This is a genomic window from Bradyrhizobium sp. AUGA SZCCT0431, assembly GCF_018131065.1.
Classification (GTDB): Bacteria; Pseudomonadota; Alphaproteobacteria; order Rhizobiales; family Xanthobacteraceae; genus Bradyrhizobium.
In genome coordinates this window covers 1-53,782 of sequence record NZ_JAFCLR010000048.1, presented here as the reverse complement: position 1 = coordinate 53,782, position 53,782 = coordinate 1, and the positions used below count along the sequence as shown (strand labels likewise).

The 53,782-nt window shown below is 62.5% G+C and carries 59 protein-coding genes and 3 tRNA genes (1 of these 62 cut by a window edge); 37 read left to right on the top strand and 25 right to left on the bottom strand.

Annotated features, from left to right (window positions below; translation table 11 throughout):
• From JQ567_RS32695 to JQ567_RS32685, 3 genes are all read left to right on the top strand, one after another.
• A protein-coding gene (locus tag JQ567_RS32695; protein WP_212442633.1) for a transglycosylase SLT domain-containing protein crosses the window boundary here: on the top strand, positions 1-626 show its 3' portion. The gene continues 412 nt to the left of window position 1, outside the view; only the last 626 of its 1,038 coding nucleotides appear in the window; its start codon lies off the left edge, out of view; its stop codon occupies positions 624-626.
• Between the two features lie 21 nt (positions 627-647).
• On the top strand, positions 648-1,082 hold the full coding sequence (locus tag JQ567_RS32690) for a cupin domain-containing protein (protein WP_212442632.1): 435 nt from the start codon (positions 648-650) through the stop codon (positions 1,080-1,082).
• Between the two features lie 197 nt (positions 1,083-1,279).
• The gene (locus JQ567_RS32685; RefSeq protein WP_212442631.1) at positions 1,280-2,449 is read left to right on the top strand and encodes a DUF2336 domain-containing protein; all 1,170 of its coding nucleotides are present in this window, start codon (positions 1,280-1,282) and stop codon (positions 2,447-2,449) included.
• A 148-nt stretch (positions 2,450-2,597) separates the two neighbouring features.
• On the opposite strand, the gene JQ567_RS32680 is transcribed toward JQ567_RS32685, so the two are convergent.
• The 5 genes from JQ567_RS32680 to JQ567_RS32660 all read right to left on the bottom strand — a co-directional run bounded on the left by JQ567_RS32680 (position 2,598) and on the right by JQ567_RS32660 (position 7,746).
• Positions 2,598-3,176, bottom strand: coding sequence for an Hpt domain-containing protein (locus JQ567_RS32680; RefSeq protein WP_212442630.1), 579 nt, complete (start codon positions 3,174-3,176; stop codon positions 2,598-2,600).
• 25 nt (positions 3,177-3,201) lie between these two features.
• On the bottom strand, positions 3,202-3,747 hold the full coding sequence (locus JQ567_RS32675; protein ID WP_192733989.1) for a response regulator: 546 nt from the start codon (positions 3,745-3,747) through the stop codon (positions 3,202-3,204).
• A 255-nt stretch (positions 3,748-4,002) separates the two neighbouring features.
• Complete coding sequence (locus tag JQ567_RS32670) at positions 4,003-4,782, bottom strand: NAD kinase (RefSeq protein ID WP_212442629.1); 780 nt, start codon at positions 4,780-4,782, stop codon at positions 4,003-4,005.
• Between the two features lie 122 nt (positions 4,783-4,904).
• Positions 4,905-7,058, bottom strand: a complete 2,154-nt coding sequence (locus JQ567_RS32665) for an adenylate/guanylate cyclase domain-containing protein (protein ID WP_409363648.1) — start codon at positions 7,056-7,058, stop codon at positions 4,905-4,907.
• A gap of 25 nt (positions 7,059-7,083) precedes the next feature.
• Positions 7,084-7,746, bottom strand: a complete 663-nt coding sequence (locus tag JQ567_RS32660; protein ID WP_212442628.1) for a hypothetical protein — start codon at positions 7,744-7,746, stop codon at positions 7,084-7,086.
• A 344-nt stretch (positions 7,747-8,090) separates the two neighbouring features.
• Between JQ567_RS32660 and JQ567_RS32655 the strand changes: the two genes are divergently transcribed.
• Entirely contained in the window at positions 8,091-9,686 is a 1,596-nt protein-coding gene (locus tag JQ567_RS32655; protein WP_212442627.1) for a S10 family peptidase, read from the top strand.
• Positions 9,687-10,966: 1,280 nt separating this feature from the next.
• Here JQ567_RS32655 and JQ567_RS32650 read toward each other — a convergent pair.
• Positions 10,967-13,600, bottom strand: coding sequence for an EAL domain-containing protein (locus JQ567_RS32650; protein WP_212442626.1), 2,634 nt, complete (start codon positions 13,598-13,600; stop codon positions 10,967-10,969).
• Between the two features lie 323 nt (positions 13,601-13,923).
• Entirely contained in the window at positions 13,924-14,466 is a 543-nt protein-coding gene (locus JQ567_RS32645; RefSeq protein ID WP_212442625.1) for a lipopolysaccharide assembly protein LapB, read from the bottom strand.
• A 329-nt stretch (positions 14,467-14,795) separates the two neighbouring features.
• Here JQ567_RS32645 and JQ567_RS32640 point away from each other — a divergent pair, with 329 nt between their 5' ends.
• Both JQ567_RS32640 and JQ567_RS32635 read left to right on the top strand, forming a co-directional pair.
• Complete coding sequence (locus JQ567_RS32640) at positions 14,796-15,062, top strand: His-rich protein BRANT (protein ID WP_211998036.1); 267 nt, start codon at positions 14,796-14,798, stop codon at positions 15,060-15,062.
• A gap of 207 nt (positions 15,063-15,269) precedes the next feature.
• Positions 15,270-15,692, top strand: a complete 423-nt coding sequence (locus tag JQ567_RS32635; RefSeq protein WP_212442624.1) for a hypothetical protein — start codon at positions 15,270-15,272, stop codon at positions 15,690-15,692.
• 16 nt (positions 15,693-15,708) lie between these two features.
• On the opposite strand, the gene JQ567_RS32630 is transcribed toward JQ567_RS32635, so the two are convergent.
• Entirely contained in the window at positions 15,709-16,254 is a 546-nt protein-coding gene (locus JQ567_RS32630) for a MarR family winged helix-turn-helix transcriptional regulator (protein ID WP_212442623.1), read from the bottom strand.
• A gap of 149 nt (positions 16,255-16,403) precedes the next feature.
• Here JQ567_RS32630 and JQ567_RS32625 point away from each other — a divergent pair, with 149 nt between their 5' ends.
• From JQ567_RS32625 to JQ567_RS32615, 3 genes are all read left to right on the top strand, one after another.
• Positions 16,404-17,450: an alpha/beta fold hydrolase gene (locus JQ567_RS32625; RefSeq protein ID WP_212442622.1), complete on the top strand. Its 1,047-nt coding sequence runs from the start codon at positions 16,404-16,406 to the stop codon at positions 17,448-17,450.
• A gap of 334 nt (positions 17,451-17,784) precedes the next feature.
• The gene (locus JQ567_RS32620; protein WP_212442621.1) at positions 17,785-18,498 is read left to right on the top strand and encodes an outer membrane protein; all 714 of its coding nucleotides are present in this window, start codon (positions 17,785-17,787) and stop codon (positions 18,496-18,498) included.
• Between the two features lie 192 nt (positions 18,499-18,690).
• The gene (locus JQ567_RS32615) at positions 18,691-18,930 is read left to right on the top strand and encodes a hypothetical protein (RefSeq protein ID WP_212442620.1); all 240 of its coding nucleotides are present in this window, start codon (positions 18,691-18,693) and stop codon (positions 18,928-18,930) included.
• An 83-nt stretch (positions 18,931-19,013) separates the two neighbouring features.
• Here JQ567_RS32615 and JQ567_RS32610 read toward each other — a convergent pair whose 3' ends face one another.
• A complete protein-coding gene (locus JQ567_RS32610) occupies positions 19,014-19,277 on the bottom strand; it encodes a hypothetical protein (protein ID WP_212442619.1) in 264 nt (87 codons plus the stop codon).
• Positions 19,278-19,486: 209 nt separating this feature from the next.
• Here JQ567_RS32610 and JQ567_RS32605 point away from each other — a divergent pair, with 209 nt between their 5' ends.
• The 3 genes from JQ567_RS32605 to JQ567_RS32595 all read left to right on the top strand — a co-directional run bounded on the left by JQ567_RS32605 (position 19,487) and on the right by JQ567_RS32595 (position 20,992).
• Positions 19,487-19,597, top strand: coding sequence for a glucose transporter (locus JQ567_RS32605; protein WP_212442618.1), 111 nt, complete (start codon positions 19,487-19,489; stop codon positions 19,595-19,597).
• 181 nt (positions 19,598-19,778) lie between these two features.
• Positions 19,779-20,147, top strand: a complete 369-nt coding sequence (locus tag JQ567_RS32600) for a hypothetical protein (RefSeq protein WP_212442617.1) — start codon at positions 19,779-19,781, stop codon at positions 20,145-20,147.
• Positions 20,144-20,992 carry an alpha/beta fold hydrolase gene (locus JQ567_RS32595; RefSeq protein WP_212442616.1) on the top strand — a complete coding sequence of 283 codons (849 nt, stop codon included), beginning with the start codon at positions 20,144-20,146 and terminating at the stop codon, positions 20,990-20,992. Before JQ567_RS32600 ends, JQ567_RS32595 begins: the two co-directional genes overlap by 4 nt.
• Positions 20,993-21,078: 86 nt before the next feature.
• Here JQ567_RS32595 and JQ567_RS32590 read toward each other — a convergent pair whose 3' ends face one another.
• Together JQ567_RS32590 and JQ567_RS32585 are read right to left on the bottom strand one after the other, a co-directional pair.
• Complete coding sequence (locus tag JQ567_RS32590) at positions 21,079-21,489, bottom strand: hypothetical protein (protein WP_212442615.1); 411 nt, start codon at positions 21,487-21,489, stop codon at positions 21,079-21,081.
• A gap of 315 nt (positions 21,490-21,804) precedes the next feature.
• Complete coding sequence (locus tag JQ567_RS32585) at positions 21,805-22,098, bottom strand: hypothetical protein (protein ID WP_212442614.1); 294 nt, start codon at positions 22,096-22,098, stop codon at positions 21,805-21,807.
• Positions 22,099-22,472: 374 nt separating this feature from the next.
• On the opposite strand from JQ567_RS32585, the gene JQ567_RS38750 reads away from it, so the two are divergent.
• From JQ567_RS38750 to JQ567_RS32575, 3 genes are all read left to right on the top strand, one after another.
• On the top strand, positions 22,473-22,595 hold the full coding sequence (locus JQ567_RS38750; protein WP_283816599.1) for a hypothetical protein: 123 nt from the start codon (positions 22,473-22,475) through the stop codon (positions 22,593-22,595).
• Between the two features lie 179 nt (positions 22,596-22,774).
• Positions 22,775-23,047 carry a hypothetical protein gene (locus JQ567_RS32580; protein ID WP_212442613.1) on the top strand — a complete coding sequence of 91 codons (273 nt, stop codon included), beginning with the start codon at positions 22,775-22,777 and terminating at the stop codon, positions 23,045-23,047.
• A gap of 188 nt (positions 23,048-23,235) precedes the next feature.
• Positions 23,236-23,409 carry a hypothetical protein gene (locus tag JQ567_RS32575; protein WP_212442612.1) on the top strand — a complete coding sequence of 58 codons (174 nt, stop codon included), beginning with the start codon at positions 23,236-23,238 and terminating at the stop codon, positions 23,407-23,409.
• A gap of 57 nt (positions 23,410-23,466) precedes the next feature.
• On the opposite strand, the gene JQ567_RS32570 is transcribed toward JQ567_RS32575, so the two are convergent.
• Positions 23,467-23,730, bottom strand: coding sequence for a hypothetical protein (locus JQ567_RS32570; protein WP_212442611.1), 264 nt, complete (start codon positions 23,728-23,730; stop codon positions 23,467-23,469).
• 156 nt (positions 23,731-23,886) lie between these two features.
• Here JQ567_RS32570 and JQ567_RS32565 point away from each other — a divergent pair, with 156 nt between their 5' ends.
• Positions 23,887-24,144: a hypothetical protein gene (locus JQ567_RS32565; protein ID WP_212442610.1), complete on the top strand. Its 258-nt coding sequence runs from the start codon at positions 23,887-23,889 to the stop codon at positions 24,142-24,144.
• Positions 24,145-24,996: 852 nt separating this feature from the next.
• Positions 24,997-25,236: a PilZ domain-containing protein gene (locus JQ567_RS32560; protein ID WP_212442609.1), complete on the top strand. Its 240-nt coding sequence runs from the start codon at positions 24,997-24,999 to the stop codon at positions 25,234-25,236.
• 817 nt (positions 25,237-26,053) lie between these two features.
• Here JQ567_RS32560 and JQ567_RS32555 read toward each other — a convergent pair.
• From JQ567_RS32555 to JQ567_RS32535, 5 genes are all read right to left on the bottom strand, one after another.
• On the bottom strand, positions 26,054-26,236 hold the full coding sequence (locus JQ567_RS32555) for a hypothetical protein (protein ID WP_212442608.1): 183 nt from the start codon (positions 26,234-26,236) through the stop codon (positions 26,054-26,056).
• Between the two features lie 384 nt (positions 26,237-26,620).
• On the bottom strand, positions 26,621-27,172 hold the full coding sequence (locus tag JQ567_RS38960; RefSeq protein ID WP_312017506.1) for a hypothetical protein: 552 nt from the start codon (positions 27,170-27,172) through the stop codon (positions 26,621-26,623).
• Positions 27,173-28,165: 993 nt separating this feature from the next.
• Positions 28,166-28,240: transfer RNA gene (locus tag JQ567_RS32545), tRNA-Thr, on the bottom strand.
• A gap of 174 nt (positions 28,241-28,414) precedes the next feature.
• Entirely contained in the window at positions 28,415-28,756 is a 342-nt protein-coding gene (locus JQ567_RS32540; protein WP_212442607.1) for a hypothetical protein, read from the bottom strand.
• Positions 28,757-28,897: 141 nt separating this feature from the next.
• On the bottom strand, positions 28,898-29,242 hold the full coding sequence (locus tag JQ567_RS32535) for a hypothetical protein (RefSeq protein WP_212442606.1): 345 nt from the start codon (positions 29,240-29,242) through the stop codon (positions 28,898-28,900).
• 189 nt (positions 29,243-29,431) lie between these two features.
• On the opposite strand from JQ567_RS32535, the gene JQ567_RS32530 reads away from it, so the two are divergent.
• The 4 genes from JQ567_RS32530 (at position 29,432) to JQ567_RS32515 (ending at position 32,130) form a co-directional block, all read left to right on the top strand.
• On the top strand, positions 29,432-30,169 hold the full coding sequence (locus tag JQ567_RS32530) for a dienelactone hydrolase family protein (RefSeq protein WP_212442605.1): 738 nt from the start codon (positions 29,432-29,434) through the stop codon (positions 30,167-30,169).
• Between the two features lie 121 nt (positions 30,170-30,290).
• Entirely contained in the window at positions 30,291-30,986 is a 696-nt protein-coding gene (locus JQ567_RS32525) for an urease accessory protein (RefSeq protein ID WP_212442604.1), read from the top strand.
• Positions 30,987-31,174: 188 nt separating this feature from the next.
• Positions 31,175-31,636 carry a hypothetical protein gene (locus tag JQ567_RS32520; RefSeq protein WP_212442603.1) on the top strand — a complete coding sequence of 154 codons (462 nt, stop codon included), beginning with the start codon at positions 31,175-31,177 and terminating at the stop codon, positions 31,634-31,636.
• Positions 31,637-31,686: 50 nt separating this feature from the next.
• Positions 31,687-32,130 carry a hypothetical protein gene (locus tag JQ567_RS32515; RefSeq protein WP_212442602.1) on the top strand — a complete coding sequence of 148 codons (444 nt, stop codon included), beginning with the start codon at positions 31,687-31,689 and terminating at the stop codon, positions 32,128-32,130.
• Positions 32,131-32,253: 123 nt separating this feature from the next.
• On the opposite strand, the gene rlmB is transcribed toward JQ567_RS32515, so the two are convergent.
• Positions 32,254-33,081 (bottom strand): 23S rRNA (guanosine(2251)-2'-O)-methyltransferase RlmB, encoded by an 828-nt coding sequence (gene rlmB, locus JQ567_RS32510; protein WP_212442601.1) that lies wholly within the window; start codon positions 33,079-33,081, stop codon positions 32,254-32,256.
• A 202-nt stretch (positions 33,082-33,283) separates the two neighbouring features.
• Here rlmB and JQ567_RS32505 point away from each other — a divergent pair.
• From JQ567_RS32505 to JQ567_RS32490, 3 genes are all read left to right on the top strand, one after another.
• Positions 33,284-33,369, top strand: a tRNA-Tyr gene (locus JQ567_RS32505).
• Between the two features lie 163 nt (positions 33,370-33,532).
• Positions 33,533-33,685, top strand: a complete 153-nt coding sequence (locus tag JQ567_RS32500; protein ID WP_092183768.1) for a DUF5989 family protein — start codon at positions 33,533-33,535, stop codon at positions 33,683-33,685.
• 919 nt (positions 33,686-34,604) lie between these two features.
• Positions 34,605-35,651 carry a hypothetical protein gene (locus tag JQ567_RS32490; protein WP_212442599.1) on the top strand — a complete coding sequence of 349 codons (1,047 nt, stop codon included), beginning with the start codon at positions 34,605-34,607 and terminating at the stop codon, positions 35,649-35,651.
• Positions 35,652-35,763: 112 nt separating this feature from the next.
• On the opposite strand, the gene JQ567_RS32485 is transcribed toward JQ567_RS32490, so the two are convergent.
• Positions 35,764-36,159 (bottom strand): YciI family protein, encoded by a 396-nt coding sequence (locus tag JQ567_RS32485; RefSeq protein ID WP_212442598.1) that lies wholly within the window; start codon positions 36,157-36,159, stop codon positions 35,764-35,766.
• A gap of 346 nt (positions 36,160-36,505) precedes the next feature.
• Here JQ567_RS32485 and JQ567_RS32480 point away from each other — a divergent pair, with 346 nt between their 5' ends.
• The 6 genes from JQ567_RS32480 to JQ567_RS32455 all read left to right on the top strand — a co-directional run bounded on the left by JQ567_RS32480 (position 36,506) and on the right by JQ567_RS32455 (position 39,729).
• Positions 36,506-36,706, top strand: a complete 201-nt coding sequence (locus tag JQ567_RS32480; RefSeq protein ID WP_249119398.1) for a hypothetical protein — start codon at positions 36,506-36,508, stop codon at positions 36,704-36,706.
• A gap of 27 nt (positions 36,707-36,733) precedes the next feature.
• The gene (locus tag JQ567_RS32475) at positions 36,734-36,955 is read left to right on the top strand and encodes a hypothetical protein (RefSeq protein ID WP_212442597.1); all 222 of its coding nucleotides are present in this window, start codon (positions 36,734-36,736) and stop codon (positions 36,953-36,955) included.
• 151 nt (positions 36,956-37,106) lie between these two features.
• Positions 37,107-37,457 (top strand): SH3 domain-containing protein, encoded by a 351-nt coding sequence (locus JQ567_RS32470; RefSeq protein WP_212442596.1) that lies wholly within the window; start codon positions 37,107-37,109, stop codon positions 37,455-37,457.
• 409 nt (positions 37,458-37,866) lie between these two features.
• Positions 37,867-37,940 (top strand) — tRNA-Gly (locus JQ567_RS32465).
• Between the two features lie 97 nt (positions 37,941-38,037).
• Positions 38,038-38,415 (top strand): YbaN family protein, encoded by a 378-nt coding sequence (locus tag JQ567_RS32460; RefSeq protein WP_212442595.1) that lies wholly within the window; start codon positions 38,038-38,040, stop codon positions 38,413-38,415.
• A 120-nt stretch (positions 38,416-38,535) separates the two neighbouring features.
• On the top strand, positions 38,536-39,729 hold the full coding sequence (locus JQ567_RS32455; RefSeq protein ID WP_212442594.1) for a M20/M25/M40 family metallo-hydrolase: 1,194 nt from the start codon (positions 38,536-38,538) through the stop codon (positions 39,727-39,729).
• Between the two features lie 27 nt (positions 39,730-39,756).
• On the opposite strand, the gene JQ567_RS32450 is transcribed toward JQ567_RS32455, so the two are convergent.
• The 5 genes from JQ567_RS32450 to JQ567_RS32430 form a co-directional block, all read right to left on the bottom strand.
• On the bottom strand, positions 39,757-40,956 hold the full coding sequence (locus tag JQ567_RS32450) for a PepSY domain-containing protein (protein ID WP_212442593.1): 1,200 nt from the start codon (positions 40,954-40,956) through the stop codon (positions 39,757-39,759).
• A gap of 268 nt (positions 40,957-41,224) precedes the next feature.
• Positions 41,225-43,561, bottom strand: coding sequence for a TonB-dependent siderophore receptor (locus JQ567_RS32445; protein ID WP_312017505.1), 2,337 nt, complete (start codon positions 43,559-43,561; stop codon positions 41,225-41,227).
• Positions 43,562-43,692: 131 nt separating this feature from the next.
• Positions 43,693-43,830 carry a hypothetical protein gene (locus JQ567_RS32440; protein ID WP_212442592.1) on the bottom strand — a complete coding sequence of 46 codons (138 nt, stop codon included), beginning with the start codon at positions 43,828-43,830 and terminating at the stop codon, positions 43,693-43,695.
• Positions 43,831-44,224: 394 nt separating this feature from the next.
• A complete protein-coding gene (locus JQ567_RS32435) occupies positions 44,225-45,160 on the bottom strand; it encodes a sugar kinase (RefSeq protein ID WP_212442591.1) in 936 nt (311 codons plus the stop codon).
• Entirely contained in the window at positions 45,144-46,190 is a 1,047-nt protein-coding gene (locus tag JQ567_RS32430; RefSeq protein WP_212442590.1) for an SPFH domain-containing protein, read from the bottom strand. The genes JQ567_RS32435 and JQ567_RS32430 overlap by 17 nt, the downstream gene beginning before the upstream one ends.
• Positions 46,191-46,294: 104 nt before the next feature.
• On the opposite strand from JQ567_RS32430, the gene JQ567_RS32425 reads away from it, so the two are divergent.
• The 3 genes from JQ567_RS32425 to JQ567_RS32415 all read left to right on the top strand — a co-directional run bounded on the left by JQ567_RS32425 (position 46,295) and on the right by JQ567_RS32415 (position 48,905).
• A complete protein-coding gene (locus tag JQ567_RS32425; RefSeq protein WP_249165873.1) occupies positions 46,295-47,044 on the top strand; it encodes an NrtR DNA-binding winged helix domain-containing protein in 750 nt (249 codons plus the stop codon).
• A 146-nt stretch (positions 47,045-47,190) separates the two neighbouring features.
• Entirely contained in the window at positions 47,191-48,417 is a 1,227-nt protein-coding gene (locus JQ567_RS32420) for a CaiB/BaiF CoA-transferase family protein (protein WP_212442589.1), read from the top strand.
• A 92-nt stretch (positions 48,418-48,509) separates the two neighbouring features.
• Positions 48,510-48,905, top strand: a complete 396-nt coding sequence (locus JQ567_RS32415) for a RidA family protein (protein ID WP_212442588.1) — start codon at positions 48,510-48,512, stop codon at positions 48,903-48,905.
• A 1-nt stretch (position 48,906) separates the two neighbouring features.
• On the opposite strand, the gene JQ567_RS32410 is transcribed toward JQ567_RS32415, so the two are convergent.
• A complete protein-coding gene (locus JQ567_RS32410; RefSeq protein ID WP_212442587.1) occupies positions 48,907-49,599 on the bottom strand; it encodes a TetR/AcrR family transcriptional regulator in 693 nt (230 codons plus the stop codon).
• Between the two features lie 320 nt (positions 49,600-49,919).
• Here JQ567_RS32410 and JQ567_RS32405 point away from each other — a divergent pair, with 320 nt between their 5' ends.
• From JQ567_RS32405 to JQ567_RS32390, 4 genes are all read left to right on the top strand, one after another.
• Complete coding sequence (locus JQ567_RS32405) at positions 49,920-51,152, top strand: acyl-CoA dehydrogenase family protein (RefSeq protein ID WP_212442586.1); 1,233 nt, start codon at positions 49,920-49,922, stop codon at positions 51,150-51,152.
• Between the two features lie 161 nt (positions 51,153-51,313).
• Positions 51,314-52,372 (top strand): phosphotransferase family protein, encoded by a 1,059-nt coding sequence (locus tag JQ567_RS32400; protein WP_212207349.1) that lies wholly within the window; start codon positions 51,314-51,316, stop codon positions 52,370-52,372.
• A gap of 172 nt (positions 52,373-52,544) precedes the next feature.
• The gene (locus JQ567_RS32395; protein WP_212442585.1) at positions 52,545-53,456 is read left to right on the top strand and encodes a DMT family transporter; all 912 of its coding nucleotides are present in this window, start codon (positions 52,545-52,547) and stop codon (positions 53,454-53,456) included.
• Positions 53,457-53,556: 100 nt separating this feature from the next.
• Complete coding sequence (locus tag JQ567_RS32390; RefSeq protein WP_249165872.1) at positions 53,557-53,736, top strand: hypothetical protein; 180 nt, start codon at positions 53,557-53,559, stop codon at positions 53,734-53,736.
• Positions 53,737-53,782 lie beyond the last annotated feature (46 nt).

The following is a 53,782-nucleotide window of genomic DNA, read 5'->3' as shown; positions in this document are numbered from 1 at the left end:
GCCGCCGCCCGAGCGACGCCGAACTCTATATGGCGCATTTCATGGGCGTCGGCGGGGCGGGAAAACTGATCTCGAGCGCCGAGGACAATCCGCAGGCTTCCGCTGTGCAGATGTTTCCGGCCGCCGCCGAGGCCAACCGCTCGATCTTCTACGATCGTTCGGGCCGCGGCCGCAGCGTCTCCGAGGTTTATTCGGTGCTGAACTCGCGCTACGCCAGTGCCGCCAGTTCGCCGGCCACCCGCACCGCGATGGCGGCCGTCGGCGGCGACCTGCCGCGCCGCGTGACCGTCGCGAGCGCCACGCAAGCGACGTCCGCGACGCCGGCTGCACCTGCGATCGATAACGCGGCCTATCTGTCGAGCTTCCCGAATTCCCGCAGCGTGACGCCGGTCGCCGCGACATCGCAGACCGCCTCCGCGCAGCCCGAGCCGATCTTCCGCTCGCTGTTCCAGGCCGGCGAACGCAGCCAGCCGATTTCGCCAGCGGTGCAGGAATTGTGGGGCAGGGGTTCTTCGCTCACCACCGTCGCCTCGGCGACACCATCGATATCGGGACAGAAGCCCGAAGTCCGCGCACCCGGTCGGCTTGATCTGTTCAGCGATCGCAACGGCACGTTCAGCAGCTAGCCGACCGAGGACGGTGTCCGGATGGAATCCAGGGTACGCACGCTTTCGGACGTGCCTGTCACGACGGGATTGCCGAGTTCTTCGTCCGGTCGCGTCAAGCCTGAGTTGTTCATCGGAAAGCACGAAGCAGGTTTGGCGCGCGCCGTCGATATTACCCAGTTCGGCGTGAATCATGTCACGCTTGAACCTGGTTCGATATCGGCGTTGCGGCACTGGCATGAGGCAGAAGACGAGTTCGTTTACGTGCTATCGGGAACGCTCACCCTGATCGACGACTATGGTGAACATACGATGGAGCAGGGTTCCTTCGCGGGATTTCCTGCCGGATGTGCCAATGCACATCATCTGGTGAACCGCTCGAACGCTGCGGCGATCTTCATCGTCATCGGGTCCCGGAATCCGGGAGAGGAAACGATCCAGTATCCTGACGACGGCATTGGACCGATCCGGACGTAGACTGAAAGGCGCGCTCGCTGGCGCGTTTGAATATCGGAACGCGGCCAAAACATTAACGAGGCGTTTGTGCGCCCTTAACGAAACGTCAATAATCCCAAACGTTTATGGTGAACCCTTTGTTAAGCGTCATGGTTTATTTTCTATGACAGTGGCACCGCGTCACGGTGTCGTTTCGGGTTGCGTAGGCCGGCTAGACCATGATCGTTCGGCAGTTCATCAGTTGGATACGTACCGCTCCGGCAGGCGAGCGGGCAGAGGCGACGCGGTCTTTGGCGCGGGCCTGGTTGATTTCCGATCTCACTGAGGACGACCGCGCCGCCGCCGAAGGCGCGCTGTTGATGCTGCTCGACGATCCATCCCCGCTGGTCCGCCAGGCGATGTCGCAGGTGTTCGCGCGCAGCGCGGAAGCGCCAGCCGCGATCGTGCAGGCGCTCGCGCTCGACCAGCCGTCGATCGCGCTGCCGGTGCTCGAACATTCCCCGCTGCTGATCGACGCCGACCTCGTCGACATCGTCGCGACCGGCAACAGCGAGACGCAATGCGCGATCGCCCGCCGGGTCAATCTGCCGCCCTCCGTATCCGCCGCGATCGCCGAAGTCGGCTCGCCGGCCGCAGCCCTGGAGCTGATCGAAAACGCCTATGCGGAGCTGGCGCCGTTCTCCTGGGACCGCATCGTCGAGCGTCACGGCCATCTCGCCGCGATCCGTGAATCGATGCTGGTGCTGGAGGGCTTGCCGTCCGCCACGCGCCTGGCGCTGGTCGCCAAGCTTTCCGACACGCTGGCGCAATTCGTCGTCGCGAAAAACTGGCTGAGCCCGGACCGGGCAGGGCGGCTCGCCAGCGAAGCGCGCGAGCGCTCGACCGTGAACATCGCGGCGCGTTCGCGCGGCGAGGACATGCAGGGCCTGGTGCAGCATCTGCGCGCCACCGGCCAGCTCACCGCGGGCCTGATCCTGCGCGCGCTATTGTCGGGCAATCTCGAACTGTTCGACGCATCATTGGCCGAATTGTCCGGCCTGCCGCACGCCCGCGTCACCGCGCTGCTGCATGACCGCGGCGGCGCCAGCCTGCAGGCGCTGTTGATCCGGGCCGGCTTTCCGGAATCCACCTTCGCCGCCTTCCGGATCGCGCTCGAGGTCAGCCACGAGACCGGCTACGTCGACACGTTAGGTGGTGCAGCGAGATTGCGCCGCCGCATGGTCGAGCGCGTGCTGACGCATTGCGAGACGGACCGCAAGGCCGCCGAGCCGCTTCTGATCCTGCTGCGCCGTTTTGCAACTGAATCGGCCCGCGAGGAAGCCCGCCTGTTCTGCGACGAGCTCGCCGCAGAGGACGCGATCGCGCACGACGATCTGATCGCGGCGTAAGCCACGCCCCAGCAACACATTGTATGTCGTCCCTGCGAACGCAGGGACCCATACTCCGCGGCTTATCCATGGAGCGATGTGGTCGCTATCTTTTCCAACAAATTAGGACGGCGGCGTATCGGTCCCTGCGTTCGCAGGGACGACAAAATCACTCCGTCGGAATAATGCTCGGCGCCAAAATCGCTTCGAGATGCTCGGGGCGGTCGCGGTTGGCGTAAGTGAGGAATTCGTCGGCGATGCCGCGCAGGGAGCGGCTGAGCACGCCGGCGGTGGCCGCGGTGTCGAGCTTGGTGCGCTCGCGGACGATGGCCTGAATGGCGTTGATGTGATGCGTAATCAGATCCGACGGCACCAGTTCGAGATCGGGCGCGTGTTCGATGATGCGGCACAGGCTTTCGGCGGCAGCGCCCGCGGAGGGAAAGCCGAACGTCGCGGCGTCGCCCTTGATGTCGTGGGCGGCGCGAAACAGTTCTTCGCGGGCGTCGTCGGTGAAGCCGCTGCGCAGGATGGCGGCGTGGGCGGCGGAAAGCCGGTCGGCTTCGATCGCCATCCAGTTCTTGAATTCACCCGATAGCCCGGCCAGCGCTTTTTCGGCGCGCCCAACCGGATCGTCGAGGTCGGATTCGGGAACGCGCAGCAGCACCTTGCGCAGCGGATTGGGCTGCGTGATCACGTGGTGATCGGCGAAGCTCTTGACCTCCAGCTTGCCGGGTTTTTCCTTCGCCATGATGGTTCCTCAGCGGTTTCGCGCGTCAGACGCTGGATCGCGCCTTGTCGAGCAGCGACGGCTGCTGCATCACTTCCATCTCGCCGCCGATGCGGCGCTCGGGGCCGATATAGGCATTGTTGGTGTTGCGCCGGCGGTCCGGGCCGAAATAGGTCTTGGTCTTGATGAACGGCCGCGGATTGGCGACGACGTTGAGAATGCGCTGATAGAGCCCCTTGGCCGAGATCGGCTTGGCCAGGAATTCGGTGACGCCGGCGTCGCGCGCAACGGTGACGCGGCGCTTCTCCGAATGGCCGGTCAGCATGATGATCGGCGCGTAGGGATTACCCTTGGATTCCGGCTGCCGGATCATCTGCGCCAGTTCGAGCCCGTCGAAGATCGGCATCGCCCAGTCGGTGATGACGATATCAGGGACGTAATGGGTGTACATTTCGAGCGCGGTGGCGCCGTCCTCGGATTCATAAGCCTCGCGCGCGCCGAACGAGTGCAGCAGCGTCCGCAGGATGCGGCGCATATGCGGGTTGTCGTCGCAAATCAGAAACCGCAGCTTGTTGAAGTCGATGCGATACATGGTCCGGCCCTAAGCGCATACCGGGCAACACGGTACACCCGGCGTTAACCATATCGCGGGGCAGGTTAACGAATGGTTGCGAAAGCGGCGCGGCAGGGGCCTGTGATAGCCCGATCGACGGACTTTCCAACTCGTCGTCCCGGCGAAGGCCGGGACCCATACGCCGCGGCGCTCATTATTAAGGAGGGTGTCTAACGCCTGCGCTCTCACCGATGGGCCGCGGCGTATGGGTCCCGGCCTTCGCCGGGACGACACTTAATGCCCGAACTGCTCGCGCAGGATGCGCTCTTCGAGGCTGTGGCCGGGGTCGAACAGCATCCGCATCGAGATCGACTTGTCGGACAGCACCTCGACGCGGCGGACGTCGCGCACTTCGTCATGGTCGGCCACGGCTGCGACCGGACGCTTGTTGCCCTCGAGCACTTCGATCACCACGAAGGCGGTATTGGGGAGCAGGGCGCCGCGCCAGCGCCGCGGACGGAACGCGCTGATCGGGGTCAGCGCCAGCAGCGCCGCATTGATGGGGAGGATCGGCCCCTGCGCCGAGAGGTTATAGGCGGTGGAGCCGGCCGGCGTCGCCACCAGAATGCCGTCGGCGATCAGTTCGGCCATGCGTTCGTGCTCGTCGATCAGGATGCGCACATGCGCGGCCTGATAGGTCTGGCGAAACAGATACACTTCATTGATGGCGTGATGCAGATGCACCTGATCATGAATATCGGTCGCGCGCATCAACAGCGGATTGATCAGCGACTCGCGCGCCGCGGCCAGCCGCGCATGCAGATCGTGCGTGGAGAACTCATTCATCAGAAAACCGACGGTGCCGCGATGCATGCCGTAGATCGGCTTGCCGGTCCGCATGTACCGGTGCAGCGTTTCCAGCATCAACCCGTCGCCGCCGATCGCCACCAGGACATTGGCCGTATCCGGGTCGTGATTGCCGTAAAGCCTGACCAACTCCGCCAGCGCCGCCTGCGCCTCCGCGGAAGCGCTCGCAACGAAGGCGATACGGTCATATCGCTTGGGGCTGGCCATCGGATTACGGGCTCATGGTGGCGCCGGATTGCGCCGCGCTCGTCTATACACCTTGGCGGCGCTTGTCGAGATGGAAGGGCGCCCCGCCCGGGATGGTAACCTGAACCGAAGGACGGGAGCAGCTATTTCTCCTGCAGGGTTCGGATCGGGTCCCAATCCTTATCAGGCGGATTTGCAGCCAACTCCCGGGCGCGCTGGCAAAACAGCTGTGCCGGCCGGTCGATGTCAGCCGAACGCTCGAAGCATTTTGCGGCAAGCTCGAATTCCCGGGCGCGCCAATGCGCAAGTCCGTCGGCGTAATGGGCGATCGGCGCCTGCCGGGAAGCGCCAAGCCCGGTCGAGAGCTTCAGCAATTCGTAGATTTTCAGCGCCTGGTTACGTCCCTTGACTCTGATGGCGTCGAGTTCGCGCCAGGCGAAAGCGTCGCCGGCGAGGGCAACCGTCGTCTCCGAAGCGATGACGGTGGTGCCGTAGAACTTGTTGGCGCCCTCCAGCCGCGAGGCGAGGTTCACCGCATCGCTCATGACCGAATAATTGAAGCGCCGCCGCGATCCGAAATTGCCGACCAGCGCCTCGCCCGAGTTGATCCCGATCCGCTGCGCCAGCTTGTGTTCGTGGAATAGCGCCGAGGAGGCGTTGAGCCCGGTCAACCTTGTGCAGCAGTCCAGCGCCGCGCGCGCCGCGTTGGCGGCATGGTCAGGATCGTCGGCCGGCGCGCCAAACACCGCCACGACGGAATCGCCGATATATTTGTCGACATAGCCGCCATGGCTCTCGATGACGTCGGTCATCGCCGAGAGATATTCATTCATCAGCTCCATCAGGCTGTCCGGTGACATCTTCTCGGCGATCAGCGAAAACCCTTCGATGTCGGAAAAGAACACCGTCACGTTGCGGGTCTCGCCGCCAAGCTCCGGCAGTTTGTTCGACGACAGCATCCGGTTGATGACATGCGGGGCGAGATACAGCGCAAAACTCTTCTGCAGCAGGCGGCGATCCTTGTCGGCGACGACAAAGCGGAAACCGATCGTCGAGGCCAGCGCCATCAGGCTGGCGAGGAACGGCTCGGTGACCGGGAGCGCCAGCGCGTGGTTGAAGGCGAGGGTGGCGCCGGCGATGCCGGCCACGACCATGACCGCCCAGGCCGTCGCCGCGACCAGCGGTCTGAGCTGCCACGCGGCAATGGCCGCCAGCGCCGCGAACAGGGCTGATATCAGGAAGCGCGACAGCGGCCCCGGTTCGACCACCGCATTGCGTGAGATCAGGTTGTTGACCGCGGTGGCGTGGATATAGACGCCGGCGATCGTGCTGGTCCTGAAGGCGGCGGAGACCGGCGTGCTCCCGGCCGCGCAGCGCGGCGTGCGCGCGCCCTCGATGCCGGTCGCAAAGCGCTTGGACGTCATGCGCCGGTCTTCGATATCGAGAACGGTGCCGAAGATGACGACCTTGCCGTCGAACCAGCGCCGAAAATAGTCCTTGTCGTCCTTGACCGCGCAGTTGCGCAGATCGGCGAACGAGAAGGTCGGAATGTCGGCCGCGCCGCCCTCGAAATTCAGCGTCAGCGTGTTCGGCACCCGGCCCGGGATCCGGTAACCGCCGAGTGTCATCCGGCCATTCTTGTCGAACTCGGGCATCGCGCCCAGCGCCCGCGCTGCCAGTTCGACCGCCATCGAGGGCACCTTTGCTCCGTTGATGGGAAATGTCAGCGGCATGCGCCGTACCACGTCGTCATGGTCGGTATGAACGTTAAGGGGGCGGATGTTCTGCTGCTGCCGCACCGCGATGCGCTGCCCGGCCGCGGGCCTGACCGGCTGGTTGCCGCCGAGCGTCTCGCCCAGCACTACCTTGCCGGAGGTGGCCGCGCCGGCCAGCGCGCGCAGGAAGTCGCGGTCGAAGCCGCGCACCTTGGTGCCCAGCATGTTGTCGCCGAACGGGATCTCCGACTGCTCGATCGATGTCGGGATCACCACGTCGAAGCCGGCGACCTTGGCGCCGCCTTCCAGCGTCGCGGCCAGCACGCGTCCGATCTCCCCGGTCCAGGTCAGCATCGGCGAGCCCTTGAACGGGGCGGTGCGCAGGCTTTCCTCGTCCATCGCGATGACGACCGTCGGAGAGGCCGCCGGATCCTGCCTGCGGCCAAACACTTCCCAGCGCAGCGCGGTGAGGATATCGAGCGAGAGCCCGCGGATCGGCCTGACCGCCGGAGAAACCGAGGCCGCCGCGCAGACCAGCGCGATGGCGGCGATCACCATCTGGTTGCGCGTGCTGCGCCTGATTCTCAAGCGCGGAGGTCCGGCACGCCTAGTCCAGCCGCAGCAGCCGGCCGACAATCGGCGTCGCGCCGGGCTTTGCCTGCGCGTCGACCCGGAACACGATTTCCGACGATTTGAACGAGGCGGCGTAGAGACCGCCGGGGACGAGCGCGACGTTCTCGCCGGCGAAATCGACGAACTTGCCCTTGAGCTGGGTGCCGCCGAGCGCGATCTGGTGACGCTCGCCGGCGAGGTCGAGCCGGCGCACCACCAGCGTGCCGCGGCCCTTGGCCTGCACGAACGGCGAGGCGCCGTAAAGCGTGAGCTGCGGCGCGGGCAGCGAAGTGGCTGTGGCGCTGCGGAGCAGGGTGGCGGCGACGGCGCTGGTGTCCTTGGTGGTGGCGTTGGCCTGGTTGGAATCGCAGTTCGTCTTCTCCGCCGTGAGGACGGCTTGATCGACGATGCTCTCTTCGTTGCCGACGACGACGGTGCCGGCGCCGCTGATGGTCTCGCGCCGACAGGACTTCAAATAGCTGAGCACGACGGAGCCGCCGTCGGCGATTTTGATGACGGATCTGGCCGTCACATAGTCCATGAATTCGGCGCCGGTCACCTTGCCCTTGATGTCCTCGACCACCGCAACCGGTGAATCCGCCGCGGCGGGAGAAGCCAGCGTCAGCAGGCCGAGGCAGGCAACAATCGCACGTTTCATTTTGGTCCCCATTGCAAAGCGCAGGTTCTTTAGTCTCGCCAGCGCCAAAATGGTTTCATGGATGAATCAAAAATAATTGGCCGGGTTCGCCAGCGGAACCGACCGATATCACCTAACGGTCGGCGAGGACAACCATGGCGATGCGACCGGTCAAGCGTTATGCCGATAGCTTTCACGCAATACTGTCGGGATTGTGATGCCAGCGGATTTCGTCCTGTTGTAGCACAGCCCTGCTGTCGCCATCCCAGGCTGAATCCGTGGCCCAACGGATCGCGTGGCACCGGCGGCAAGTGACACCGGGACCAAGTGACACCGGGAGCAAGTGACAGAGGGAGCAGGACGTCATGGCTTTTCGCTTCACCGCGCGGCGTCATATGCAACTCGCCATCGCGCTTGTGATGCTGGCTTGCGTGGCCGGTGCGCGAGCCCAGGACGCTAGCCCGACGGCCGCGCAGCAACAACCCGCCGCGACGCCGACGCCGGGTCAAACGCTGCCGCCGCAACCGCCACAGGGACAGAAGGGCGGGGGACGGCGCGGCGACGCCGCCACGCCGCAGCCGGTCTCCGATCAGCATCGGCTGCCGCCGGATTCCACCACCAAACAGACGCTGGCGCTGCCCGGGCGCACGCTGGCCTTCACCGCGACCGCAGGCTCGATCCGGCTGTTCGACGAAAAAGGCGAGCCGCAGGCCGACATCGCCTACACCTCCTACCAGCTCGACGGCACCGATCGGGCTACGCGACCGGTCACGTTCCTGTTCAATGGCGGGCCGGGTGCTTCATCGGCGTGGCTGCAGTTCGGCGCCGCCGGACCGTGGCGGCTGTCGATTACAGGCGATGGCGCGGTAGCTTCCGCTTCGCCCGACCTCCTGCCGAACGCCGAGACCTGGCTCGACTTCACTGATTTGGTCTTCATCGATCCCGTGAACACCGGCTATAGCCGCTTCGTCGCGTCGGGCGAGGACGCGCGCAAGCGGTTCTTCAGCCTGGATGGCGACGTCAGTTCGATCGCGCTGGTGATCCGGCGCTGGCTCGAAAAATACGACCGGCTGCTGTCGCCGAAATATGTCACCGGCGAAAGCTATGGCGGCATCCGCGGCCCGAAGATCGTCCGCAACCTGCAGACCCAGCAGGGCGTCGGCGTGCGCGGGCTGATCCTCGTCTCTCCCTTGCTCGATTACCGCGAATTTTCCGGCTCCAGCCAGCTGCAATATGTCCACCGGCTTCCCACCATGGCCGCTGTGGCGCGTGAAGCGAAGGGCCCGGTGAAATGGGCCGATCTCGCCGACGTCGAACGCTACGCGCGGGCCGAGTTTGTGAGTGACCTGCTCAAGGGGCAGGCGGACACCGAGGCCACCAACCGGCTCGCCGACAGGGTCGCGTCGTTGACGGGCATCGATCAGGCCGTGAGCCGCCGGCTTGCCGGACGCTTCGAGGTCGGCGAATTCCGCCGGGAGTTCGACCGCCGCAACGCCCGGGTGACCGGACGCTATGACGCGTCGGTGTCGGGCTTCGACCCCTATCCGGATTCGGACTCCTCGCATTTCGGCGATCCCTCCGGGGATTCGCTGATGGCGCCCTTGACCAGCGCCGCCGTCGATCTCACCACGCGCAAGCTGAACTGGCGGCCGGACGGCTCGTACCATCTGCTCAACGACAGCGTCTTCCGGTCGTGGGATTTCGGCCGCGGACCGGCCGAGTCGGTTTCCCAGCTGCGGCAGATTCTCGCGCTCGACCCGAAAATGAAACTGCTGGTCGGCCACGGCCTGTTCGATCTCGCCACGCCATATTTTGCCTCGAAGATCATCCTCGACCAGTTGCCGGCGTTTGCCAGCCCCGCCAGGGTGAAGCTGGTCGTTTATCCCGGCGGCCACATGTTCTATTCGCGCGATCCCGCACGGCAGGCGTTTCGCAGCGAAGTGCAGGGGCTGATGAAGTGAGGGGGGCTTTCGCAAATTGCCGTCATTGCGAGGAGCGAAAGCGACGAAGCAATCCATGGGCCGGCTTGTCACGATATGGATTGCTTCGCGGAGCCTGTCATCGGGCGCGCATCGCGCGACCCGTTGGCTCGCAATGACGCCCGTGCGTCACCGTAATTCTTCTTGAGAGATCGAGCGAACAATCCGCGCGAAGCGTGAGTCCCCGTCTTGATCGGCGCATTTTCGTACCTACATGCATTGCGCGGCGGCGCCTCGCGCTGTCGCTGCCCTAAGAGCAAATCAGCTTCGCTGATTTGTCTCGGTTTGGGCGTTTCCTCCCTAGACTTGGGCCGCTTGTTCATTCAAGCGGCCCTCTTTCGTTTGCGGCATGGATAAGCCGTCAGCCTTTGCATTGCGCATTTCCGAAAGGTCGACTGCGTCGCCTTGCGCGCAAGCGCAATCTTCGATCCCGCATGCGACAAATCAACCCGACGGGCAAATCAGTTCTGATTTTCAGAAGTCATGTCAAGCCCCGAAATAAAAAATATTTCGCTTTTCCAGAAACCAAATCAGACATACATATTTGGCCATCCCGTCCCACTCAGAGGGCGTCGGCCGTCGTCACGGACGTTGGACGGGTTGCGGTGGACGCTGATGTTGCGGAGACGTAACGCGACAGAGGCGTACGGCGAAGGCGCGTGGTCCTGACACCCCGTTGCTGGTGTCAAGTTCCTGAGAGGCCAAAAGCTGATCGGGAGCGACGGTGGCAAGAAAGCCCGTTCACCGGGGAGATCGCGTTATAAGCCGTAAAGCCATTGCGCAGGGAAGGCCGGGTGTTCTCCGCTGCCCTGTATGCTCGTGTGCACTTTGTTTTGTGCAAACCGCACGCGAGACCGCGGGTGCAGCGCGCACCCGGTCTTCCCTGCGCCCTCTCGATGTGAGGGCAGGAAGTTTCCAGCAAACCTCGGGCGCAATGCGTCGCGAGAAGGCGGCCACATATTCAGTTGTCATCGCCCGGCTTGACCGGGCGACCCAGTATTCCAGAGGCGCCAATGATTGAACCGATAAGCCGCGGCGTACTGGATCCCCCGCTTTCGCGGAGGATGACTGCATTGGGTGGAACAGCTCCATCACCGTCATTGCGAGGAGCGATAGCGACGAAGCAATCCATGCTTCAGCGAGTCGATAAATGGATTGCTTCGCGGAGCCTGTCATCGGGCGGCGCTTCGCGCCGACCCGTTGGCTCGCAATGACGCGGACAGGGCCACGTCCCGCCGATCCGGTGAGAGTTTGCGGATATCTTACGAGTTCGTGCCGGAAGCGGCGCGTGGTGAAGCCTCGGCCAGCGATCGTCCGACGTGCTTCAGCATCCTGCTCGCCTGCGCCGCGCTGTGGTCAAGCAGCCAACGGCCGAATGCTGGTGGTGCCAGCGCCCGGGCGTAGAGAAATCCCTGCACGACGTCGCATCCAAGTTCGGTCAGCAAGTTCAGCTGCCCGTCGCTCTCGACGCCTTCGGCGACGACGGTGAGGTGCAGGCTTTGGCCAACGCGAACCACCGATGTCACGATCGCCAGCGCGCTGGGGTCGCTCTCGACATCGTGCATGAAGCTGCGGTCGATCTTCAATTCGCGGATCGGCAAATGCGCCAGCCGGCTCAGGCTCGAATAGCCGATGCCGAAATCATCCAGCGACAGGCCGACCCCCAGGTCGCGAAGCGCATGCATCGTCTCGATCGCAACCGAGCGCTCGTTCATGATCGCGCCTTCGGTGATCTCGAGCATCAGCACTTGCGGCGGCAGGCCATGGTCTGCGAGAATCCCGGCGACCGCTGCGGCCAGGTTCGGGTTCTGGAAATTGATCGGCGACAGATTGACCGACACGCAGGGGATATCCACGCCGGCCGCACGCCATTCCGCCATTTGCCGGCAGGCCTCGCGGAGCGACCACATCCCGATCTGTTCGATCAGTCCGCACTCTTCGGCGAGCGGGATGAACTTCGAAGGCGAGACTTCGCCGAGCACGGGGTCATACCAGCGCGCCAGCGCCTCGACGCCATAAATGCCGCCGTCGCTGGTCCGGATCTGCGGCTGATACTGCAATTGCAGGAGATCGTTGGCGAGCGCGCGCCGCAGCGCCGCGCTGTGAACCAGCCGCTGTTCGGCCAGCCGGTCCATGTCGGCGCTGAAGAAGCGAAACGTGGAGCGGCCGGCCTGCTTGGCCTTGTACATGGCGGCATCGGCCTGCTGGATCAGCGTATCGATATCGGTGGCGTTGTCCGGATACATGCTGATGCCGATGCTGGCGGACATCGCGACCTGCTTGGCGCCGATCTGAATCGGATTGACCAGAGCCTCCGTCAATCGCGACGCCATCAGCGAGGCTTCGGCCGCGTTGCGGTTCGGCAGCACGATCACGAATTCGTCGCCGCCGAGCCGCCCCAGCATGCCGCCCGGTTGGATCTGCGCGCGCAGGCGCTGGGCAAATCCGACCAGCAATTCGTCGCCGGCCGAGTGTCCGAGCGTATCGTTGACGTCCTTGAAATTATCGATGTCGAGAAACGCCAGCGCAACGTGTCCTCCGTCGGCGCAGGCGTTGGTCGCCTCAAGGATCAGATCGCGCAGGCGCGCGCGGTTCGGCAGGCCGGTCAGCATGTCGTAATAGGCGAGCCGCGCGATCTGCGCGCGGGCCTCCTTGCGCTCGATCGCGAGCCCGCCGAGATCGACGCAGGCGTCGACGATCCGCTGGTGCCAGCGGCTGGGCGCGCGACATTCCCGGTAATAGAACGCGAAGGTCCCGATCACGCGGCCGTCCTTGCCCTTGATCGGCGTGGACCAGCAGGCGCGCAGGCCAACCTCGAGCGGGCGGGTCTTGAACAGCTGCCAGCGCGGGTCGGTGTCGATGTCCTCCGCCAGCGCCGGCTTGCCGAAATAGGCCGCGGAGCCGCAGGAGCCGATGTTCGGACCGATCGCGAGGCCGTCCAGCGCCCGCGAATAGTCCTCGGGAAGGCTGGGACCGCCCAGCGGGTGAACCAGTCCGCCGGCGTCGATGTGAAGCAACGAGGAGACGACGTCAGGCGCGATCTCTTCGACGCGCCGGCAAAGCCGGTCGGCGATGTCGGCGATCGGGATTTCATCGGCCAGCGCGCTCATGATCAGCTGCTGCAGCGAACGCAGCTGCTTGGTCTCGGTGATGTCGGTCAGCAGGGCGAACATGTAGTTGGACCGTCCGCGCCCGTCGCGGAACGTCTTGACGTTGGCCGAGACCCAGATCTCGTCGCCGTTCTTGTCGTAGGCGAGGACTTCCTCTTCGCCGCCGGCTTCCTCGCCGACCCAGCGTCGCAGCCTGGCCAGCGTCCTGCGGTCGGTATAGCGGCCCACCAGCAGTTCGCCTGCAAACCGGTCCTTCGCCTCTTCAAGCGAGTACCCGAACATTCCCGTAAACGCGGCGTTGGTGTAGACGACCCTCAGATTGCGATCGGTGACGATGACGGCGCGGCTGGTCCGGTCGGCGACCAGCGAGAGCAGGGCCAGCCTTTCACGCCGGGCGACCTCCTTGGTGATGTCCCGCACGAATGCGATGGTGCGGCATTGACCGTCGATTTCGATGTTCGAAAGCCACAGCGCCACACGAATCCGGCTGCCATCCTTGCGTGCGATCGTGATCTCGGCGTTGCGTCCATGCGGAACGTCGTTGCGGCTCACCTGGTCCGAGTCCGGTGTCGCGACGTGATGATGTTGCAGGTCCTTGAGGCCGAGATCGCCGACATGGCAACCGAGCGCTGCTGTGCGGTTCAGCCCGAAGATCAGTTCGGCCGCCGCGTTGCAATAGCTGACGTGAAGATCGCGATCCAGGATCAGCACGGCGTCGTTCGCCCGCTCAAGCGCGGCCAGCAGAACGTCCGGCGTTTCGGCCGCGGGGTAATCGCCTGTGCTCATCATCCAACCCTGATGCCCGCCTGGAACCGATCGGGGCCTTGGTCCGATAGGGCGGCGGCGTCATTTTGGTGAAAAGCCTAGGGAGCATGGGTGTTGAAATGGTTCTTCGATCCCGCCCCGGCCGGCGGAAAGAGATCATCCTTAAGGATTCGCTAATAAATATCCGAAGCAACCGGCCTCAGCGGCCAGGCTGCAGCGCAATTTCCGCGTGCCTGGCGGAAAAAGGAAAGGTGCCGGCGGCGGATCGCGTCGGCACCCATCCATTTTCGCATTCTTGCTCGTATTCTTGCCGCTCCCCGCAACGCGGCGAGGGCGTTGACGGCTCAGTAAGCCAGACCGGTTCCCGGCGGCCTTTCGAGCGCTGCGGCGAGCGAGCGGTATTCCTCACTCGAGGTGCCGGCAAGCGCCGCGATCTTGTTCAAATGGTATTGCGCGGATTCGCGGTTGCCGTGTTCGACCTGCCACAGGCCATAATATTGCCAGGTCTTGATGTGGGTCGGATCGGCCTTGAGCGCGCGCTCGTACCAGATCTGCGACACTTTGTAGTCGCCGAGCTGGCGATAGGAGTAGCCGATCAGATTGGCGACCGCGGCGCTGTCGTCGCGGCCGAGCGCCTTCAACTGTTCGATCGCCGAGGCGTAGTCGTGGCGATCGTAGATCGCGGCATAGGCGGCGCGATAACCGGTTGCAAATGCGGTTTCCTGGGTGCTCGGGCGCACTTCGCTGGATTTCTTCTTCTTGGCCTTTTGCGCCGGCGGCGGCGGATCGTTGTCGGGTGCGGCGTAGACCACGCTAACGACGGGAGCCGCCGTCAGCGCCAGCGTCAACATCGCCAGCGTCAGAAGCCTGATAGCAAGTTTGGTCATGCGTCTCTCCAGTTGAACAGATCAAGAAACCCGACTTCGAGAAAATCAGTAGAACAGGACGGTGCCATCAGGCGATCCTATACCGAAGCTCGCTGATTTGAACACCTGGCGGTTGGGAACATTCCCGACCCTTAATGCCATTCCCGTGATTTTTTGCGCGGCGGCCGTATTGCGCCGGGAACATGACGAAGATGTCATGCAGATGAATGAAGTCCGGTGTCGCGCTTCACGACGGGTTCAGCGCGTGGTCGCTAGCGTCGTCTGCATGATCAGCGAGGGGGCGGTCACGTGGCCGGAGAGTCCTGCGATCCATGGAAGAGGAGACAACCATGTTCAAGACCATTTCCGCAGCGCTGCTTGCCGTATCGGTTCTCGCCGCACCCGCGCTGGCCGGTTCGCCCGGCAAGACCATGCACGCGCCGATCAGGGCGGAGCAGGCGAACGCGAAGTTCTTCAATGCCAATGCGCGGATGGGCCGACATCACCACAAGCATTATCGCCACCATCATCGCCACCACAAGCACATCGGCTTGCTGAAGACGCACACCACGCCGAAAGTCGTGATCAAGCACGTTCCGCACGGCAAGCGCGGCTGATAACTGATCCGCGGGCGCGGTTCGATCCCCATTGCCCCCGACGCGCCGGCGGGTATCAGGCCAACCCATGCGCCATTGCTTCCCCAATAGCCGTGGGTTGGTGCCGTTTTCAGCGGTCCAATCCGGGTGCGATAACCGAGTTGCGAATTCCATTTCGGCGCCGCCCGGTCTAAGAGATAGCCTCGGGGGCAGGTGGAAGACTTACGCTTGGGGACATCAGCAAAATTTGCGGCGACCGTGTTGCTGCCGATCGTGCTCGCGGCCTGCGCGGGCAGCGACGAGGGCAGGAGCATCACCTATACCGACGACCGCGGCGTCTCCAATCAGCCGTTTCCCAACAATTACAAGGGCGAGATACTCTTGTTCATGAGGAGCTATCTCAACAATCCGGTCGGCGTGCGTAACGCCGTGATGGCGGAGCCGATACAACGCGTCGTCGGGGGACGGCTGCGTTACGTCAGTTGCCTGCGCTTCAGCCCGCGCGATTCCGACGGCAATTACGCCGAACCGCGCGAGCGCGCGATACTTTACGTCGATGGCCGGCTCGATCGCATTATTGAAAACGCCAGTGAACCCTGCGCCGGTGCGGTCTATGTGTCATTCCCCGACCTGGAAAAGATGGCGCGGTAGCGATCGGCGCTCTGGATTACGCGCGTTGCTTTGCCGCCGCGGGCGAGGGGCTTGCCGGCGCGCCGGTCGGCGTATCCTGCATTGATTTGATCAAGTTGTTGCGCACCGTGACCACCGCCTTCTGCAGCTTGGGGAATTCCTCGGGCGAAAGCCCGGAAGCCTTCACCAGATTCCTTCCTCCGAGTTTTTCGCGGAGGCCGCGCCCGGCCTCGGTCAGGCTGACCAGCACCTGGCGCTCGTCGGCGGCATCGCGCCGCCGGCGCAGATAACCCATCGTCTCGAGCTTCTTCAGGATCGGGGTCAGCGTGTTGGATTCGAGAAACAGCTTTTCGCCGAGACTTGAGACGGTCTGGTTGTCGTTTTCCCACAACGCCACGATCGCAATGTATTGCGTGTAGGTGAGGCCGAGTTCATCGAGAAGCGGTTTGTAGGCCCGGCCAAAGGCGAGGTTGGCCGAATAGACCGCAAAGCACAGGAAGTCGGCGAGCTTGGGATCCGATGGCCGTGGATCCGAAGACGTTGGGTTCGAAGACGTTGGGTTCGAAGACTTGGTCGGTTTCATCCTGATGCTCCCGGACACACCTGATCGTGACGTCCGGTGAGCATATATATCGGATACGATTAAATCGGAAGGGTTGACATCAGGATTAATGGCGCTAATTAGATCGTGTTCGAATAAATCGCATTCGATGTATATCGAAGGAGAGCCAAATGTCCGACAATATCAACCTTGGTCGCCGCCGTTTTCTTGGCGCCGCGGCCATGACGCTGGCAACCGCCCAGGTGGCTTTGGCCGGCCCGGCCGGCGCACAATCCGGTAGCGCCAAACCAGGGAGTGCGGTCAAGCCGGGCGCGCGCACGTCGTTTCCTGCCATCAAGCAGATCAATGCCGGCCTCCTCAACGTCGGATACGCCGAAGCAGGGCCCGCCGACGGTCCGCCGGTCATCCTCCTGCACGGCTGGCCTTACGACATTCACGCCTTCGTCGACGTCGCCCCGATCCTGGCCTCGGCCGGCTTCCGGGTGATCGTGCCGCACTTGCGCGGCTACGGCACCACGCGGTTTCTCTCCAGCGACACGCTCCGCAACGGTCAGCAGGGCGCGCTCGCGGTCGACGTTATTGATCTGATGGATGCGCTCAGGATCGAGAAGGCGGTCATCGCCGGCTTCGACTGGGGCGCACGGACCGCCGACATCGTCGCGGCGATCTGGCCGCAGCGAGTCAAGGCGCTGGTCGCGGTAAGTGGCTATCTGATCGGCAGCCAACAGGCCAACAAGGCGCCGCTGCCGCCAAAGGCCGAGCTCGCCTGGTGGTACCAGTATTACTTCACCACCGAGCGCGGCCGGGCCGGCTACGAGAAATACACCCGCGATTTTGCCCGGCTGATCTGGCAACTGGCTTCGCCGAAGTGGAATTTCGACGACGCGACCTTCGAGCGCAGCGCGGCCTCCCTCGACAACCCGGATCAGGTCGCCATTACGATCCACAATTATCGCTGGCGGCTCGGCCTGGCCGAGGGCGAGGCGAAATACGACGATCTGGAGAAGCGGCTCACCGCGTTTCCGGTAATCCAGGTGCCATCAATCACCCTCGAAGGCGATGCCAATGGCGCCCCGCACCCCGATCCTGCCGCCTATGCCAAGAAGTTCTCAGGCAGATACGCGCACCGCCTGATCACCGGCGGCATCGGGCACAATCTGCCCCAGGAGGCGCCGCAGGCGTTTGCCGAGGCGGTGATCGAGGTTGCCGGTTATTGAGCCGGGATGGGCTTCCGGGATGCCCTGAAATCGGGCGTCCCGGAAATCCCGAATGGCGCTCTTTGGCGGAGGGTCCTCCGGCCCGAAAAGATGAACGGAATTCAATCACTTTTTGGCGACCCTTGAACCTTGCCTTAGTTATCTCCGACATCAACAAAGCGGGATACCTGCCGGTTAACGCAGGAAAAAACCTTATATGCGAGGGAACTAAAGCGCTTTGTTGCCGCGCCGTCACAGTTGAGCACCGTCAGGTGCTCCGGCATTGCCGCAAAGCAACCTAATTGAGGTCACGTTGTTTGGCTTGATGACGGAACGTTAGTCACGGGGAATGAAGATGAAAAAGATTTTGCTCGGCGCTGCCGCGCTGGCCGCAATGGCGGCTCCTGCTTTCGCGGCGGACATACAGCCTCGCCCTTATACCAAGGCGCCGGCCTACACCGCGCCGGCGGTCGTCTATAACTGGACCGGTTTCTACATCGGCGGCCACGTCGGCGGCGCCTTTGCGGGTACCGACTCCCTGCAAAGCAGCGACGCGCGCTTCCTCGGCGGTGTGCAGGGCGGCTTCGACTACCAATTCGCGCCCAACTGGGTGGTGGGTGCCGAAGCCCAGTACAGCTGGCTGAACGGCGGCAGCAATAATGGCGTGCTGTTCCCGGGCGGTACGCTGGTGACCAGCAATACCGACCAGCTCGGTTCGGTGACCGGCCGGGTCGGTTACACTTGGGGTCCGGCGCTGCTCTACGCCAAGGGCGGTTATGCTTGGCGGGACGGCAACAATCTCGGTGTCACCGTGGGCGGCGTCCCGGCTGGCTTTACCACCAGCGGCAACCGCAAGGACGGCTACACGGTCGGCGGCGGTCTCGAATACATGTTCGCGCCCAACTGGTCGGCCAAGGCCGAGTACCAGTATTATGATTTCGGCAAGACCACCTTCACGGCTGGCCCCGCCGACATCACGGGCCAGAGCTTCCGGAACGACGAACACACCGTCAAGGTCGGCGTGAACTACCGGTTTGGCTGGGGTGGCCCCGCGGCCTCCAAATACTGACGGGCTTGCTACGTAACCAGACGAGAAAAGGCCGGCGGGAAGCCGGCCTTTTTGTTTTCAGGAGGCGCTGCCGGAGGGCACGAACCGCTATCCGCAGCTGTTGGCAGCCCGCAAAAAATAATTTTCGCGGTGCACGCAACTTTTTGTCATCTTCGGCTATTATGGTCCAGTCGGCTGGTTGGACAATCAAACATGCGTGCTTTTGCGTTAGGGCTGATATTTTCCGCAGCGTCGCTGCCGTGCCTTGCCCAGACTGTCCTGAAATCAGAACCGCTCATCCTTGCTCCCTATGAAATCGCCTTCGTGCAGGACGCCAACTGTCCGGTCGGGAAGGTGCTCAAGGTGACCGGCGCGATCAGGGGACTGAACCGCCGCAAGGCTTGCGTCGTGCTCGCCTCGGAACAGGCTTCACTGGCAGCCGCGATGCCTTAAGAAGGCGATCGTTCGATTTTTTCCCCCTGCCGTAAGGGGCCCGGTCCCCTGCGGCCTGGATCTTCGCCAGCAATACGGCCGCATCAGGCCGCTTTCGAACCCAACTGCAGCACCGAACGGGCGTCGCGCTCGGCCTCGGCCTTGTTGCGCGCCGGATCTTCGTCGGGGTCCGGCTGGCAGGGCTTGATCTCGTAGTCATTGTCCAGCACCGGTCGCGGTTGCTGCCTTTCCTCGTCGGAAACCGCATCGACCACGAGCCCCGACTGTCGGGCCAGCCTCCAGACATCGGCCTCGGTCGGATAGGCCTTGCTCAGCTTGGCCTCTTGGCAGAACAGCGCGTAGGGCATGCGTGGGGGGCTCCAGCAAAAACGGTCAACGTTGCAGCCCCATTTGGGTTCTGGCTTGGCTGGTATGCCGCCCGTTCAGGGCTCACGAAGGGCTGAAATGGCTCGTTTCGGCGGTGTTTTGGCGGAGAGCCTGAGTCGTAAACGAGTCATGAATCCCGCAAAAAAGAATCCCCGAGACTCCTCGGCTAGAATCGCTGGATGTTTCGGCCATGAGAACGATCCTCCAGACTCACTCCTGCGAGCGTGTCCAACTCACGCTCACGGTCGCGCTGCTGGTGGCCTGCGCGGCCAACGTCGCGCTGGTCTGCGCCTGGCTCTAGCGGCCCAGTTCGGCTTAAGCCGAACGGGTTTCCTTTTTGACGCGTTTTCTTCACGCGAACCGGGGGCCACTTCGCTTGAAAACGCTATGTCGATTGACGGCGCGACCAATCCACCCATCATGCAACACAACCGGTTCGGGCCGTGAAGCGGCCCGACGACGTTGCAGGGACGGGGACGGGAATGATCGAGACGCTGCAAGCGCGGGTCAATGGCGATGCGGGATTGGTCCGGCGCGGCCGCTATCTCACGACCAGCTTTCTTCTGGAGGTCGGCCAGTCAGCCTTTTTGATTTCGATCTATGAGGGCCGAATCGTGTCGGTGACGCCAGGGCCGTTGGTGATGCCGTCTTCGGCCTTTGCGCTTCGCGCCTCCGAGGAGGAATGGAAGAAATTCTGGAGCGAGCGCCCGCCGCCGGGCTCCAACGATTTGCTGGCGCTGATCAAGCGGCGCGCGCTGAGGGCCGAAGGCGATCTGCAGATCTTCATGGCCCATCTGCGTTACTTCAAGGAAGCGCTCGCCAAGCTCCGCGCCACGGGAGCTGGCGCATGAGCGCGAGGTTCGAGCCGATCGTCGGCCGCTACATGCATCTGGAATTGTTCGGCCGGCCGCACCGCATCTATGTCGAGCAAGCGGGCGAGGGCACGCCGTTACTGTGCCTGCACACCGCGGGCAGCGATGGCCGGCAATACCGCGCGCTGATGAACGATGCGCGCGTCACCTCAAAACATCGCGTCATCGCCTTCGACATGCCCTGGCACGGCAAATCCTCGCCGCCGGCTGGCTGGCACGAGGAGGAATACCAGCTGACCTCGGCGCAATACACGACCATGGTCCTGGAAATTTCGGCGGCACTCGAGCTCGATCACCCGATCCTGATCGGTTGCTCGATCGGCGGCCGCATCGCGCTGCATCTGGCGCTCGAACACCCCGAGCGCTTTCGCGCCATCATCGGCCTGCAGGCCGGCGCGCATGTCGATCCCTATTACGATTTGAATTTCCTGCACCGGCCGGATGTGCATGGCGGCGAGGTCGCCGGCGCCATCGTCTCCGGTCTGGTGGGCCCCGATGCGCCGGACAGCGAGCGCTGGGAAACGATCTGGCACTACATGCAGGGCGGGCCCGGCGTCTTCAAAGGCGATCTGTATTTCTACAAGCTCGACGGCGACATCCGCGACCGCGTCGCAGAGATCGACACCAGGCGCTGTCCGCTGTTTCTGCTGTCCGGCGAGTATGATTACTCCTGCACCCCGGAGGAGACGCTGGCCGTGGCGAGCAGCATCAGGGGTTGTGAAGTCACCATCATGAAGGGGCTCGGCCACTTCCCGATGAGCGAAAATCCGGAGCTGTTTCTGACGCACCTGCTGCCGGTGCTGGAGAAGATCGGCAGGGCCTAAAGGGTTTTCAAGGGAAGTGGATTCCGGTTCGCGTTAAGAAAACCGTCAAACAAAAGGACCTGAAACAAGAGGACCTGGCCGAACGGCTATTTGCCCAGCGGCGGCGGTCCGGTGTCTTCCCGCAGCGCGGCGTGGACCTTGGCCATGGTGGCGCTGCAATAGGCCTCGCGCTCACGGTTGAAGCGTTCCTGATGCGCGCGGAAATTGGCGACACGGGCGCGGATCTCGGACTGGAAATCGACCTTGGGCTCGGGACGTCCGCTCTGGACCGGCTTCGGCGGCGCGACAGAGATGGTTTCGGCCAGCATCGCCTCGATGTCAGGCATCGACACCGCGGGCGTGGCTTTGGGCACGTCAAAGGATGCGGGTGCTTCCGGGCTTACGAAAGAGGCCGGATTCGCGAGGAATTGGGCGGCGTCCGGCTTCTTCCCGGTCACCGATTGCACGAATGCCATCGTCTGCGCGATCAGGAGGTCGCGTTCCTTCATCCATTTCATCGGACACCTCAGCCCAAGTCATTCCAGCAAAAGGCTTTTGTGGAATCAAGAGCAAGTGTTGAACTTGGCTAATGAAGGCATTCGATTTGCCGGCGAGGTGACAAAAGGGCGACACCCCGGTGGGGGACACCCTGCGCAGCGCCTCCGCCAGCGGGGGCTATGCCAGCGGGTGCTAGGGGGCACCGCAGGCCCAGACACAAAATCGCGAAACAACCCCATGCAAAGTAGAACGGGCCGCAGCTCGCAGCACGGGTACGCCCTTGCGTAAGGCATGAGAAAATAGGGTCGGCCGTCACGGCCCAACCCTCATCCTGCTTAGCGCTCGCGCGGATTGGTGTTGGGCACGAAAGGCGCGCCGATCACCCGGACCGGCGTTTGGTTGACAAGACGGGCCGGTTGCCGTGCCGCCGGCGAAGCCGCGGCGGCGCTGGTCGACGGCGAGGGCGCCGCGGCGGCCGACGGCGAAGACGCCGCGGCGGCATAGACCGGCCTGTTTTTGCTCACGGCGGAGGCGGGTTCCCAAAAGCCGGCGGCGCCTGCGATCACAGCACTCACCAGCGTCACGCCGGTGAGCAACACCAGATTGCAGTTCTCTTCCCGAATTCTCATGCAGCAAAAACGTGATCGAACGGGGTTGGTTCCGGGAGCCCACGGGAACCCAAAATGCCGCAGGTATCGGATGGAACAAAGATTAAATGTGCACTTCGTAACACATGGCTCGGAACGATTCCCGCGTTGCAACGTAAGGTCTGCGGGCAGGCAAGCGGGAGATAGCAGCGGTGGTGGGCAGGCAGTATCTGACGCGTCAGGCAACTACGCTTCTCAAATTCGCACGGACAGTCACGGACCCGAATGTGGCAGCGGGCCTGGTCGAGAAGGCCGCCGATCTCAAATCCCGGGTCGATGATCCGAACCGGTCGGACAAGAGTCCGAGAGCGCCGGATGTCGAGCGGACCAGCAGTCGATAGCTCAGCGACGCTGCCATGCAGGAAGGCCGCACCCTTGGAACAGTGATCGGCGTCGCCATAGGTGCTGCGATCGACAATATCGCTATGGGCGTCGGCCTCGCATTGCGTATTGCGATGTCCTACGCCGTGAAGTCCTGACAGCGCGGCGCGGGATCTGCGCTCGCAAGCGGACTGACGATCAACGAACCGCCATCCGGAACTCCGTTGATTCACCGGAACAGAACTCCGTTTCCCAAAATTCAAAAAAATAACCTGGGCAAGTTCCTGCAACAGCCTCGCGCGGCGAGCGTTAACCCGGGCAAGGGAAAGGAGCGCACATGCGAAAAATAGGACTCACCCTCGCAGCCGTTGCCGCGCTTGCGACAACCGCTGTCGTCAGTTCGCCGGCCGAGGCCCGCGGCGGGCGTAACGCGGCGATCGGCTTCGGTGTGGCCGCAGGCGTGCTAGGCGCGGCCGCGGCAGCCAATGCCTACAACAACGGTTACTACTATGGCCCGAGATACGGCTATTACGGCGGTGGGCCGTATGCCTATTACGATGGCCCGCGATACTATCGCCGCCACTACCATCGACACTACCATCATTGGTAATGAAGAGGCCCGGAGCAATCCGGGCTTTTTCTTTGCTCGAAAGGCGGGCGTCAAAAACAGCTTCGCTATCCGTGAGATTTGTCACACTTGACTTGTTCCGCAGGGAACAGCGCCGCGAGAACATATCCGTCTATGTCGCGATCACCCGAGGCAATGGTGCATTCGGGGAAGAGAAACAGGAGAGTGACATGGAACGGGAATGTCAGGTTGAAACAGCCGAACTCGCGGCCGATGAGCTCGAAAACGTGTCGGGCGGACTCACCGTCACCTTCGGCAGTTCTTGGGGCAAAGTGGGCGTTGCCTTGAACGCAGCCCAAGGGGGAAGCAAAGCCGCGGCGGCCTATTGGTTGCTCTTTGGTTGAACGACGATGCCTGGCAAGGAGAAGCCCGGAGCAATCCGGGCTTTTTCTTTGCCCTGTTCAGATAAAAAGCTTGGCGACGGCCAGCACAATCAAAGCGGCGACGCAGAGAAACATCAGGCCGAAAATGCGCCGGTCCTGCGCCGCATGCCGTTCGGAAATCTTACCAGTCATGAAATCAGTAAAAGGATCTTGCACGGCGGTCCTCTGAAGCAAGGCCGTACAGGTTCTGATTTGCGATTCCCGGTCAAGAGTCGCTTGAGATTTTTTGATCTTGCGGTCTGCATAATGCGGCTCACAGAGAACGGCGCCAAAAGTGTTCACTGTGAATAGCGAGGATAACGGGAATCTCGCCGTGGCTGAGGATTGAGGACAGAAAGCTGCTTTAGGTGTCTGACAATTCAGCGCTGCTTTAGGTGTCTGACAATTCAGCGCGCACTTCAGAACCGTATTTAATCAAGCCATTGTTCGGGAGGTGCCATGTTGAAGTATAATGGCGTCAGCTCGCCGGCGGCTTATGTCTGCCACGTGGTTTGCTTCTTTATCGGTTGGGCCGCGCTCGCGCTTTTCACCCTCAATCGGGTGAAAGTCGATCACTCCGAAGGGCCGAACTGGAATCCATTTTCAAGATTGCCAGACGGCTCGCCTGCGATTTCCGAATACGCGGTGGATGTGCTCGGCGTCATCATCGCTGCGCTCGGGCTCGCGTGGCTGATACGGCGCTGGATGCTGATGTAAACGGTGCAAGCGTTGTTGCCGTATATGTGACTTTGAACGCGGACTGGTGTTGGTTGAGCGGATTTGCACTCCCGACCTTCGGTTTACAAAACCGTCCCGCATTCAATCATATCAATACCTTACGGCGACCGTGACCCATTGTCGGAAAATGTCATTTTTTGTGAACAGTTTTACAAGGCCGCTATCCAGAGCCAGCGCGTTAGGTTAAGTGACCCAAGGTTGGGACAACCCCGGAGTGATCATGACAACAGTGCAGGCCATTGCATTTGGGGCCATGTTAGCTTGGACGCCAGCGCTTATCATTATGGCGTACTTGTTGTGGGATGTTCCCGACCTCGACGAGAAAGATTAGCCTCGTTGCGTCGCCGGTGTCAGCCGCGCTTCGCCTTGCCGTCGACCTGACGCTAGAGCGACAAACCATTTCCATTTTCTTTCGGTCGATGCCCTGGGCCACTCTGAACTCAATGCCCCGATACTCCATGATCTGGCTCCCCCCTCGGTCTCTCGCCTTACGGCTTCGCTGAGCGGGCTGTTCGACTTCAGCCGACCTCTCCCCGCTCTTTGCTCGGGCATAAAAACTCCCAAACGACTGCCCGCTATCTAGACCATCCGTGGATTTTGATGCCATCGAGGCCGGCGTGATGCCGGACAAGGTCCCAAGGCCGCTTGAGATCGGCGCGCGGCAGTCTGTTCGCCTGCAGCGATTGCGGTTCCAGAATTAATCCGCAACGCGGACATCAAGCTTAACACGCGAGTTTCGTTGCGACCGTTCTAAACAGGGTTAGCGTGGCTGCAAGTCGCGCAAATTGGTCGTCCCCCAGTTTGGCTTGCGCGCGGACCAAGGGTCGCTTCATGAAGACCGGTATCATCGAGTTCAGCGGACGCACAATCGCCTGTCTCATTCGTAACCAGTCCGAGACTGGAGCGGGGCTTGAGGTCGTCAGCCCGGTGGGCATCCCGGCGCAATTTACACTTCTGGTCGGCGCTGAGCGCATCAGCTGCACGGTGATATGGCGAACCGAGAAGTTGATCGGCGTCAAATTCAATGGGTATGTCGAGGGAAGCCAGAAACGGTTCGGCGGGAATCGGTGATATGCCACCCAGCGTCGTCCTACGTGGTCGACCTTAGCGGGGTGGCGCTGGCCCGCTAGGACCTCGCCGGTACCAACTCGCAAACCGCGGAGCGGGAGGCGCGCCAAATACCTTGAAGACCATCCGACCATCGAGATCTGGTCTCATGACCGCCGGCGCGTTGGGCGGCGCATTCGCGCGAGTTAGCTGTTCGCTGAGATTAAGACCCGCGCGGACCTTTGGTTCAAAAAGCAGGCCGCTGGTTCAAACAGCCGACTAGGGGGCGAAATATAGGCCAGTACTGCCTTTTTCTGTTCCGGGACTACTCACTCTGGAGGATGAACAGAGAGCGGCAAGATCACGGCGTTGGCGAGGACCAAAAAGGGCCACCCAAAAAATTGAAAGGGACCAATCACCTAAGTGGATGAGGGAAAGGGTAAGGTCCGTAGTTTACCCGGCACAGAGCCCGGCAAATTTTGGACATTTTCACGGTAATCCCAGCTCAGCACCAGCTTTTTACGATAGTGATGGGATGCTACCGAGCGAAATTCTCGGCCTTGTGCCACGACGACAAGAGCGTCCGAATTAGGATGTCAGACATCTTGCTCGATCATTTTGCTGGCCATGGGGCGCGAAGCAGTTCGTACTGAATCGCAGTTCGTACTGAATCACTGATCAGGATCACGGTTACTGGCGGCTTGCCTGTTCCGGCTAAACACAAGACCAAGGCAGCCCATTGCGATTAAAATAGCTCCCGCGATCATTAGCCAATGCGGCAAGTCAATCGACGACAGCAGGTCCATTTATTCCCCTTCGCCTTCGGCCAGACCGTACAGCATCATTTGGTTTTTTGGGTATCGGCTGATGTCTCCCCGTCGAGCCAATCTTGCTCTTCGGCCAACGCGAGCCAAGCGGCTTCCATCCGCTTGAAACGCTTGTGAGCGGGCTCGTTCTCTGCAGCCTCAGCCAGACGCAGGCAGTTCTCCGCGTTCTGCCGGTAGATTTCAGATTGCCTTGTCATTGCCGCGCCTCTTCGGCCCATTTTTTCTCTATCGCTTTTGGTCAGATCCAGCGGCAGTCGTAAGGAGCTTATCGGAAGAGTTTAGTCTTTATGTTCGGTCCAGCTGCGTTCGCCGCACTGACATTCAAACATTCGTACCGTCAAGCCACGAGTTGGGTCCATCATCTTGTGAACCACTTTGGGCTGCGCGCCACACCTGCACCTGCGATGCTCGCGCTTCTCCGGTCCTGAGAGTTTATCGCTGCTTAAGTCGTTCATTACTCACCGCGCCAAAGGTGAGTCAGTAAGTACTAAAGTGCACTTTGGTTCCCACTCGCTCGCGGAAAACGCGCGCATCACCCAAATGGGTTAATTCAAGTGCCACCAACGGCGAGGCCGCAACCGTTAAGCAAACAACTCCGCGCCGGCCGGTGCGTACTTCACGAACGTCCCGGACTCGTGCAGCCACAGCCAGCCGCGCGCGATCGCGAGATCGAACCCAGCTTTGTACTCGGCCGGGCTGGCGCCCTCTTTGAACAGCATTGGCCCGTTGATCTTCTCAATGTGGATCCGGGCGTCTTGAATGGCTTCCGTAGCGTTGGCGATTTCCAGCAGTGATTGCGTCGGCAGCGGCAGGCCAGCGGCATGCATTGCGTATTTCCAAGCCGTCCAGGCGCGCTGGCGCCGATACTCGACGAAGTCGGCTTCCGTGCATCGTGGCAGATAGTCTTTCCACGCCGTTTCGAATCCGCCCCGCGCCTGGTCGAAGGTTGACGCGTAGCCGCCGCGGGCGAGACCACGATGTGATGCCGGGTAGAAGCTGACGTCCGATCTCCATTGTTTGGCCTTGACTGGCAGACCCGACTGGATCGCGATCGTGTCAACCTGCAAGTCGCCGCAGTGGACGTGCCAGCACTCGGAGCGTTCGGGGTTCGGGCGACGGGTGAGTTCGGGCACGGCCCATTGAAGCGCTGCAATGCCTGTAAGGGCAGCCGCTACGGATTGCGGTTCGCAGGTTCGATCGGCACAGTGAAAGAGGCCGCCAACCGAGGTACTCCAAACTAGTTCGGAACGATCAACCGAGTTGCGGTAGTTTGGCTAACCGTAGGCCGCCTTTTTCCGCGTTGCCCACGGTTGGAATGGCGGCCCCAACTCAGCCCCCAGCCCCGAGGTTGGGGCCGCTTCTCAGCGGTGTCGCGAATGGAAGAGGCCGCCAACTGAGGCGGCCTACATGGCGAACAATAGAATGCTGATGCCGCCACGCCGCGCGCTTTGCCACTTTTGAAACGGGGCGAGTTGCCGCCTTTTGCCCACACGGTGAGGGTTATGAGTTCCAGCGAAAAAGCGGCCGTCAAAGTGTCAGTGGCCCCCAGCGGCCAAAGGCGAGAGCAAGTGATCGTTGGGGTGGCCTTCTTTGTTCCTGTTGTCCTTGCAATGGCAGGTTGGTTCTACCTACTTAGCAAGCTCCTTGCGAAGACCTACGATTGGCTGTTTGCATAATTGCAGCGGAGCGCGCCGCGCGCAGCCATTGGTCGATTGCGTCGGCAGCGGCATTGGGCACGGCAAATTTCCAAGCCTTGAAGGAGCGAAGGCGGGCGACGCTCGATGAGGTCGGTCTCGGTGCATCGGGGCAGGCAATCTTTCCATGCCGCTTCGATGTCGGTCCCGAGCCTGATCGAAGTTTGACGCGTAGCAGGTGCGAGACTGTTTTGCATTCACGATCCGGCATTTTTGCGCCGGCTTTGCTGGCCAATGAAAAAGGCCGCAGGCGTTGCGCGCTGCGGCCCGTCCGGGAAAATTGATTGTCAGTGCAATGACAATACTCCCAACCCCGGTAACGTCGAATCTGCCGCAAGACTTTCGAGCGGGGGAGTCTTATTTGGTGTTCCGAGAAGTGAAACATCTGGATGTTGCTGGGCGGTGACAGTTCCTCGCACCACTCAGAGACGCTGGTGCCGGTTGAGAGGATTGAACTCCCGACCTTCGGTTTACAAAACCGCTGCTCTACCGCTGAGCTAAACCGGCGAATTGAAGCGATGGCGGGCCAGCCAGGATAACGCGCGAGGTTCCACCAATCTTCGGCGGTCGAATACCAGACTTGCCCGCAAAGTGCCAGCACCTCGAAAGTCGCCCCAATCACCCCTGCTCATAGAAAAGGCGGCCTTTCGGCCGCCTTTTTCATTGCTCGATGCGCTCGTCTTATTGGCAGATGTGCCGGCGGCCGTCGTCGCCGCGGAACAGGGTGCCGGGGATGCAGACAAAGCCGTTGCGGCGGGCGTATTCCTCGCCGCCGATCGGTTCGGCCCCCATCGCGGCCGTGGTGCCTGCAGCGCCGCCGGCTGCGACGCTGCCCGGCCGGAAGCCGCTGCGGTCGTCCCCGCGGTTGTAGCTGCTCTGCCAGTTGCCACTCTGCCGGTAGGCCTGATCCGGATAGGCCTGACGCTGATGGCTACCGGGGTTCGTGACCTGCTGCGCCAGCGCCGGGCTCGCCAACGCGGATGCGAGCACCGCAGCCGCGCCGAGGATTTTGAATCTTGTCATGCGGCTTCTCCTTTTCGGGGGACGCAAGTTATCGTTACGCAAGGCCAATGCGGACCGCGCAGGGGCGTTCCGCATTTTCCTCCGCATTTTCCTTGGCAACGATTCAAACCGGCGTTACTTGCTCGCGTTGCCGCTCACCCCTCAGCAGGGGCGCCAGCGTCCGTCGGGCCCCATATACGTCGCGTCGGGTTGAATGCCGCAGGCGGGACGCAGGCTCTGCGGGCGTTGGACGGGATAGGCATAGGAATCGTCATAGGCCGGCCCGTCGTAATAGGCGTAGGAATCCCTGTTGCGGAACGGGGCGGTCGCAATCGCGCCTGCTGCGCCAACCGCGCCGCCGACGACACCGGCTGCGACTTCGCCGGGCCAGAAGCCGGACGATCGATGGCGATAGTTGTAATCATTCGTCCACTGCTGCGCCATCGCAGGTGTCGCAATCGTCGCCGCCAGCAATGCCGTTGCGCCCAGAAGTTTCAGTTTTGTCATTGGTTGCTCTCCGCAAATGTTGTGCGGGGCCAACCGATCGCAGGGCTCGATGTTCCGATTTTGGGTTGTGCTGCGTTCAAACCGGTGTGATGTTCCTGTTCCCGCATTTTGAAGCACCCCCAAGAACTCCAAGAGAACTTCAAGAGAGAACTGCAAGAGAGAAGTTCAAGAGACCTTCAAGAGAATTTTATGCCGACGCGTGACCTCGATTACCGCTGCGACGACGTCAATTTGCGGGGCTATCTCGCCTGGAACGACAATGCCGCAGGTCCGCGGCCGGGCGTGCTGGTGTTTCACGAGGGACTGGGGCTCGGCGAGTTTGCGATGGAACGCGCGCGGCGGCTTGCAGACCTCGGCTATATCGCGCTCGCTGCCGACATGTTCGGTGATCGGCGGCAGGCGATCAATCTGCAGCAGGTCGCGACCGTGGTCGGCGGCCTGCGTGCCGAGCCGGAAAAACTCCGCGCCCGCGGCCGCGCCGCGCTCGCGGCGCTGGCGGATTTGCCTGATGTCGATACCAGCCGGCTCGCGGGAATCGGCTTCTGCTTCGGCGGCTCGGTGGTGCTGGAGCTCGCGCGCGAGGGCGCCGATCTCAAGGCTGTCGTCAGTTTCCACGGCGTGCTGGCGACGAAAATGCCCGCGCAACCCGGCCGCGTGAAGGCCAGCGTGCTGGTGTTAACAGGCGCGGAGGATCCGCTGGCGCCGCCCGATCAGGTCGCCGCGTTCGAGAACGAGATGCGCGAAGGCCACGTCCGCGACTGGCAGGTCATTCTCTATGGCAACACGCTGCATGGATTCACCAATCCCGCCGCCGACGGTTCGATGATGCGCACCGCGCTCTACAACGAGCAGGCCGATCGCCGCTCATGGGGGGCGATGTTGGGTCTGTTTGATGAAGTGTTTTCCGAAGATACTAATTCGGTGTGAATATTGCCTCTGACAATCAGGTCAAGCGGTGTCATAAGGAAATTCGAAACGTCATTGCGAGCCACCGGGGCGCGCATTCGCGCGACCCGGTGGCTCGCAATGACGGGAGAGTGGGAGGCATATGTTCGGAATTCTGGGGCTTGGGTTTTTGCTGGGCATGCAACATGCGCTCGAAGCCGATCATATCGCCGCCGTCTCCAGCATCGCCGCGCGCCGCAGCCGTGTCGATGACATCGTCAAGCACGGGCTGACCTGGGGGCTCGGCCATACGCTGACGCTGTTCGTCTTCGCCGGCTGCGCCATCTTGCTCGGCAGCGCGATCCCGGAAAGCGTGGCGCGTCCACTCGAGGCCGCCGTCGGCATCATGCTGGTCGGCCTCGGTGCGCATGTGCTGTGGCGGCTGTGGCGCGACCGCGTGCATTTTCACAAGCACGGCCATGGCGACGGCACCGTGCATATTCACGCCCACAGCCATGCCGGCGAAACCACGCCGCATCTGCGCACCGCGCACGCCCATGAGCATGGTTTTCGCTGGCGCACATTGCTGGTCGGGTTGATGCACGGCATGGCGGGCTCGGCTGCACTGCTGGTGCTGACGGTCTCGCAGGCGTCGAGTCCCGCGGTCGGGCTCGGTTATGTCGCGCTGTTCGGGATCGGCTCGATGATCGGCATGGGCGCATTGTCCACCGTCATCGCCGTGCCGCTCGCGGTGTCCGCGCGCTGGCTCACCTGGGCCAATCGCGGCCTGCAGGGCGCCGTCGGCATCGTCACGATCGCCATCGGTGCCACGACCCTCGTCGAAAACCTGTTTGTATGAGCAAATCTGTTTGCCTCAGTCCGCTGGATCCGCTCGCCCCGTTAACAATTGCTGAGCGGGTTCGCTCGCAATTGAACGGCGGGGGATGCTGACGCGTTAGCCTTACCGGCAGTTTGGTCCGGCCCCTTAACCCTTGGGGGTGCCCGTTCGATTAGATTGCGGTCAGTGGAAAACGGGGTCCCAGGGCGATGCGCATTGGCGTGACACTGGCAATTCTGATGGCGACGACGTCGACGGCCTTGGCCGGTGGCGGCTTTGAAATCGTGATTCCGGGTCGCCCCGGTGTTCCCGTCATCATCAACGGCGTCGATGCATCCTATTCGGTGGTCGAGGGCGACTGGGGCCTCCTCAGGGGCACGCATGTGCAGCCGACCGTCTATGGTGGCCGCTATGTCGATCCGGTGCCGCGTGTCGGTCATTATTATCCGAGCGCGGGTCATCTGCCCGGTTACGGCCGTCTGGAAATCGAACCGCCGGCGAACCGAAGGTTGCCGCAGCCGGCCGAAAGCTATCACCAATCCTGGTCTGCACAGTCGGCGCCGCTGCCGGCGCAATCCAACGTGCCCGTTAAACCGCCCGAGATCATCTACGCACCGCAGGAGGACCGGCGTCCACGTCGGCATCCCACGGGACTGCTTCCACGCCCTTAAAACCACGCCAACAAGAACACCAACAGGCAAAACACCTACAGGAGAGAGTAATGCGTCATCTGATTTCAGGACTGGTCGCGGCAGTCGCCGTGACGGCCGCTGCGCCCGCGATGGCGTGCGGTTACGCCACGTGCGGTTACGCTGCACCCGTCGTCTACGCCGCACCGGTTGTTGCGACCTACACCTCGGCGGGCTGCAATCCCTGTGGCGGCGTGGGTTGGGGTTATGCCCGGCTCGCCGATCCCGTGCAGCAATATTACTACGTCAACCAGGGCCCGACCTATTCCGGTCCCGGCGCCTGGGCTCCGGCCCGCGTCTATCAGGAAGACACCGTCGTCGGCTATCGTCCGTATTACGGCTACGGCTACGGCGTCGTGGCCCCGCGGGCCTACGGCTACCGCTACGGCGTTCGTCCGGGCATCCGTTACGGTTATGGCGCTCGCTATGGCACCCGGTACGGCTATCGCGGCGGCGCGCGCTTCGGCCGTTACTGATCCGAAAGTTCGAATCAATGAGTCGGCGCCCGTTCGCATCCCGCGAGCGGGCGTTTTCATAGCGTTTTCGAGCGAAGTGGATTCCGGTTCGCGTAAAGAAAACGCGTCAAAAATAGAGAGCTCTTATTTCATCAATCCCAGCCTGGAGGCGCCGATATAGAGCGCCAGCACCGCGGCGTTCGAGACGTTCAGGCTCTTGATCTCGCCGGGCATGTCGAGGCGCGCCACAACGCTGCAGGTCTCGCGCGTCAATTGCCGCAAGCCCTTGCCTTCGGCGCCCAACACCAACGCTAGCGGCTGCTGCAATGCGACAGCGCCGAGGTCTTCAGCTCCTTCGCTGTCGAGGCCAACGGTCATGAAGCCGCGGTCGTTCAACTCGTTCAGCGCGCGGGCGAGATTCTGCACGGTCACCAATGGCACCATTTCCAGCGCGCCGGACGCCGACTTCGCCAGCACGCCGGTCGCCTCGGGGCTGTGACGCGCGGTCGTGACGATCGCCTTGACCGCAAACGCCGCGGCCGAACGCATGATGGCGCCGACATTGTGCGGATCGGTGATCTGGTCGAGCACCAGCACGATGCCCTCCTGCGCCAGCGTATCGATATCCGGCGAGGGCAGGGGCTCGGCCTCCGCGAGCAGGCCCTGATGCACGGCATCGGGACCCAGCCGCTGGTCGATCGCGCTCGGCCGGACGAGTTCCGGGGGCACGCGGGTGTCGATATTCTCGTCGGCCAGGCGCCGGGCGGCGTTCTCGGTCAGAAATAGTTTGCGGATCTGGCGTTCCGGATTGGCCAAAGCCGCCGCAACCGTATGCCACCCATAAAGAATCACCGGCCCGTCCGGGCTGGTGTCCCGGTCGCGCCAGGCCGGGCGACCGCCCGGTTTCCGGCCTTTTTCGAAGGGTTTGCCGCCGCCACGGCGGAACGGCGGTTTTCGGTCGCGATCGTTCATGCGCCAGCTTGTGTCACGGGTTCCGGATTATGGCAATTTGGCCCCTCGAGGCTCGTTTTTCGAGGCTTCCCTTGGTTGACTTTGCCATGGCCCTTCGCCCATAAACGCGCCCGACCGGGAGCGCGCCATCGGCTCCAGGTATTAACGTCATCCATGGCCTGTCCGCCGCCATCAAGCGGTTGGGTTTGCGATGCAGTTAAACGGGGGAGTGTCCCGAGTGGCAAAGGGAGCTGACTGTAAATCAGCCGTCTTATGACTTCGAAGGTTCGAGTCCTTCTTCCCCCACCACGCTTCGCCCTGACGGGCTACGCGTGGCGCAGCCGCGCTAGACCGTCTGGTCGATGCGTGTCCGGCGTAGCTTGAGCGCAGCGAAAGCGAAGACGGACTCTGGCCGCCCCTGGCGAAGGCTGCCGCGGTGTAGCCCGGCGGATCATCAATCCTGGGGTCGGACATGCTCTCCTTCCTGAGCGAATTCTGGATGTTTCTGCGGGTGCGGAAGAAGTTTTGGCTGCTGCCGATCTTCATCATGATGCTGCTATTCGGTTCGCTGCTCGTCTTGTCGAAAGGCTCTGCGGTCGCGCCTTTTATTTACGCGATTTTCTAGATGGACAGCCTCAGGCCCATGCCAAGCCTTGCTGGAGGCGAAAGATTTCGCGCTGCGTCCCGACGATAGTCATTGCTCATGTCATCATGGCCTCGATCCTGAGCGATGGAGACCGCCGAGGAGTTTGGTGAATCGATCAGCAATCGCAGCCTGCCGGACGGGCTCGCCCATGCGACTTTCAGACATCTATTGAACTCTGGAGCCTTCCCGCGGTTGGAGTCATACTAGTGGAGGTCGCCACCATCAGCGGTCGGGCGAACGCACAGGGGGGCTTTGCATGAGGATTCTTCCGATACTTGCCGTCGGTATTGCGCTAGCGCTCGCTGGATGCGGCAGAGATCCAGGTCCAAAGGGCGACCCGGGCCCTCAGGGACCGGCCGGCCCCCAAGGGTCGCAGGGCCCCCAAGGCGTGCCCGGTGCGCAAGGCCAAGCTGGGCCACAGGGCCTCCAAGGCGTGCCCGGTGCGCAGGGCCAGGCCGGGGCACAGGGGGCGCAAGGTCCACAAGGCGCTCCGGGCGAAAGGGGCCCGAAGGGCGACAAAGCCGATCCGGCGACGGCGAACGTTCGCGCCGTTCAAGGTGATGGCGCAGTGAGCTGCGAATCCAACGAAATGTTGGTGTCGGTTTTCTGTCCCGGTGGCGGCGTATCCGAAGGAGCAAAATGTGCGACCGCGCCAACGATTGGGCTTTGTCTGATTAAGCCCTAGCACGCGCGGCACGAGATGAACGCAAAGTGGCCTGTCGTTTCATGCCGACGGGCCAAGCGGCTTTTTTACTTCGGGCTGCCGATGCCACCGTACTGAAGTTGGTTTGACGAGCCTATTTTCCCCCCCCAATTAATTAAGAGAGCGCCGGGCGTCAGTGGCCCTATTAAAATCCATGGGAAGCCGGATGGCTCCCTCAAGAAGTGCCAGCCTGCAATGCGCCGTCGCCACGCCGGAAAATCCCGAACCTTCATCATCGTCGCGTTGCTGCTGCTCGCAGCCTGCGTGGCCCCGGTGCTGTGGAACTATCCGAAACTCTACGCGCGCGTGCTGGAGGACCGGCGTTTTCCCGCGTTGAGCCGCTACGCGCTCGAGCCGGTGCCCGATGTGGCGCTGGTCGGCAGTTCGATGATGTTCCGGATCTATGAAGGCTATTTCAGCACCCGGCTGCGCAATGTCGCGATCGGCGGCGGCTCGCCGCTGACGGGTCTTGCGATCATCGCGAGCTATCCGAAGTTGCCGCGGGTCATCGTCGTCGAGACCAACATTCTCTCGCGGCCGGTCGATGCGACACTTGTCGAGAACTTCGGCAACAACGCCGCCGAGCCGTTCGCATGGTTCTGGCCATACCGCGTCGCGATTTCCTGGGTCTATTACTGGCTGAAGTATAAATCCGAGAGCCACAACGTCGCGACGTTGCCGCAACAACCGCCGTCAAGCTACGAGATCAAGACATCGCTCGACGAAGCCGAGGCCGAATATGCCAATCCCGCTTACGACGCGACGATGGCGGCGAACGCCGCAACCCTGCAACGGCTGGTCGCGCAGCTCGAGAGCAGGGGAGTCCAAATCTATTTCGTGGAATTGCCATATCCCGGCAATCTCGGCCAGTCGCGTTATGCGATCACCGCGCGAACGCTGGCGCGCACGGCTTTTGCCGACCGCAGCAGATGGCCTGATATCAACTACCATTTGTCCGAGCTGCGCTGGGTGGACGCCTCGCACATGGACGAGCGGTCCGCCATCATCGTGGCGCGGGAGATCGACGGCTTCCTCGGCCGCCTGACGGCAGCAAAGGCGCCGTCACAGGTTTGCGTGCGGCACACGCCGCGGGCGAATTGCCGCAGCTTGAACCCCGGCGAGCTGGCTCACGACCAAGCGGCCAGGAGAGAACAAAATGTTCGAATGGCTGATTCCGATTTTGATCGGCGGCGGTGCTGCTGCTCTGGCTCCTTGATTTCCTCGGCCTGCTTGAGCTCGTGAGCGCCGTTCTGGAGCTGATCGGGGCAGTGATTTCCGGCGTTGTAAAGCTTGCCAGCTATGTGATTCGCCGGTTGACCGGACCCTCAAAGATCCAGCTCTGAGCGTCGTAGCCCTAGGCGGTAACGCCCGGCGCCTCCGTGGTCGGGAACGGCTCGCCGGGAAGATAGAGGGCGATCGGGCGGATCTCGTAGACCGCGGTCGGATTGACCTTGCGCAGGTCGCGGGCCACCGCGATCGCGGCGTCGCCATCGGCGCAGTCGACGACATAAAGCCCCAGCAACTGCTCCTTGGTTTCGGCAAACGGCCCGTCGATTACGACCCCCGCGCCCGGTCCTCGCAAGGTGCGGGCCTTGCCCGTCGCCCCCAGCCGCGCCGACGGCCCCAACAATTTCTGTTCGTTGAGCCGGTCGTGAACGCGAAGCAACTCGGTCATCAGGGCGGCATCCTCTTCCGGCGTCCAGGACTGCACCTCGGCTTCCACGTGATAGGCCAGAATGGCGTAAAGCATCGATATCTCCTTGGCTAAAGCGTTTTCGAGCGAAAGCCTGCCCCGGACTTGATCCGGGGTGGACCCGGTTCGCATAGCAATCAAGTTTACGCAGATTGCGTAGACTTATCTGCGGTAGAAAACGCGTCAAAACAAAAATGGGGCCGGATTGGACGCCTGCGAGGACGTTTGGCAAAGGCCTATCCCGACAAATCCGTTTCAACAAAGTGTCAGTTGGTCGCCGGGTGAGGCACGTCACGAAACATTCCGGAAACACGATATAGGGGCGCGGTGCTTGAACGCGCGGTGGCAAGTTAACGACTGATGAACAGAACGCAGCAAGTGCGCATCATCCACGGAGACGGTCATGCAACGCAAGCCAGCCTCGATCATCAGTGACGCCACCCGGTCCCATTCGGCGTCGCCGGCATCGACGCAGCCCGGCGATTGGCACGACGTCTCCGGCCATCACCGCTATTACGGCAGCTCGGCCACCAATGGCGGTGAGAACATTGTCGAAAGCCGCCGCGGCGCGCGGCCGCGATCGGTCAATCTCTGCGGATTCTGACCGGCCTTCGGTCCCGAGATCACCCCCATGGCCGACGTCACCCTGGGCACGCTCTTCATCCTGTTCCTGCCGTTTCTGTTGTCGCTGTTCGGGCAGGGCGGAATGGCGAAGATGCTCACGCTGGTGACGAGCATTCTGGCCCTGCTGCTCAGCGTCAAGGAATACGGCGCGGTGCTTCCCTGGATCACCGGCATGGCGATCGCCCTGATTTCGGTGTGGGAAAGAATCCGGCGGCGCCGGATGGCGTGAGCGGTCGGCTCAAGAGCTTCTGAACCTCTGAATCGAACAGCCCGGGCCTATTGCTCTCGTCCCGGGCTTGCGGAACAATGCCGCCAGCGATGGAGGAAGAGATGGGAGCAGCGTTCGCAGTAGCGCTCAACGTACCGTGCTGAAGATCGTCTTGCTTGGCACGTTCGTCAGCGCCGGCTGTGTCGCGGCGGCCTTTGCGCAATCCGGCAATGCCGGCGGCACCATCGGCAATGATGAAAAGGCGCTCTCGGGCACCAGGCAGGAATTGCAGTCGGCTGGACCAGCGCAGGACAGCAATACATGTATCGTCGCCGATCCGACCGGAACGCCGCTCAACATCCGGACATCACCGAACGGAAAAATCGTCGGCAAGATCGCCAACGGCGAGCGCATTCGGATTTCGGACCAGACCACAGAAAACGGAAAGCAATGGGCTTACATTTCGAATGCCGCTTCCCGGCCGATCGGCTGGGTGTTTCGAAAATTCCTCGTGTGTAAATGAATTGCTCTGGTCGCGAGTTGCCGCAATTCCGCACCCGCCAACCAAAAAGGCGCGGCGGGATTCCCGCCGCGCCCCAACTTTTGAACTCGCTGGTCCAGGGCTGAGAGCGCCCCGTTGCCAAGCCCTAAGAAACTAGCCTCGAGAGCTTAGCGGGCGATCCCAGCGAGGTGACAGCGCTTGGTAAGAGACACTGGATCACCTCCTTTCGTTGTTTGTGGAAATAAGAGTATAGGCAGCGAATCTGTCGCTGTTAAGGGGCGGACCCGCACGGATTCTGGCCGGAACCGGACCGGTTTGCCGGGCGGCCGGGCATCGTTTTGGCGGTTTTCTGGCGGTTTCCCGGCGGTTTTCTTTGCGGTTCCCGGGGTGGTTGAGGCCGCCTCCACGGCGTGTTAGGTGATCGCCCAACGCGGGTGTAGCTCAATGGTAGAGCAGCAGCCTTCCAAGCTGAATACGAGGGTTCGATTCCCTTCACCCGCTCCATTTCATTTCCCGCCGTGAAGCAACCGATACCAGCCATGGCGTCAGCCGGGAGCAAGCAATCCTTGCTTGAACAGAGAGCCAGGCGGCGGCAGGTCTGATGCGCATCATCTACTTTGGCCTGGGTTGGGTGATGGTCGCGCTCGGCGTGATCGGCCTTGTGATGCCGCTGATGCCGGGGGCGGTTTTCCTGATCGTGGCGGCGGCGTGTTTCGCGCGCTCCTCGCCGCGTTTCGAGGCCTGGCTGCTCGAGCATCCGACATTGGGAAAACCGCTGCGGGATTGGCGCGCCGCCGGAGCGATCCCGCGCACCGCCAAGATCATGGCTTGCGCGGGGATGGCGGTCGGCTTCGCGGTGTTCTGCTACACCTTCGCGCCTTCAGTGCCGCTCGCCTTGGCCGTGGCGGCGGGTTTTTTGGCCTGCGGCGCCTACGTCGTCTCGCGTCCGGCGGTGGCCCGGCAGGACACGTCGATCTAGCGATCGCCGCCACGAGCACAATGGCGTCCGCATGCCAGTCCTGATCCCAAGTAGCCTTGTGCAGCCGGCCGTCTCGAACGATGCTCGCGAACTCCGCAAAGCCTCATCAGGAAACCCGCCATGCAAGTCGACGTCAAAACCGCCACCGACCGTCTCATGCGCTTCCTCGCTGTCGAGGGCGTGACCGGAAAGGAGGCCGCGATCGGACGCGAGCTCAGCGCGGCGCTGCAGGAAAGCGGCGTGCCGGCGAGCGCGATCCGTCTCGACGACGCCAACACCCGGATTCCCGTGCCGACGGAGACCGGCAATCTCATTGTCGATCTGCCCGGCCGCGGCGCGATGCACAACCAGCCGCGGATCATGTTCATGACCCACATGGACACCGTGCCGCTGTGCGCCGGCGCCAAACCAAAACTGGCGGGGCGCAAGATCGTCAATGACGCGAAGACCGCGCTCGGCGGCGACAACCGCGCCGGCTGCGGCGTTCTCGTCACGCTGGCGGCCGAGCTTGCCAAACAGAAGCTCGATCATCCGCCGATCACGCTGCTGTTCTGCGTGCGCGAGGAGAGCGGGCTCTATGGCGCGCGCCACGTCAAGACCGCCGAGCTCGGCTCGCCGGTCATGGCCTTCAACTACGACGGCGGCTCTGCCTCCAATGTCACGATCGGCGCCGTCGGCGCGGATCGCTGGCAGGTCGAGATTTTCGGCCGCGCCTCGCACGCCGGCGTCGCTCCGGAGCGCGGGATCAGTTCGACCATGATCCTGGCGCTCGCGCTTGCCGACGTGAAGGCCGGTGGCTGGTTCGGCAAGGTGGTGAAGCGCAAGCTGCAGGGCACCAGCAATGTCGGCCCCGTCACCGGCGGCGAGGGAAGGCCGGCCGGCGACGCCACCAATGTCGTCACCGACTATGTGCACGTGCGCGGCGAAAGCCGCAGCCACGACAGCAAGTTCTTCAAGGAGATCACGAAGGCCTACAAGGCGGCGTTCGAGAAGGCCGCCAAGAGCGTGAAGAACAGCGACGGCAAATCGGGCCGCGTCAAGTTCAAGGCCGAGACCGACTATTATCCGTTCCGAATGAAAGAGAGCCTGCCCGTGGTCAAGCGTGCGATCGAGGCCGTGTCCGGCATCGGCGCAACACCTTCCATCCGCGCCGCCAATGGCGGGCTGGATGCCAACTGGATGGTCCGCCACGGCGTTCCGACGGTGACCTTCGGCGCGGGTCAGAACGAGCCGCACACGATCGACGAATGGATCAATCTCGACGAGTACGACAAGGCGTGCGCGCTCGCGGTCCAGCTCGCGACGATGCGGTGAGCGCCAAGGCGGCAAAATCACGACGCCTCATTCGCCCGGAACCAGGCTCCCGAGCGCCGGCGGCGATGCACGCCGATGCTTTCGGCGCGAAAGATACAGCATCAAGCCGGTGACCACGAATAACGGCATCAGGGCCGCGGCCAGCATGAACACGAGCTTGCCCGGCCATCCTCCGAAGATGCTGCCGCGGTGGATATCGAACATTCTTACCAGGATTTTCTCGCCGGCCGATTTGTCCGCGTAGAGCTCCGACGAAACCAGCCGGCCGGTGACGGCATCGATCCGGAATTCGTCGCGCGCGCCATCCTGCGAGGCATCGGGTGCGCGGGAGCGGATCCGCACGACCGTCGCCGCGCCGGCCGGCAGCGTCAGCAGTGCCGTTGCGAAGCGGCCGTCCCGTTCATGCAGGAATGTCGACCAGACGCGGTCGAGCGCAATCGGGGCGGTGTCGGTCGCGGCCGTGCCCTTGGGCGATTTCGGTTGCATCTTCGGCTGCGTCTTCGCCTGCATCGTTGCTGCGGCGACCGGGGGGCGCGACAACAGCCAGGTGGCGCCGTCCTTGAACCAGTCGAACGAATACCAGAGGCCACTGAGCGCCATCACCAGATAGGCCACCAACACCCAGGTGCCGACGACGGAGTGCAGCGAGCGCTGGAAACCCCGGCCGTGCAATGCCAGATTTGGCTTCAGCCACATCCTCACGCTGCCGGCGCGGCGCGGCCATCGCAACACGATGCCCGAGATCAGCAGGACGATCAGGCCGATCGTGACCGCGCCGTTGATTGGCCGGCCATAGCCATTGCCGTCGCCGGGCAACAGCAGCCAGCGATGCAGTTTGCGGACGGTGACGAAAAAGTCCTCGCCGCGTGGCGAGCCGAGCAGGCGGCTGTCATAGGGATCGACATAAACCGAGGACGGCCGCGAGCCACCTTCGTTGCGGGCAAAGCGGATGCGCACCGCCGCTGACGGATCGCTGGTCATCGTCACGGCCGAGACCTTGCCTAAATCCTGGGCGGTCTGCAGCCGCGCGACCAGCGCATCCGGCGTCAGCATCGGCGCCGATCGGGCCTCGACCCGCATGATGCCGGCGTTGAGGCTGGCACCGATCTCGTCCTCGAAACTCATCATCGCGCCGGTGATCCCGACCACGGCCACCACCAGCGAGATCGCAAGGCCAATGACGGAATGGACCTGCAACAACGCGGCCTTGATCGAGTGTGTACTCATGGCGGAAAAAACATGTTGTGGGAATCGGCGCCGGAAATCGGCAGGACTCGTTGTATTCGCCGCCTGTTCAAACAGCGTTTCCCGACAATACCGATGAGATGCTCATCCTGCTACCCCAGAGCGGAGGGACGCAGTTTGTAATCGTTCTATGTTGCGTGTTGCTCTCTCAACGTCATGCACGCACCACGAACAATAATGTCGACTTCTAGATGCTTGTCGAAATTTTGTTTGCCTCGCTGGCCCCGAGGTACGACACCCTGCGCGGTTCTCAGAACTTCACCGTCGCCGACAGCGACACCCGCCGCGCGTCGCCCATCGCGACGTTCAGATTGTTCACGGCGGAAGGATAGTAGACGTTGTCGAACAGGTTCTTGACGTTCAGTTGGTAGATGACGGGCAGGGTCTGGTATTTGGTCTCGTAAGTCGCGAACACGTCCGCGACGACGTAAGAAGGCAGGACGAAGGTGTTCGCCGCGTCGCCTGGCCGGTCGCCGACATAGTGGGCACCGGCGCCGACCCGGAGCCGGCCGGGCAGGGCCGTGCCGAAGTCGTAGACCAGATAGAGCGAGGCCGTGTTCAGCGCCACGTTCTGCAGCGCCTTGCCGGTCAGGACCGGATCCTCGGTGACCCGCGCGTCGGTATAGCCGTAGCTGCCGATCATGCTCCAGCTGTCGGTCAGCTTTCCCGTGACGTCGAGTTCGACGCCGTGCGAGCGGACCTTGCCGGCGGTGCGAAACTCGGTCACGCCGGTGGCGCTGTTGAGCTGCGATACCAGCACGTTCTTCTTGTCGATGTCATAAAGCGCCAGCGTGCCTGACAGTCGCTTGTTGACGTCGAACTTGACCCCGGTCTCCCACGAAATACCTTCTTCGGGCGCGATGTTGGAGCCGATCACCACACCGCCGGTGAGCGGCGCAATCGTCGAAGTCGGCTTCAGCGACTGCGTATAGCTCGCGTAGAGGGAGATCTCTTCGGTGAGTTTGAGGATCGCGCCTCCGAGCGGCAGCACCTTGTCACCGCTGAGATTGGTGTTCGCGACGAAGGGGCGTCCACGGCCTGCCAGTTGTTCGAATTCTATGTAACGGATGCCGCCGACCAGCGCGAGCCGGTTGGTGAGGTGAAGCGTGTCCTGAAAAAACAGCGCCCTTGTGCCGAGCTTGTCGGTCTGGTCGCTGTCGCTGGCCGAAACTGTCGTGCCCGGCTGCAGCAGGCCATAGACCGGGTTGTAGATGTTGAACACGTTGGGGGTGGCCTGCCGGATCAGGTCCTTGCGGTAGATCGTGCGATACTGGGCGTCGCCGCCAGCCAGCACGTCGTTGCGCATGCCGCCGATCCAGAACCCGCCCTGCAGGTAGGACGTGCCGTAACTGACGTTGCTGAGCGAACCCCGGGTGCCGTCATTGCTGCGGGTGATGATGCCGGTGACGGGATTGACCGCGGTGATGCGCAGCTGATTGGCGCTGAAGCTTTCGGTGTTGTAGCTGTAGGCCGCATACAGCTTCCAGTCCTGGTTGATCCGGTGATCGATCGAGGCCTGCATCAGGTCGGACGTCCCCCACATGTTGTTGTAGGGCTCGTCGAGCCGGCGTGTCGCCGGTATCGCAAGCGGCTTGTTGGTGCGGGAGTCGAGCGCGGTGCCGCGGTCGAACGGAGAAAGGAAATCGCGGTGCTCATAGTTGAGCTGGACCGTGGTGTTTTCGCCATACCAGGCCAGCGACGGCGCAATCAGCGTTTCACGGCGATTGCCGAAATTGCGCCAGTAGTCCTCGTTGACGCCGTAGGCGATGAAACGATAGGCCAGACCGTCCTTGCCGATCGGGCCGGTGATGTCGAAGGTCGCATCGGCGCCGTGCTTCGATCCATAGGTCGAGCCCAGCACCGAAATCGAGCCGTGCTGGTAGAGTTCCGGACGCTTGCTGATCGTGTTGACGATGCCGCCGGGATCCATGATGCCGTACAGCAGCGAAGCCGGTCCTTTCAGCACCTCGACGCTTTCGACGGCGGGATTGAGGCTGCGGCCCTGAACCAGCGGCATGCCGTTGCGCATGATCGAGCCGTCGCGATTGTCGCCGAAGCCACGCCTGATGACGGCGTCCTGGGTGCCGGCGAGCGTGTTGGTCTGGGTGATGCCGCTGATATTGACGAGCGCGTCGTCGATATTGCGCGGTAGCTGATCCTTGATGACCTGCTCGGGCACGATATTGACGGATTGCGAGGTGTCGAGCGGGGAAGCGCCGGTGCGCAGCGTCGTCGAGCTCGGCATCGCGCGATAGCCGAGCTTGGCTTCGTACTGCGCGGCCGCTGCCGCGGCGGCGCGCTCCGACGGCGTTGGCTCCGCAGGCGCAGCATTTCGATTTCGCTGGCGCGCTGCTGCCGCCTGAGTCCGCCGCGCGGATGTCCCGGCCGCGCGCGCGGGCTTGCTTCTTTGCGTCGGCGATTCCACCGTCACCGGCGGCAAAGGAACGCTCGATTGCGCACTGGCGATCGTCGTGGCAGAGCAGAAATCGACCAGCAGGAATGCAGCACCGATGAGCAGATGCGCAGAGTTCTTTTCGGTTCGATTTCGATAGTCCTCCACGAGCCGGCAATCAGCGTTAACAGTCACTTCGATTCACTTCCATGCAGAGACAACATTTGCGATGGCTGCCTCTAGCAGCCGCCGCGAACAAAAAGAACTTTGCTGGAATTGAATCTCTCTAAGGACCGGCGTGCTTCAGGCCGATGTCTGCAAATCCATCACGGCGCTGAATTTGTAAGCGGCAGTTGCAGAATAATCATGCGGGCAAGGCCCTTCCAGCGTTGCGACACCATGTCGAGATGGCGCAGGAACTGGCGGCGGGACAAACCGTCGAAAAACGCCAGCGGATTTCGCAATGATGGCGAGCGCTTCGGCGCCGGCAATTCCCGGCAGATGATCTGACGCCGTTGGGCCGGTGGATCTCAAGCCGTATGGCCGGGATCGAAATCCGACGGAGTCTTCTTTCTGCGTTGTGGGACCATTGTTGCGGGATCCGGCTGTCCCGGTACTCCTCGCGGTCCGAGTTGCTCGCGCTGAATGTCGTCCTCCGATTGCCTCGGTCGGCCGTCATCGACTTGCCGTCGAATTTTGATGCTCTCGTCGTAGATTTGCCGACTGGTTTTGGTTTCCGGCATGTGGGCACCCGTTTTCAGCTAGTTCGCAACTGCGCATGGTCGCAAACCAAACCGATCCGAAATAACGTCACCGATGGCGTTTCCGTTCCTATCGGACCAAAGATGATCACTTCCGTCACACGATCAGCCGGCCGACCCGATCGGCCACCGTGATCTGCGCCTCGGTCCCCGAATTGAACTCGAGGCGGTCGGCTTCGATGCCGTCGCTGAAGATGACGCCGTTTTCCGGCATCAAGGAGCGGACGCTGAGCCGCTCGGATCCTGTCAGTTCGCCATAGACCAGATTGACCTGCGAGGTGCGGCTCGGAAACGGTTCGCGCACGGCGAAGCGCAATGCGTTGCAGTCCCAGGCCTGCGCCGCATAGGGCGCGGGCTCGCTCTGGCCGCCGAACGCATTGGCGATGGCGAGCGAACCGGTGACGATGCTCTTGAACCACGCCGTCGAGCCGAGACCGGTGGCGACGATCAGGCCGCTTGATGACTGCGTCTCCTTGTGCTCGCCGGCCGCGATTTCATAGACCGCTGAAATGTGCGTGCGCGCGCCGATGAAGAGCTCGTTGACGGCATGGAGCACCTGACCGTTGGTCAGCGAGGCCCTTGCCATGGTCACCGCCTTGAAGCCGCGCTTGTCGGCGGCAACCTCGCGCAGCAGGGCAGGGAGATCGTCCGGCACGAACGGCAGCAGGATGCCGTCGTAACGCCGGGCGTCCGGGTTGAGGCCGATCAGCGGGTGGCCGTCGAGATATTTCATGGTGTTGGCGACCACGCCGTCCTGGCCGAGCGCGACCACGATGTCGGCGGGGCCGAACAGGAAGTTGGGCAAGAAACTCCGGTCGATGATCTGGTAGCGGCCCCATTGCTCCAGCGTCTGCACGGAGCGGTGCCGCTCTGCCTGATAGACGTCGTGCTCGCGCTGATAGTCGGAGAAGTCGGCGCCGAGATGCTCGACATAGAATCTGGCTTGCGCGGCCGTCAGGTATTTCGCGATCAGATCTTCCAGCCGCGTCTTGCGGGTGACCAGCACCACCTTGCGGTCATTGGCGGCGGGCATGCGCGGTCTCCGCCAGTCTGGGCTTCTCCATCAGCGCGTTGAGCAATTCCGGCGAGACGTTCAACTGGCCGATCCGCTCGGCCTTTTCGGCGATCCCGCCGAACGCCTGCGCGATCAGCTGGCCGGGCTGCATGCCCGCGGCGGCAAGCGCCTGGATCACCCTGGTGTCGACGCCCTCGAAGATCTTCATCAGCGCGCCGACGCGGTAGGCTTCGGCGTCCGCCAGCGTTCTGGTGTTTTCCGCGTTGAGCGCCACGAAATCCCCGCGCTTTGCTTCCAGCGTGATGTCGGCGACCATGCCGGCTTCGCGCAGTTCGTTCTGCTTGGCGACCACGCTGGCCTCGGCGTCCATCTGGGTCTCGCGGATCGAGCGCTTCTTCTGCTCGACGGCGATTTCAGTGTCGAGTTCGCTCTCGCGAATCGCGCGTTCCTGTTCCACCGCGAAATTGCGCCGGGCGAAGATCGCCTCGTCGGCGTTGCGCAGGATTGCCTCGCGCGCCTCGGCTTCGAGCGCCTTGGCGGTGTCCGGCGTCGGCTTGACGGCGCGGATCGATACGCCGAGGATTTCCAGCCCGAGCGAAGCGATGTCGGCGCGGCTCTTGAGTCCGGTTGCGATAATGTCGGCGATCCGGTCGGAGGCCTGCAGCGCTTCCTTGAGCGTCAGGTCCTTCACCACCTGTTGTGCCAGCACCTCGACCGTGCCGAGGATCCGCAGCGGCAGTCTCTCGGGGTCGTCGGACTCGTAATTCTTGCCGTCCTTCTTGAGCGTGAAATTGAGCATGGCGGCGGCCCGCTTGGGATCGCCGATGCGATAGGTGACGTGGCCCTGGATGGTGACGGCCTGAAAGTCGCGGGCGATCTGCTCGAAGATGAAGGCGGCGTCGCGGCTGCCGATCGGCACCGCGACCAGCGAGGTGACCGGGGAATAATAAAACCCCGAGAGGCCCGCGCCTTCCTGCGTGACCGCGCCGGCGCGGTATTTCATCAGATAGGTCGTCGGCTGGGCTTTGATGAACCGAATGCCGAACATGGCGTGTACTCCTATTGGCTCGCTCATAAGTTGGTCTGGACAACTAAGTAAGTTGGACAGTACAACTAAGTATGCTATTGTCAAGCCCGGCGGCAAAAAGGTTCATGGACACGGATTCGGGCATGGAACAGGGACGGGGAACAAAATCGGGCAACTCGGGGGCGCTGGATTTTCCGCGGCCGCTGACGACGGTCGACGTCGTCATATTCGCCGTGCGGGACGACGCGCTCCAGGTCCTGCTGGTTCAGCGCCCGGCAGGTGAGGGCGAGCCGTTTCCGGATTCCTGGGCATTGCCGGGCGGTTTCGTGGACATCGACCGGGACCGCGACCTCGAGGCCTGTGCGGTCCGCAAGCTCAGGGAAAAGACCGGCATGGTCAGTCCCTATCTCGAACAATTGGGAAGCTGGGGAAGCGCCGGCCGCGATCCCCGCGGATGGTCGGCGACCCACGCCTATTTCGCGCTGATGCCCGATTTGCCCGCGAGCGGCCCCGGCGCCGCCGACGCGCGGTGGTTTGGCGTTGGTTCAGGTAAGCTCAAGATCAGGCTTGCCTTCGACCACGCCGATATTCTGGAAGCGGCGGTGCAGCGCCTGCGCAGCAAGGTCGAGTACACCTCGCTGCCGGCCTATCTGATGCCGCCGGAATTCACGCTGCCGGACCTGCAGCGGGTCTACGAGATCGTGCTCGACCGCCCGCTGGAAAAGAGCGCGTTCCGCACCCGGATGCTGGCGGCGGACCTGATTGAGCCGGTGGCCAAAATGCGCAAGGGGCCGAACCGGCCGGCCCAGCTATACCGGCTGAAGAAGGCCAGATCCCCGGTGTTCTTTGCCCGGACGTTCAACGCGCCGGGCTGAGGCGTTTCGGCGCGCCACAAGCCAAAGGCGGATAGCTTCATGCCGGGAATGCAGGGCTCATGGCCGCAAAATAGTGTATCGGCTGGGCATCGAGCGCCGGGGGGACATTCCGGCGCCACCAAATCAAAAGTTTCGGAGGAAGTTTCATGTCGGCTCTGCCACTCCAAGGCATCAAAATTCTCGACCTGACGCGGGTGCTGGCGGGGCCCTTGTCGGCGCAGATGCTGGGCGATCTCGGCGCCGAGGTGATCAAGATCGAGCGTCCGGGCGGCGGCGACGATGCCCGCGCCTTCGGCCCGCCCTACCTGCAGGACCCCGAGGGCAAGGCGAACAACAACAACTCGTTCTATCTGTGCGCCAACCGCAACAAGAAGTCGGTCACCGTCAATATCGCCTCGCCGGAAGGCCAGGACATCATCCGCGAGCTCGCAAAGTCCTGCGACGTGATGATGGAGAATTACAAGGTCGGCGATCTCAAACGCTACCGGCTCGACTATGAATCGATCAAGGAGATCAATCCCGGCATCATCTATTGCTCGGTGACCGGTTTCGGCCAGACCGGACCTTACGCGCCGCGCGCCGGCTACGACGCGATATTGCAGGCGATGGGCGGCCTGATGAGCGTCACCGGTCATATCGACGGCGAGCCCGGCGAGGGGCCGATGAAGGTCGGCCCGTCGATCGTCGACTACATGACCGGCATGAACACCTCGATCGGGATTCTGTCGGCGCTGTTTCACCGCAAGGTCAATGGCGGGGAGGGGCAGCATGTCGACGTCTGCCTGTTCGACACCGTGATCGCCTCGCTGTCGCATTGGCTGCAGATCTACCTCGTCAACGGCGTGACGCCGCCGCGGCGCGGCACCTGGGGCAATGGCGGCATGCCGGCCGGCGTGTTCCGCGCCACCGATGGCGAATTGATGCTCGTGGTCGGCAATGACGGCCAGTTCGCGCGCACCTGCGCCGTGCTTGATGCCCCCGAGCTTGCGACCGATTCAAGATTCCTCAAGAACAACGACCGCGTCGTGCACGGCAAGGAGATCATGGCGATCTTCGCCGGACTGTTCCTGAAGAAGCCGGTGGCGTACTGGCTGGACGAGCTGCAGAAGGCCGGCGTGCCTTCCGGTCCGATCAACAATTTCGAACAGGTGTTTTCGGATCCGCACGTCCAGTCGCGCGGCATGCGGGTCAAGGTCGAGCATCCCTTCGAGCCCGAACTGTCGCTGATCCGCAATGCCATCTCCTTCTCCGGCACGCCGGTGAAGGAGTATCGCGCGCCGCCGCTGCTCGGCGCACACACCAAGGAAGTGCTGGCGACGATCGGTTATGACGACGCCAAGGTGGAGGCGCTGAAGGCACAGAAGATCGTCTAGGCGAAACAGCGACATTTCGATCATCTTCGAAGCATGATCGCGGCGAATGACATTAGTCTTGCGCCGTCGATCCGCCAATCGAAGGTGCCGCCATGAAACGAGAAGCCCTCCGCGTCGAACCGATCTCGTCCTATCTCGAGAGGTGGGGAGCGCCTCCGGGATCGCCGGTGACGCGCGCCGGCAGCATGATCTTTGTCTCCGGCTTGCCGCCATTCGATCCCGAGACCGGCGAAATCCTCAGCGTTCCGATCGAGCGCCAGACCGAACTGGTTCTCGAGCAGATGAAACGCTGTCTGGAGGCCGCGGGCGCATCGCTGGACAATGTGATGAAGTGCAACATCTACTGCACCTCGGCCAGGCACTTTGCAGCCGTCAATTCGGTCTACCGGCGCTACTTTCCAGATGACCCGCCGGCCCGCATCTTCGTCTGCATCCCGGAATGGACCGGACCGTTCGACATCGAGATTGATTGCGTGGCGATGATGTAGCTCAGATATCCTGCCGGGTCAGCCGGCCATACGGCGGCACCATGGACCGGGCCGGCGCTTTCTTCGCGGGCTCCCCGCCCGTCAGCGCCATCACGCTCACTGCCACCACGCGTTCGACGATCGCATTCACGTCGTTGAGGTCGCATTGGCCTTCCGACAGCTTTGTCAGCCGCTCCTTTTCGCGGATCGTGTGGTGCGACATCGCGAGGGCAAAATGCAGGCCCCAATAGAGCTCGGCATCGTCGCGGCCGGGCAGGGAGCGGCGCATCGCGGCGACGAATTTCCGCAGATGATCGACCTCGCGATTCTTGATGCGGCGGATCGGCGGCACTGACTCGATCGACGCGCGGATCATGAAGCGCGCCGCGGTCGAGCCTTCGCGGTCCGGGCCGAGGCAGCCGCGCAAGGTCGGGCCGACCAGCGCGTGCATGATGGCCTCGATCGAGGCGCGGCCGCCGCCGGCTTCTTCGGCCGCCTTCAATTCGTTGAGCCGCTCGCGGTTGGTGGCGAGGCTGCGGGTCACGAACAATTCCGCGATCAACTCGTCCTTCGATCCGAAATGATAATTCACCGCGGCGAGATTGACGTTCGCCTCGGCAACGATGTCGCGCAATGTCACATCGCCGAACCCGCGATCGGCGTAGAGCCGTTCGGCGGCGGCGAGAATGGCGGAGCGGGTATGATCGGACGCCATAGCCTCGAGCCTTTTCCCGTCATTCTCGGTGCGCAATTGCGCACCTGGGGGCGCGCGAAGCGCGAACCTGGAATCTCGAACCTGCAATCTCGATCCTGCCACCTCTGGATTCCGGGTTCAGCCCTGCGGGCTGCCCCGGAATGACGAGAAGCGGAAGGAGTTGCATTTCAAACGTGTGTATGAAACTATCGTTTGAAGGACTGGAAATGTCAATCCGCCTCCATCGAAGCCAGCAAATCTCTTGCGGCGCACGAGGGGCGGGCAGACAGTGCCGCCAAAGGTTTCAAAAGCCACCAAATATCTTCAGAAGGGAGCGTCCCATGGACTTCAATATGTCAGAACGCCAGACCGAATGGCTCAACCGCGTTCGTTCGTTCATGAAAACGCATGTTCGGCCCGCGGTGCCGATCTACGACAAGCAGGATGCAGAGGGACCCCGCTGGAAGGTCATCCCGATCCTCGAGGACCTGAAGAAGAAGGCCAAGGCCGAAGGCCTCTGGAACATGTTCATGCCGCCGAACGCGCATGAGGATGATGAATTCCGCGGCGCGGGATTGACCAATCTCGAATATGCGTTGCTGTCGGAAGAGATGGGCCGCATCTCCTGGGCTTCGGAGGTGTTCAATTGTTCCGCCCCGGATACCGGTAACATGGAAGTGTTTATCCGCTACGGCACCAAGGAGCAAAAGCGGAAGTGGCTGCGGCCGCTGATGGACGGTGAAATCCGTTCCGCCTTCCTGATGACCGAGCCCGCGGTGGCGTCGTCGGACGCGACCAACATCGAAACGCGCATCGCAAAGGACGGCGACCACTACGTCATCAACGGCCGCAAATGGTGGTCGTCAGGCGTCGGCGACCCCCGCTGCAAGATCGCGATCCTGATGGGCAAGACCGATCCGAACGCGGCGAAACACCAGGCGCAGTCGCAGATCCTGGTTCCGCTCGATACCCCCGGCATCAAGGTCGAGAAAATGCTTCCGGTGTTCGGCTATGACGATGCGCCGCACGGCCACGCCCAGGTGCTGCTGGAAAACGTTCGGGTCCCTGCGGAAAACATCCTGCTCGGCGAGGGCCGTGGCTTCGAGATCGCGCAGGGCCGTCTTGGTCCGGGCCGCATCCATCACTGCATGCGCACCATCGGCAAGGCCGAAGAGGCGCTTGAGAAGATGGTGAGGCGGCTGGCCTCGCGCACCGCGTTCGGCAAGAAGATCATCGAGCACTCGGTGTGGGAACAGCGTATCGGCGAAGCGCGCGCCGACATCGAAATGAATCGCCTGCTGTGCCTCAAGGCTGCCGACATGATGGACAAGGTCGGCAACAAGACTGCGCAGGCCGAGATCGCAATGATCAAGGTCACCGCGCCCAACATGGCGTTGAAGATCATCGACAATGCCATCCAGGCCTATGGCGGCGGCGGCGTCTCCGACGAAGCCGGCCTGGCGAAGGATTATGCCCATATCCGTACGCTCCGCCTGGCTGACGGTCCGGACGAGGTGCACAATCGCGCCATTGCCAGACTTGAACTTCGGAAGTATGCAAACACGTCGCACTAACCAGTAACAAAATGGGAGCGCGTTCTCCCCGCCGTCATTCCGGGATGGTCCGTAGGACCAGACCACAGGTGCGCAGTTGCGAACCGGGGAATCTCGAGATTCCGGGTTCGATGCTGCGCATCGCCCCGGAATGACGGATGATAAAGTAAGGGAGCGTCATCGTGGCGGACGGCGTCAGGAAAGACGAAGAGTTTTCAGGCACCAAGGAAGTCGAGGAGCGTCATCGTATCGATGAGAAGCGCCTCGATGCGTGGATGCGCGAAAACGTTGAAGGCTATCAGGGACCGCTGACCGTCCTGCAATTCAAGGGCGGCCAGTCCAACCCGACCTACCGGCTCGATACGCCCGGACGATCCTATGTGATGCGCCGCAGGCCGTTCGGCAAATTGCTGCCGTCGGCGCATGCGGTGGATCGCGAATTCCGCGTCATCGCCGCGCTGAGCAAGCAGGGATTTCCGGTTGCAAAGGCCTATGCGCTCTGCACCGACGACGGCGTGATCGGCTCGGCCTTCTACATCATGTCGATGGAAGAGGGGCGGGTGCTGTGGGATCCCACGCTTCCGACCCAGACGCCAGGCGATCGCTACAAGATTTTCACCAGCAAGATCGAGACGCTGGCGAAGCTGCATCTGTTTGACCCGCAGGCCATCGGCCTCGGCGATTTCGGCAAGCCCGGCAATTATTTTGCGCGGCAGGTCGATCGCTGGACCAAGCAATACCGCGCCTCCGAAACCCAGCACATTCCGGAATTCGAAAAGCTCGCGGAATGGCTGCCGAAGACGGTGCCGGAGCAGAAGCGCGTGTCGATCGTCCATGGCGACTACCGCCTCGACAATATGATCTTCCATTCCACCGAACCGCGCGTGCAGGCGGTGCTGGACTGGGAATTGTCGACGCTCGGCGACCCCATGGCCGACTTCACTTACCTCCTGATGCAATGGACCATGCCGGGCCTCGCCAACGCCGATCTGAAGGCGCTGAACATCCCGAGCATGGAAGCGGCCGCGCAGATCTACTGCAACGTCACCGGTACCGAGGTCCCCGACCTGAACTGGTATTTCTCCTACAATCTGTTCCGCCTTGCGGGCATCACGCAGGGTATTGCGGGCCGGATCCGCGACGGCACCGCGGCCAACGCCAAGGCCATCGAGTCGGCGAAGCGCACGGTGCCGCTGTCGCAGGCCTCCTGGGAATACGCGCAGAAGGCCGGCGCGAAATAATTTACAACATGGCGCGGTCCATCCGGATCGCGCCATGCTTCATTCATTGCATCCGTAGGGTGGGCAAAGGCGCGTCAGCGCCGTGCCCACCATCTCTCCAGATCGTTGTTGCTAATGGTGGGCACGCTGTCGCTTTGCCCACCCTACGATCCGCGATTCACCGGAATCCATCTTGGCTCTCTCCCCAAATATCCGCGGCAGCCTGATCATGGCCACCGCCATGGCCGCCTTTACGATCAACGACTCCATCACCAAGGCGGTGTCGGCGGAAATCAATTTCGGCCAGGTGATGCTGGTGCGTGGCCTGTTCGCGATCGTGCTGGTCGCAGCGCTCGCATTCCATCAGCGCGCGTTGCGCCCCTTGCGCACGGTCGCGACGAAGCCGGTCGCGCTGCGCGTCATCGGCGAGGTCGGCGGCACGATATCGTTCATGGCGGCGCTCACGCATCTGCCGCTGGCCAATACCTCGGCGATCTTTCAGGCCTTGCCGCTCGCCATCACGCTCGGCGCGGCGCTGGTGTTTCGCGAGCCGGTCGGCTGGCGGCGCTGGCTGGCGATCGCGGCCGGTTTTGTCGGCATGCTCATCATCGTGCGGCCGGGAATCGCGGGCTTCAACCAGTTTTCGTTGCTGGCGCTGGTCTCGGTGGCGTTCTGCGCCCTGCGCGACCTCTCGACCAAGAAAATACCCGCGCAAATCCCCTCGCTTTTCATCACGCTGTTGATGACGGTGACGGTGACATCGGCCGGCGCGGTCATCCTGTTTCCGCTCGGCGGCTGGACGCCGCCGTCCAATCATGCGCTGGGCATGCTGGCGCTGGCGGCGGTACTGGTGCTGATCGGCTATCAATGCATGATCGTGGCGCTGCGATCCGGCGATATCTCGGCGGTGGCGCCGTTCCGCTATTCGGCGCTGCTGTGGGCCATGCTGCTCGGCTATTTCATGTTCGGCGACAGGCCTGATGCCATGATGCTGCTCGGCGCCTCGATTATCGTCTCGTCCGGCCTCTACGCGTTCTATCGCGAGCGCGTCCGCGCAAGGCCGGTGGCGGCAACCACGTCAGGCATTCCGCCCGACGGGCTGTGAGCGTCTCGTTGTTTGATGGAACCGATCGCGGGATGGTGTGGACCGGGCAATTGACGGGCAACCCCGCGATCATATCTCCGGCGCAAGAGGAGATCTGACCATGATCCAACAACTTCGCATCTACGAGATCTTCGAAAGGAACAAGGCCGCGTTCCATGACCGTTTTCGCGATCACGCGGCGCGTATCATGCGTACCAAATACGGCTTTCGTATTGTCGCGATGTGGGAAACCAAATTCGGTGACAGGACTGGACTGCACCCCTGGAACGAGACACGATAATTTCTGTGACAGTGCGGTTGCCATGATGCGTTATCGTGCTTTGTTT

Excerpts from the sequence above, each read along its gene's own strand:
- JQ567_RS32610 (WP_212442619.1), bottom strand. The coding sequence starts at position 19,277 with ATGCCCTACGCGCTGTTCTGCCAAGAGGCCAAGCTGAGCAAGGCCTAT.
- JQ567_RS32670 (WP_212442629.1), bottom strand. The coding sequence starts at position 4,782 with ATGGCCAGCCCCAAGCGATATGACCGTATCGCCTTCGTTGCGAGCGCT.
- JQ567_RS32650 (WP_212442626.1), bottom strand. The coding sequence starts at position 13,600 with ATGAGCACAGGCGATTACCCCGCGGCCGAAACGCCGGACGTTCTGCTG.
- JQ567_RS32430 (WP_212442590.1), bottom strand. The coding sequence starts at position 46,190 with ATGTTCGGCATTCGGTTCATCAAAGCCCAGCCGACGACCTATCTGATG.
- JQ567_RS32605 (WP_212442618.1), top strand. The coding sequence starts at position 19,487 with ATGAGAACGATCCTCCAGACTCACTCCTGCGAGCGTGTCCAACTCACG.
- JQ567_RS32675 (WP_192733989.1), bottom strand. The coding sequence starts at position 3,747 with ATGTATCGCATCGACTTCAACAAGCTGCGGTTTCTGATTTGCGACGAC.
- JQ567_RS32535 (WP_212442606.1), bottom strand. The coding sequence starts at position 29,242 with ATGACAAAACTGAAACTTCTGGGCGCAACGGCATTGCTGGCGGCGACG.
- JQ567_RS32645 (WP_212442625.1), bottom strand. The coding sequence starts at position 14,466 with ATGACCAAACTTGCTATCAGGCTTCTGACGCTGGCGATGTTGACGCTG.
- JQ567_RS32660 (WP_212442628.1), bottom strand. The coding sequence starts at position 7,746 with ATGAAACGTGCGATTGTTGCCTGCCTCGGCCTGCTGACGCTGGCTTCT.
- JQ567_RS32410 (WP_212442587.1), bottom strand. The coding sequence starts at position 49,599 with ATGGCGTCCGATCATACCCGCTCCGCCATTCTCGCCGCCGCCGAACGG.
- JQ567_RS32565 (WP_212442610.1), top strand. The coding sequence starts at position 23,887 with ATGTTGAAGTATAATGGCGTCAGCTCGCCGGCGGCTTATGTCTGCCAC.
- JQ567_RS32655 (WP_212442627.1), top strand. The coding sequence starts at position 8,091 with ATGGCTTTTCGCTTCACCGCGCGGCGTCATATGCAACTCGCCATCGCG.
- JQ567_RS32500 (WP_092183768.1), top strand. The coding sequence starts at position 33,533 with ATGCTCTCCTTCCTGAGCGAATTCTGGATGTTTCTGCGGGTGCGGAAG.
- JQ567_RS32515 (WP_212442602.1), top strand. The coding sequence starts at position 31,687 with ATGCGTCATCTGATTTCAGGACTGGTCGCGGCAGTCGCCGTGACGGCC.
- JQ567_RS32575 (WP_212442612.1), top strand. The coding sequence starts at position 23,236 with ATGGAACGGGAATGTCAGGTTGAAACAGCCGAACTCGCGGCCGATGAG.
- JQ567_RS32585 (WP_212442614.1), bottom strand. The coding sequence starts at position 22,098 with ATGAGAATTCGGGAAGAGAACTGCAATCTGGTGTTGCTCACCGGCGTG.
- JQ567_RS32405 (WP_212442586.1), top strand. The coding sequence starts at position 49,920 with ATGGACTTCAATATGTCAGAACGCCAGACCGAATGGCTCAACCGCGTT.
- JQ567_RS32460 (WP_212442595.1), top strand. The coding sequence starts at position 38,038 with ATGCGCATCATCTACTTTGGCCTGGGTTGGGTGATGGTCGCGCTCGGC.
- JQ567_RS32530 (WP_212442605.1), top strand. The coding sequence starts at position 29,432 with ATGCCGACGCGTGACCTCGATTACCGCTGCGACGACGTCAATTTGCGG.
- JQ567_RS32685 (WP_212442631.1), top strand. The coding sequence starts at position 1,280 with ATGATCGTTCGGCAGTTCATCAGTTGGATACGTACCGCTCCGGCAGGC.
- rlmB (WP_212442601.1), bottom strand. The coding sequence starts at position 33,081 with ATGAACGATCGCGACCGAAAACCGCCGTTCCGCCGTGGCGGCGGCAAA.
- JQ567_RS32595 (WP_212442616.1), top strand. The coding sequence starts at position 20,144 with ATGAGCGCGAGGTTCGAGCCGATCGTCGGCCGCTACATGCATCTGGAA.
- JQ567_RS32435 (WP_212442591.1), bottom strand. The coding sequence starts at position 45,160 with ATGCCCGCCGCCAATGACCGCAAGGTGGTGCTGGTCACCCGCAAGACG.
- JQ567_RS32475 (WP_212442597.1), top strand. The coding sequence starts at position 36,734 with ATGGCCGACGTCACCCTGGGCACGCTCTTCATCCTGTTCCTGCCGTTT.
- JQ567_RS32455 (WP_212442594.1), top strand. The coding sequence starts at position 38,536 with ATGCAAGTCGACGTCAAAACCGCCACCGACCGTCTCATGCGCTTCCTC.
- JQ567_RS32560 (WP_212442609.1), top strand. The coding sequence starts at position 24,997 with ATGAAGACCGGTATCATCGAGTTCAGCGGACGCACAATCGCCTGTCTC.
- JQ567_RS32490 (WP_212442599.1), top strand. The coding sequence starts at position 34,605 with ATGCGCCGTCGCCACGCCGGAAAATCCCGAACCTTCATCATCGTCGCG.
- JQ567_RS32630 (WP_212442623.1), bottom strand. The coding sequence starts at position 16,254 with ATGAAACCGACCAAGTCTTCGAACCCAACGTCTTCGAACCCAACGTCT.
- JQ567_RS32480 (WP_249119398.1), top strand. The coding sequence starts at position 36,506 with ATGCAACGCAAGCCAGCCTCGATCATCAGTGACGCCACCCGGTCCCAT.
- JQ567_RS32520 (WP_212442603.1), top strand. The coding sequence starts at position 31,175 with ATGCGCATTGGCGTGACACTGGCAATTCTGATGGCGACGACGTCGACG.
- JQ567_RS32620 (WP_212442621.1), top strand. The coding sequence starts at position 17,785 with ATGAAAAAGATTTTGCTCGGCGCTGCCGCGCTGGCCGCAATGGCGGCT.
- JQ567_RS32415 (WP_212442588.1), top strand. The coding sequence starts at position 48,510 with ATGAAACGAGAAGCCCTCCGCGTCGAACCGATCTCGTCCTATCTCGAG.
- JQ567_RS32425 (WP_249165873.1), top strand. The coding sequence starts at position 46,295 with ATGGACACGGATTCGGGCATGGAACAGGGACGGGGAACAAAATCGGGC.
- JQ567_RS38750 (WP_283816599.1), top strand. The coding sequence starts at position 22,473 with ATGCAGGAAGGCCGCACCCTTGGAACAGTGATCGGCGTCGCCATAGGT.
- JQ567_RS32580 (WP_212442613.1), top strand. The coding sequence starts at position 22,775 with ATGCGAAAAATAGGACTCACCCTCGCAGCCGTTGCCGCGCTTGCGACA.
- JQ567_RS32640 (WP_211998036.1), top strand. The coding sequence starts at position 14,796 with ATGTTCAAGACCATTTCCGCAGCGCTGCTTGCCGTATCGGTTCTCGCC.
- JQ567_RS32390 (WP_249165872.1), top strand. The coding sequence starts at position 53,557 with ATGATCCAACAACTTCGCATCTACGAGATCTTCGAAAGGAACAAGGCC.
- JQ567_RS32625 (WP_212442622.1), top strand. The coding sequence starts at position 16,404 with ATGTCCGACAATATCAACCTTGGTCGCCGCCGTTTTCTTGGCGCCGCG.
- JQ567_RS32690 (WP_212442632.1), top strand. The coding sequence starts at position 648 with ATGGAATCCAGGGTACGCACGCTTTCGGACGTGCCTGTCACGACGGGA.
- JQ567_RS32600 (WP_212442617.1), top strand. The coding sequence starts at position 19,779 with ATGATCGAGACGCTGCAAGCGCGGGTCAATGGCGATGCGGGATTGGTC.
- JQ567_RS32540 (WP_212442607.1), bottom strand. The coding sequence starts at position 28,756 with ATGACAAGATTCAAAATCCTCGGCGCGGCTGCGGTGCTCGCATCCGCG.
- JQ567_RS32485 (WP_212442598.1), bottom strand. The coding sequence starts at position 36,159 with ATGCTTTACGCCATTCTGGCCTATCACGTGGAAGCCGAGGTGCAGTCC.
- JQ567_RS32615 (WP_212442620.1), top strand. The coding sequence starts at position 18,691 with ATGCGTGCTTTTGCGTTAGGGCTGATATTTTCCGCAGCGTCGCTGCCG.
- JQ567_RS32420 (WP_212442589.1), top strand. The coding sequence starts at position 47,191 with ATGTCGGCTCTGCCACTCCAAGGCATCAAAATTCTCGACCTGACGCGG.
- JQ567_RS32590 (WP_212442615.1), bottom strand. The coding sequence starts at position 21,489 with ATGAAATGGATGAAGGAACGCGACCTCCTGATCGCGCAGACGATGGCA.
- JQ567_RS32525 (WP_212442604.1), top strand. The coding sequence starts at position 30,291 with ATGTTCGGAATTCTGGGGCTTGGGTTTTTGCTGGGCATGCAACATGCG.
- JQ567_RS32680 (WP_212442630.1), bottom strand. The coding sequence starts at position 3,176 with ATGGCGAAGGAAAAACCCGGCAAGCTGGAGGTCAAGAGCTTCGCCGAT.
- JQ567_RS32555 (WP_212442608.1), bottom strand. The coding sequence starts at position 26,236 with ATGACAAGGCAATCTGAAATCTACCGGCAGAACGCGGAGAACTGCCTG.
- JQ567_RS32450 (WP_212442593.1), bottom strand. The coding sequence starts at position 40,956 with ATGAGTACACACTCGATCAAGGCCGCGTTGTTGCAGGTCCATTCCGTC.